Annotated in this window: 47 protein-coding genes and 2 pseudogenes; 23 read left to right on the top strand and 26 right to left on the bottom strand. The window is 71.6% G+C overall.

Going from position 1 to position 46,822, the window contains the following annotated elements:
• The first annotated feature begins 128 nt into the window (after positions 1 to 128).
• Positions 129 to 548, top strand: a complete 420-nt coding sequence (locus tag AB0877_RS30350) for a protein-tyrosine phosphatase family protein (protein WP_366613083.1) — start codon at positions 129 to 131, stop codon at positions 546 to 548.
• A 411-nt stretch (positions 549 to 959) separates the two neighbouring features.
• On the opposite strand, the gene AB0877_RS30345 is transcribed toward AB0877_RS30350, so the two are convergent.
• On the bottom strand, positions 960 to 3,254 hold the full coding sequence (locus tag AB0877_RS30345) for an excinuclease ABC subunit UvrA (protein WP_366613081.1): 2,295 nt from the start codon (positions 3,252 to 3,254) through the stop codon (positions 960 to 962).
• A gap of 166 nt (positions 3,255 to 3,420) precedes the next feature.
• Between AB0877_RS30345 and AB0877_RS30340 the strand changes: the two genes are divergently transcribed.
• The 3 genes from AB0877_RS30340 to AB0877_RS30330 all read left to right on the top strand — a co-directional run bounded on the left by AB0877_RS30340 (position 3,421) and on the right by AB0877_RS30330 (position 6,317).
• A complete protein-coding gene (locus AB0877_RS30340) occupies positions 3,421 to 4,152 on the top strand; it encodes a MerR family transcriptional regulator (protein WP_366613079.1) in 732 nt (243 codons plus the stop codon).
• A gap of 46 nt (positions 4,153 to 4,198) precedes the next feature.
• Complete coding sequence (locus tag AB0877_RS30335; RefSeq protein ID WP_366613077.1) at positions 4,199 to 5,407, top strand: D-alanyl-D-alanine carboxypeptidase; 1,209 nt, start codon at positions 4,199 to 4,201, stop codon at positions 5,405 to 5,407.
• 70 nt (positions 5,408 to 5,477) lie between these two features.
• Positions 5,478 to 6,317 carry a peptidylprolyl isomerase gene (locus tag AB0877_RS30330; RefSeq protein ID WP_366613075.1) on the top strand — a complete coding sequence of 280 codons (840 nt, stop codon included), beginning with the start codon at positions 5,478 to 5,480 and terminating at the stop codon, positions 6,315 to 6,317.
• 134 nt (positions 6,318 to 6,451) lie between these two features.
• Here the strand turns inward: AB0877_RS30330 and AB0877_RS30325 are convergent, their stop codons facing one another.
• Positions 6,452 to 7,489, bottom strand: a complete 1,038-nt coding sequence (locus AB0877_RS30325) for a LacI family DNA-binding transcriptional regulator (RefSeq protein WP_366613073.1) — start codon at positions 7,487 to 7,489, stop codon at positions 6,452 to 6,454.
• A 239-nt stretch (positions 7,490 to 7,728) separates the two neighbouring features.
• On the opposite strand from AB0877_RS30325, the gene AB0877_RS30320 reads away from it, so the two are divergent.
• Positions 7,729 to 8,571 carry a M15 family metallopeptidase gene (locus tag AB0877_RS30320; RefSeq protein WP_366613071.1) on the top strand — a complete coding sequence of 281 codons (843 nt, stop codon included), beginning with the start codon at positions 7,729 to 7,731 and terminating at the stop codon, positions 8,569 to 8,571.
• 2 nt (positions 8,572 to 8,573) lie between these two features.
• Here the strand turns inward: AB0877_RS30320 and AB0877_RS30315 are convergent, their stop codons facing one another.
• On the bottom strand, positions 8,574 to 9,761 hold the full coding sequence (locus AB0877_RS30315) for a spore photoproduct lyase family protein (RefSeq protein WP_366613069.1): 1,188 nt from the start codon (positions 9,759 to 9,761) through the stop codon (positions 8,574 to 8,576).
• Between the two features lie 157 nt (positions 9,762 to 9,918).
• On the opposite strand from AB0877_RS30315, the gene AB0877_RS30310 reads away from it, so the two are divergent.
• Both AB0877_RS30310 and AB0877_RS30305 read left to right on the top strand, forming a co-directional pair.
• Positions 9,919 to 11,226 carry an RICIN domain-containing protein gene (locus AB0877_RS30310; RefSeq protein WP_366613067.1) on the top strand — a complete coding sequence of 436 codons (1,308 nt, stop codon included), beginning with the start codon at positions 9,919 to 9,921 and terminating at the stop codon, positions 11,224 to 11,226.
• A 20-nt stretch (positions 11,227 to 11,246) separates the two neighbouring features.
• Complete coding sequence (locus AB0877_RS30305; RefSeq protein ID WP_366613065.1) at positions 11,247 to 11,708, top strand: hypothetical protein; 462 nt, start codon at positions 11,247 to 11,249, stop codon at positions 11,706 to 11,708.
• Here AB0877_RS30305 and AB0877_RS30300 read toward each other — a convergent pair.
• Together AB0877_RS30300 and AB0877_RS30295 are read right to left on the bottom strand one after the other, a co-directional pair.
• Positions 11,696 to 11,992: a WYL domain-containing protein gene (locus AB0877_RS30300; protein ID WP_366613063.1), complete on the bottom strand. Its 297-nt coding sequence runs from the start codon at positions 11,990 to 11,992 to the stop codon at positions 11,696 to 11,698. The two genes, AB0877_RS30305 and AB0877_RS30300, sit on opposite strands and share 13 nt — an antisense overlap.
• The gene (locus AB0877_RS30295) at positions 11,989 to 12,288 is read right to left on the bottom strand and encodes a flavin reductase (RefSeq protein ID WP_366613061.1); all 300 of its coding nucleotides are present in this window, start codon (positions 12,286 to 12,288) and stop codon (positions 11,989 to 11,991) included. The genes AB0877_RS30300 and AB0877_RS30295 overlap by 4 nt, the downstream gene beginning before the upstream one ends.
• 234 nt (positions 12,289 to 12,522) lie before the next feature.
• On the opposite strand from AB0877_RS30295, the gene cutA reads away from it, so the two are divergent.
• On the top strand, positions 12,523 to 12,846 hold the full coding sequence (gene cutA, locus AB0877_RS30290) for a divalent cation tolerance protein CutA (RefSeq protein WP_366613059.1): 324 nt from the start codon (positions 12,523 to 12,525) through the stop codon (positions 12,844 to 12,846).
• On the opposite strand, the gene AB0877_RS30285 is transcribed toward cutA, so the two are convergent.
• Positions 12,821 to 14,017, bottom strand: coding sequence for a helix-turn-helix transcriptional regulator (locus AB0877_RS30285; RefSeq protein ID WP_366613057.1), 1,197 nt, complete (start codon positions 14,015 to 14,017; stop codon positions 12,821 to 12,823). The two genes, cutA and AB0877_RS30285, sit on opposite strands and share 26 nt — an antisense overlap.
• 556 nt (positions 14,018 to 14,573) lie before the next feature.
• Between AB0877_RS30285 and AB0877_RS30280 the strand changes: the two genes are divergently transcribed.
• On the top strand, positions 14,574 to 15,773 hold the full coding sequence (locus AB0877_RS30280; protein ID WP_366613055.1) for an RtcB family protein: 1,200 nt from the start codon (positions 14,574 to 14,576) through the stop codon (positions 15,771 to 15,773).
• Positions 15,774 to 15,815: 42 nt separating this feature from the next.
• On the opposite strand, the gene AB0877_RS30275 is transcribed toward AB0877_RS30280, so the two are convergent.
• The 8 genes from AB0877_RS30275 to AB0877_RS30240 all read right to left on the bottom strand — a co-directional run bounded on the left by AB0877_RS30275 (position 15,816) and on the right by AB0877_RS30240 (position 23,989).
• Positions 15,816 to 16,607, bottom strand: coding sequence for a maleylpyruvate isomerase family mycothiol-dependent enzyme (locus AB0877_RS30275; protein ID WP_366613053.1), 792 nt, complete (start codon positions 16,605 to 16,607; stop codon positions 15,816 to 15,818).
• Between the two features lie 111 nt (positions 16,608 to 16,718).
• Positions 16,719 to 18,212, bottom strand: coding sequence for an MFS transporter (locus AB0877_RS30270; protein ID WP_366613051.1), 1,494 nt, complete (start codon positions 18,210 to 18,212; stop codon positions 16,719 to 16,721).
• Positions 18,213 to 18,245: 33 nt separating this feature from the next.
• Positions 18,246 to 18,875, bottom strand: a complete 630-nt coding sequence (locus AB0877_RS30265) for a TetR/AcrR family transcriptional regulator (RefSeq protein WP_357204021.1) — start codon at positions 18,873 to 18,875, stop codon at positions 18,246 to 18,248.
• Positions 18,876 to 19,024: 149 nt separating this feature from the next.
• The gene (locus AB0877_RS30260; RefSeq protein WP_366613049.1) at positions 19,025 to 20,371 is read right to left on the bottom strand and encodes a glycosyltransferase; all 1,347 of its coding nucleotides are present in this window, start codon (positions 20,369 to 20,371) and stop codon (positions 19,025 to 19,027) included.
• The gene (locus AB0877_RS30255; protein ID WP_366613047.1) at positions 20,368 to 20,550 is read right to left on the bottom strand and encodes a hypothetical protein; all 183 of its coding nucleotides are present in this window, start codon (positions 20,548 to 20,550) and stop codon (positions 20,368 to 20,370) included. The genes AB0877_RS30260 and AB0877_RS30255 overlap by 4 nt, the downstream gene beginning before the upstream one ends.
• Before the next feature lie 381 nt (positions 20,551 to 20,931).
• Positions 20,932 to 21,831, bottom strand: a complete 900-nt coding sequence (locus tag AB0877_RS30250) for a Gmad2 immunoglobulin-like domain-containing protein (RefSeq protein WP_366613045.1) — start codon at positions 21,829 to 21,831, stop codon at positions 20,932 to 20,934.
• Entirely contained in the window at positions 21,828 to 23,297 is a 1,470-nt protein-coding gene (locus AB0877_RS30245; protein WP_366613043.1) for a HAMP domain-containing sensor histidine kinase, read from the bottom strand. The genes AB0877_RS30250 and AB0877_RS30245 overlap by 4 nt, the downstream gene beginning before the upstream one ends.
• Before the next feature lie 11 nt (positions 23,298 to 23,308).
• Positions 23,309 to 23,989: a response regulator transcription factor gene (locus tag AB0877_RS30240; protein ID WP_366613041.1), complete on the bottom strand. Its 681-nt coding sequence runs from the start codon at positions 23,987 to 23,989 to the stop codon at positions 23,309 to 23,311.
• 154 nt (positions 23,990 to 24,143) lie between these two features.
• Between AB0877_RS30240 and AB0877_RS30235 the strand changes: the two genes are divergently transcribed.
• From AB0877_RS30235 to AB0877_RS30215, 5 genes are all read left to right on the top strand, one after another.
• Positions 24,144 to 24,476, top strand: a complete 333-nt coding sequence (locus AB0877_RS30235; RefSeq protein WP_366613039.1) for an L-rhamnose mutarotase — start codon at positions 24,144 to 24,146, stop codon at positions 24,474 to 24,476.
• A gap of 215 nt (positions 24,477 to 24,691) precedes the next feature.
• Complete coding sequence (locus tag AB0877_RS30230) at positions 24,692 to 25,105, top strand: DUF6069 family protein (RefSeq protein WP_366613037.1); 414 nt, start codon at positions 24,692 to 24,694, stop codon at positions 25,103 to 25,105.
• A gap of 39 nt (positions 25,106 to 25,144) precedes the next feature.
• Complete coding sequence (locus AB0877_RS30225; protein ID WP_366613035.1) at positions 25,145 to 25,498, top strand: YciI family protein; 354 nt, start codon at positions 25,145 to 25,147, stop codon at positions 25,496 to 25,498.
• Positions 25,499 to 25,518: 20 nt separating this feature from the next.
• On the top strand, positions 25,519 to 26,715 hold the full coding sequence (locus AB0877_RS30220) for an RNA polymerase sigma factor (protein ID WP_366613033.1): 1,197 nt from the start codon (positions 25,519 to 25,521) through the stop codon (positions 26,713 to 26,715).
• The gene (locus AB0877_RS30215; RefSeq protein ID WP_366613031.1) at positions 26,715 to 27,293 is read left to right on the top strand and encodes a dihydrofolate reductase family protein; all 579 of its coding nucleotides are present in this window, start codon (positions 26,715 to 26,717) and stop codon (positions 27,291 to 27,293) included. Before AB0877_RS30220 ends, AB0877_RS30215 begins: the two co-directional genes overlap by 1 nt.
• Before the next feature lie 64 nt (positions 27,294 to 27,357).
• Here the strand turns inward: AB0877_RS30215 and AB0877_RS30210 are convergent, their stop codons facing one another.
• Positions 27,358 to 27,921 carry a hypothetical protein gene (locus tag AB0877_RS30210; RefSeq protein WP_366613029.1) on the bottom strand — a complete coding sequence of 188 codons (564 nt, stop codon included), beginning with the start codon at positions 27,919 to 27,921 and terminating at the stop codon, positions 27,358 to 27,360.
• Between the two features lie 281 nt (positions 27,922 to 28,202).
• On the opposite strand from AB0877_RS30210, the pseudogene AB0877_RS30205 reads away from it, so the two are divergent.
• Both AB0877_RS30205 and AB0877_RS30200 read left to right on the top strand, forming a co-directional pair.
• Positions 28,203 to 28,676, top strand: a pseudogene (locus AB0877_RS30205) (snapalysin family zinc-dependent metalloprotease); the annotation flags it as partial.
• Between the two features lie 18 nt (positions 28,677 to 28,694).
• Complete coding sequence (locus tag AB0877_RS30200; RefSeq protein ID WP_366613085.1) at positions 28,695 to 29,384, top strand: trypsin-like serine protease; 690 nt, start codon at positions 28,695 to 28,697, stop codon at positions 29,382 to 29,384.
• Between the two features lie 59 nt (positions 29,385 to 29,443).
• Here the strand turns inward: AB0877_RS30200 and AB0877_RS30195 are convergent, their stop codons facing one another.
• Genes AB0877_RS30195 through AB0877_RS30185 form a run of 3 tightly spaced genes read right to left on the bottom strand, consistent with a single transcriptional unit; the run spans position 29,444 to position 31,559 of the window.
• Positions 29,444 to 30,097 carry a hypothetical protein gene (locus AB0877_RS30195; RefSeq protein WP_366613027.1) on the bottom strand — a complete coding sequence of 218 codons (654 nt, stop codon included), beginning with the start codon at positions 30,095 to 30,097 and terminating at the stop codon, positions 29,444 to 29,446.
• On the bottom strand, positions 30,094 to 30,498 hold the full coding sequence (locus tag AB0877_RS30190; RefSeq protein WP_366613025.1) for a YbaB/EbfC family nucleoid-associated protein: 405 nt from the start codon (positions 30,496 to 30,498) through the stop codon (positions 30,094 to 30,096). Before AB0877_RS30190 ends, AB0877_RS30195 begins: the two co-directional genes overlap by 4 nt.
• 20 nt (positions 30,499 to 30,518) lie before the next feature.
• Positions 30,519 to 31,559, bottom strand: a complete 1,041-nt coding sequence (locus tag AB0877_RS30185) for a hypothetical protein (RefSeq protein ID WP_366613023.1) — start codon at positions 31,557 to 31,559, stop codon at positions 30,519 to 30,521.
• Between the two features lie 167 nt (positions 31,560 to 31,726).
• Here AB0877_RS30185 and AB0877_RS30180 point away from each other — a divergent pair, with 167 nt between their 5' ends.
• Positions 31,727 to 32,374: a hypothetical protein gene (locus AB0877_RS30180; protein ID WP_366613021.1), complete on the top strand. Its 648-nt coding sequence runs from the start codon at positions 31,727 to 31,729 to the stop codon at positions 32,372 to 32,374.
• Between the two features lie 13 nt (positions 32,375 to 32,387).
• On the opposite strand, the gene AB0877_RS30175 is transcribed toward AB0877_RS30180, so the two are convergent.
• Positions 32,388 to 33,218, bottom strand: coding sequence for a DUF3152 domain-containing protein (locus AB0877_RS30175; protein ID WP_366613019.1), 831 nt, complete (start codon positions 33,216 to 33,218; stop codon positions 32,388 to 32,390).
• 138 nt (positions 33,219 to 33,356) lie between these two features.
• Between AB0877_RS30175 and AB0877_RS30170 the strand changes: the two genes are divergently transcribed.
• The gene (locus AB0877_RS30170) at positions 33,357 to 33,857 is read left to right on the top strand and encodes a SigE family RNA polymerase sigma factor (protein ID WP_366613017.1); all 501 of its coding nucleotides are present in this window, start codon (positions 33,357 to 33,359) and stop codon (positions 33,855 to 33,857) included.
• Positions 33,854 to 34,615 (top strand): hypothetical protein, encoded by a 762-nt coding sequence (locus AB0877_RS30165; protein WP_366613015.1) that lies wholly within the window; start codon positions 33,854 to 33,856, stop codon positions 34,613 to 34,615. Before AB0877_RS30170 ends, AB0877_RS30165 begins: the two co-directional genes overlap by 4 nt.
• 13 nt (positions 34,616 to 34,628) lie before the next feature.
• Here AB0877_RS30165 and AB0877_RS30160 read toward each other — a convergent pair whose 3' ends face one another.
• A complete protein-coding gene (locus AB0877_RS30160) occupies positions 34,629 to 37,406 on the bottom strand; it encodes an ATP-binding protein (RefSeq protein WP_366613013.1) in 2,778 nt (925 codons plus the stop codon).
• A gap of 203 nt (positions 37,407 to 37,609) precedes the next feature.
• Between AB0877_RS30160 and AB0877_RS30155 the strand changes: the two genes are divergently transcribed.
• Positions 37,610 to 39,061 carry a M28 family peptidase gene (locus tag AB0877_RS30155; RefSeq protein WP_366613011.1) on the top strand — a complete coding sequence of 484 codons (1,452 nt, stop codon included), beginning with the start codon at positions 37,610 to 37,612 and terminating at the stop codon, positions 39,059 to 39,061.
• 60 nt (positions 39,062 to 39,121) lie between these two features.
• Here the strand turns inward: AB0877_RS30155 and AB0877_RS30150 are convergent, their stop codons facing one another.
• Entirely contained in the window at positions 39,122 to 39,820 is a 699-nt protein-coding gene (locus tag AB0877_RS30150; RefSeq protein WP_366613009.1) for an SDR family oxidoreductase, read from the bottom strand.
• A 149-nt stretch (positions 39,821 to 39,969) separates the two neighbouring features.
• Here AB0877_RS30150 and htpG point away from each other — a divergent pair, with 149 nt between their 5' ends.
• A complete protein-coding gene (htpG, locus tag AB0877_RS30145) occupies positions 39,970 to 41,898 on the top strand; it encodes a molecular chaperone HtpG (protein WP_366613007.1) in 1,929 nt (642 codons plus the stop codon).
• 158 nt (positions 41,899 to 42,056) lie between these two features.
• Here htpG and AB0877_RS30140 read toward each other — a convergent pair whose 3' ends face one another.
• The 3 genes from AB0877_RS30140 to AB0877_RS30130 all read right to left on the bottom strand — a co-directional run bounded on the left by AB0877_RS30140 (position 42,057) and on the right by AB0877_RS30130 (position 44,258).
• A complete protein-coding gene (locus AB0877_RS30140; protein ID WP_366613005.1) occupies positions 42,057 to 42,422 on the bottom strand; it encodes a hypothetical protein in 366 nt (121 codons plus the stop codon).
• Between the two features lie 120 nt (positions 42,423 to 42,542).
• Entirely contained in the window at positions 42,543 to 43,730 is a 1,188-nt protein-coding gene (gene dinB / locus AB0877_RS30135; protein WP_366613003.1) for a DNA polymerase IV, read from the bottom strand.
• A gap of 57 nt (positions 43,731 to 43,787) precedes the next feature.
• The gene (locus AB0877_RS30130; protein WP_366613001.1) at positions 43,788 to 44,258 is read right to left on the bottom strand and encodes a VOC family protein; all 471 of its coding nucleotides are present in this window, start codon (positions 44,256 to 44,258) and stop codon (positions 43,788 to 43,790) included.
• A 61-nt stretch (positions 44,259 to 44,319) separates the two neighbouring features.
• On the opposite strand from AB0877_RS30130, the gene AB0877_RS30125 reads away from it, so the two are divergent.
• Positions 44,320 to 45,309 carry a YafY family protein gene (locus tag AB0877_RS30125; RefSeq protein WP_366612999.1) on the top strand — a complete coding sequence of 330 codons (990 nt, stop codon included), beginning with the start codon at positions 44,320 to 44,322 and terminating at the stop codon, positions 45,307 to 45,309.
• A gap of 66 nt (positions 45,310 to 45,375) precedes the next feature.
• Here AB0877_RS30125 and AB0877_RS30120 read toward each other — a convergent pair.
• Both AB0877_RS30120 and AB0877_RS30115 read right to left on the bottom strand, forming a co-directional pair.
• Positions 45,376 to 45,699 (bottom strand): annotated as a pseudogene (locus AB0877_RS30120) (GNAT family N-acetyltransferase); the annotation flags it as partial.
• Between the two features lie 74 nt (positions 45,700 to 45,773).
• Positions 45,774 to 46,298 (bottom strand): N-acetyltransferase, encoded by a 525-nt coding sequence (locus AB0877_RS30115; protein WP_366612997.1) that lies wholly within the window; start codon positions 46,296 to 46,298, stop codon positions 45,774 to 45,776.
• Positions 46,299 to 46,495: 197 nt separating this feature from the next.
• Here AB0877_RS30115 and AB0877_RS30110 point away from each other — a divergent pair, with 197 nt between their 5' ends.
• Positions 46,496 to 46,687 carry a hypothetical protein gene (locus AB0877_RS30110; RefSeq protein ID WP_366612995.1) on the top strand — a complete coding sequence of 64 codons (192 nt, stop codon included), beginning with the start codon at positions 46,496 to 46,498 and terminating at the stop codon, positions 46,685 to 46,687.
• Positions 46,688 to 46,822: the final 135 nt, after the last annotated feature.

Here is a 46,822-nt window from a genome sequence, read left to right as displayed (position 1 = left end):
GCTGGAGCCGCGTCGTGCCACTCGCCGAGAGGCGACCTGCACACCGACACCAGCGCCGCCCCCGGCCCTTCAGCCGGGGGCGGCGCTGTCTGTGCTCATCTGGCAGAGCGTCGCGGCACAATGTCCGGGTGACTGACGCACAGGCGTGGTCCGAGCAGTCGGGCCTACTCGTACTCCCCAGTGGGGCGACGGTGCGCGGTCGCCGCGTCGCTGCCGCGACCTCGCCCGCCGACTTCGCCGTGCTGCTGGCGCCTGGCCCGGAACCCGCCTGGCCGTACCGGCGGATCCGTTGGCCCGACTTCTGGGTGCCGCTCGACCGCGCCGAAGCCCTCGACGTTCTGCGGGAGGCGCTGCGACGGGCCCACGACGGTGAACGTGTCGAGGTGGCCTGTCGGGGTGGGCTGGGCCGCACCGGAACGGCCTTGGCCGCCCTGGCGATCCTCGACGGTCTGCCGGTCGAGCGGGCGGTGCCGTGGGTGCGGGCCGGTTACCACCCGAAGGCAGTCGAAACCCCCTGGCAGCGGCGCTGGCTGCGCCGCGTCACCTGAGGCCGTCCGCTAGACCGCCGCTCGTCGGAGCGCCGCCGGTCGGAGCGCCGCCGTACCCGCCACCGTGACGCCGGGCCAGGCCGACCGCGTCCACTGGCACCGCCGCACCGCCGCACCGCCGCACCGCCGCACCGCCGCACCGCCGCACCGCCGCACCGCCGCACCCGGCGGACCGCCGCAGCAGCGGACCGCAAGCACCGCCGCAGCGGCGGACCGCAAGCACCGCCCCGCCGCCGGACCGCAAGCACCGCCGTAACGGCGCTACTGGCACCGCCTTACAGCAGCCGCCCGTGCCGGCACCGGTCGCCGCAGCGCGCCGGCTGGCCGCAGCGCGCCGGCCGGCGGCAGTGCGTCGGCTGGCCGCAGCGCGCCGGCCGGCGGCAGTGCGTCGGCTGGTGGCGGGCACCGGTGTCAGCTGTGGCCGATCACCGACGGGTCGTTGACGTACTCGCGGAGGTGCTTGGCGGTGAGGGTGTCGCCGGTGGCGACCAGTTCGGCCGGTGTGCCGGTGAAGACGATGCGGCCACCGTCGTGGCCGGCGCCGGGGCCGAGGTCGATGAGCCAGTCGGCGTGAGCCATGACAGCTTGGTGGTGCTCGATGACGATCACCGTGTTTCCGGCGTCGACCATCCGGTCGAGCAGGGCCAGCAGTTGGTCCACGTCGGCCAGGTGCAGGCCCGTGGTCGGCTCGTCGAGGACGTACGTGGTGGTCTTCTCGGCCAGGTGGATGGCGAGCTTGAGTCGTTGCCGCTCGCCGCCGGACAGGGTGGTCAGCGGCTGGCCGAGGCTGAGGTAGCCCAGCCCGACGTCGACCAACCGGCCGAGGATGAGGTGCGCCGCCCCGCTGGGGAAGAACGCGTACGCCTCGGTGACGGACATGGTCAGCACCTCGTGGATGTTCTTGCCGCGCAGCGTGTACGTGAGCACCGTGTCGGTGAAGCGCCGCCCCTCGCACCGTTCGCAGACGCTCGCGACGCCGGCCATCATCGCCAGGTCGGTGTAGATGAGGCCGATTCCCTTGCAGGTGGGGCAGGCGCCCTCGGAGTTGGCGCTGAACAGCGCGGCCTTGACCCCGTTGGCCTTGGCGAAGGCGGTGCGGATCGGGTCGAGCAGCCCGCTGTAGGTGACCGGGTTGCTGCGTCGTGAGCCGCGGATCGGGGACTGGTCGACGATGACGACCCCGGCCCGGCCGCGCAGCGAGCCGTGGATCAGTGAGCTCTTGCCGGAGCCGGCCACGCCGGTGACCACGGTGAGGACCCCGAGCGGGATGTCCACGTCCACGTCGTGCAGGTTGTGCAGGTCGGCCTGGCGGATGGCGAGTTGCCCGGTGGGTTGACGTACCGCCGCGCGCACCCTCACCCGGTGGTCCAGGTGCCGCCCGGTGAGGGTGTCGGAGCGGCGCAGGCCGGGGATGTCGCCGGTGAAGCAGATCCGACCACCGTCGGTGCCGGCACCCGGTCCGAGGTCGACCACGTGGTCGGCGATGGCGATGGTTTCCGGTTTGTGTTCCACCACCAGCACGGTGTTGCCCTTGTCGCGCAGCCGCAGCAGCAGGTCGTTCATCCGGGCGATGTCGTGGGGGTGCAGGCCGACGGTGGGTTCGTCGAAGACGTAGGTGACGTCGGAGAGGCTGGAGCCGAGGTGGCGGACCATTTTCACCCGTTGCGCCTCGCCGCCGGAGAGGGTCGCCGACTCGCGGTCCAGGCTGAGGTAGCCCAGACCGATCTCGACCAGGGAGTCCAGCAGGTCGCGTAGGTTGGCGACGAGGGGCGCGGCTCCCGGGTCGTCGACGGTGCGGACGAACGCGGCCAGGTCGCTGATCTGCATGGCCGAGCAGTCGGCGATGGTGAGCCCGGCGATCCGGGACGACAGGGCCGCCGCGTTGAGCCGGGTGCCGCCGCAGTCGCCGCAGCTGGTGAAGGTGACCGCCCGGTCGACGAAGGCGCGGATGTGCGGTTGCATCGACTCGCGGTCCTTGGTCAGGAGGAGCCGCTTGACCTTGACCGCCAGCCCTTCGTACGTCCAGTTGTTGCTGCCTACCTTGATCTTGGTGGCCGGCTTGTGCAGGAAGTCCTCCCACTGTTGCGGGGTGAAGTCCTGGAGTTTGACGTCCGGGTCGAACAGGCCGGAGCCGACGATGGTCTGCCAGTACCAGGAGTCGACAGCGAAGTTCGGCACCGTGATCGCGCCGTCGTTGAGGGAGCGCTCGACGTCGACCAGCTCGTTGACGTCGAGGTCGGAGACCCGGCCCAGCCCCTCGCAGGTGGGGCACATGCCCTCGGGCAGGTTGAAGCTGAACGCCCCGGCGCCGCCCATGGTCGGGTGGCCGAGCCGGCTGAAGAGGATCCGCAGCATCGCGTACGCGTCGGTGGCGGTGCCGACGGTGGAGCGGGAGTTGCTCCCCATCCGCTCCTGGTCGACGACGATGGCGGCGCTGAGGTTGCGCAGCGAGTCGACGTCCGGCCGGTTGAGGTTCGGCATGAACGACTGGAGGAACGCGCTGTAGGTCTCGTTGATCATCCGCTGGGACTCGGCGGCGATGGTGCCGAAGACCAGCGACGACTTGCCCGACCCGGAGACACCGGTGAAGACGGTCAGCCGGCGTTTGGGGATGTCGACCGAGACGTCGGCGAGGTTGTTCTCCCGCGCCCCGCGTACCTCGATCATGTCGTGGCTGTCGGCGGCGGACCATGCTGGCTGCGACATGCGAACCCTTCACGGAGTCGTGGCGGGACTTTGCCCCGCCGGGCACTGGCGGGTTCCATTGTCTCATTCGTCCCCATGTAGACAGTTCTGGCCAGAGCTGAGCGTAGGCTGCGGAGCTACGTCCAGGAAAGTCTCAAATCACGTCGTAAGCGGTACGGTGGCTCGCGTGGACGTCGTCGCCTCGAAGGATCGGCTGCGCGCCGTGGACCTGGCCGCCACCGTCGGGATCTCGGTGCAGCAGGTGCGCAACTACGTCGAGTTGGGGGTGCTGCCGCCGGTGCGCCGCACCGCCAGCGGCTACCGGATCTTCACGACCGAGCACGCCCGGGCGCTGACCGTGGCGCGGCGGTTGGCCGAGGGGCACGGTTGGAGCCGTACCCGGGAGATCATGGCGGCGGTGCACGCGGGTGACCTGCCGGCGGCCCTGGCGGCGCTCGACGGCGGCCACGCCGAGCTGGACCGGGAGCGCGCGGAGATTCGCCGGGTGCTCGGCGCCTTCGAGACCGTGCTGGCCAGCCCACCGGCGACCCGACCCGCACCACGCCACGGCGCCCGCATCGGCGAGGTCGCCGCCCTGGTCGGGGTCCGGACCTCGCAGCTGCGGCTGTGGGAGGAGCGCGAGCTGCTGCGGCCGGGGCGCACCCCGGGGACCAACTACCGGGTGTATGACGAGGCGGAGCTACGCGCGGCGCAGGTCATCGCGTTGCTGCGCCGCGGCGCGTACCCGTTCGAGATCATCGCCGCGGTGCTGGGCGAGCTGCGGACCACCGGCAGCGCCCAGCGGGTCCGCGCCGAGCTGGGCCGCCGCGAGCAGGAGCTGCACACCCGCAGCCTGCGCAGGCTGCGGGGCAGCGCCGCCCTGCACGACTACCTGCGCGCTCGCGGCGACGCGAGTTGATCGGCATCCGTCCCGCCGGTCGATCCTCCTGACTAGGGTCGGGCACATGAGAGCTGCGCTGCTGGCGGCCACGACGTCCGCCGTCCTGCTCGCCCCCGTGCCGGTCGGTGCGACGGGAGCGTCCGCCGCGCCGACGGTGCGCTGCCCCCGGGTTCCGGTGCCGGCGGCGTCCCGCCCACCCCGGCCGTCGCCCCCGCCCGCCGTCGGAGAGCAACGGATGATCGGCGGCGCGGCGCTGGACACCGCCGGCCTGGTCGTGCCGGCCGGCGTCCCCGCGCCGCCGAAGGTCACCGCCACGTCGTGGCTGGTCGCCGACCTGGACAGCGGCCAGGTGCTCGGCGGCTGCGGCCCCCACGAGTACGGCACACCGGCGAGCGTGCAGAAGCTCCTGCTGGCGGCCACGATGCTGCCCAGGCTCGACCCGAAGCAGGTCGTCACCGTCACCGACGCGGACATGAACATCGAACCCGGCTCCTCGGCCGTGGGCCTGGTCGCGGGCGGCCGGTACACCATCGAGACCATCTGGCTCGGGTTGCTGCTCAACTCCGGCAACGAGGCCGCCAACGCCCTCGCGCGACTCGGCAGCGGAACGGACAGCGCCGCCGGCGTCCGCGCCATGAACGAGCAGGCCCACCACCTCGGCGCGCTCCAGACGCACGCGGTCACCCCGTCCGGGTTGGACGGCAGGGGGCAGTTCACCAGCGCGTACGACCTGGCGCTGATCGCCCGTGTCTGCTTCGCCGAACCGAACTTCCGTCGGTATGCGCTGACCGAGCAGGCGTCGATTCCGGTCCAGCCGGCGCAACGCACCAAGGGCTTCGAGATCCAGAACGAGAACCAGCTCATCTACCGGTACCCGGGGGCGCTCGGCGGCAAGACCGGCTTCACCGACCTGGCCCGGCACACCTACGTGGGGGCGGCGGAACGGGGCGGGCGGCGACTGGTGGTGACCCTGCTGGGCGCCGAATCGGCACCCGTACGCGGCTGGGAGCAGGGCGCGGCCCTCCTGGACTGGGGCTTCACGCTGCCGCGCGACGCCGCCGTGGGTCGACTGGTCGAGCCCGGCGAGCTGACCGCCACCCCGTCCGCGGCGCCGTCCGCGCTGGCGGCACCCGGCGCGCCCCGACCGGCGGCGGCCAGCGGGTCCGCGCCCAGTGGCTCGGGGTGGCTCTGGTCGGTGATCGCGGTGAGCGGCGCGACGGTGGTGGCGTTGATGGGCGGCGTGCTGTGGCGGCGTCGCCGTCGGATGCCCTGACGGATCGACATCGGGCGCTGCCATCCATAGACTCCGGTCTTTCTGGCCCCACCAGTCCAGGAGGATCCCTGTGTCGAGTGAACTCGAACCGCGCCCCGCAGTGGCGGCACCCCGCCGACCGGTGCGCGCCCTGACCCGCCTCGCGGGGGTGACAGCCCTCGCCGGGGCGCTGGTCGTCGGCGCGTCCGCGAGCGCGGTCGCCGCGCCGGCCGGCGCAGACGGTGCTTCCGCCGCGCCGTCCGTGGTCTCGGACGCCGCCGACCGGCCACCGCGCACCACCCACGGCCCGTGCGCGTACACCGAGACCCCGGACGAACCCGCGGCCCGGCCGGTGCCGCTGCCGCCCGACCCGCGACGCACCCCGGCCCGGGGCAGTGTCCGGGTGACCCTGGCGACCAACCACGGGCCCATCGGGTTGACACTGGACCGGGCCGCGGCGCCGTGCACGGTGCAGAGCTTCCTGCACCTGGTGAGCAAGCGGTTCTACGACCGCACCCCGTGCCACCGGCTCACCGCGTACCCCACGCTGAGCGTGCTGCAGTGCGGTGACCCGTCCGGCACCGGTGAGGGCGGCCCGGGCTACCGGTACCGCGACGAGTTGCCGACCGACCTGCCGCCCGCGCCCACCGACCCGACCGGCGAGCGCCGGGTGTACGCCCGTGGCGTGCTGGCCATGGCCAACGCCGGGCCGGACACCAACGGCAGCCAGTTCTTCCTGGTCTACGCCAACTCCGCCCTGCGCCCCAACTACACGATCTTCGGCGAGGTCGACGGGGCGGGCCTGGCCACGCTGGACCGGATTGCCGCCGGGGGAGTGGCACCCACCGCCGAGGACCCCGCACCGGTCGACGGCGCGCCCGCACTGCCGGTGACCATCCGCAAGGCCGTCCGCTGGCACCACCACCACTGACGGTGCGGCGCGGTGGGTGACCGTCGGTCGCTCACCGCGCCGGCCGTGGGCGGCTCCCGGGTGTGCGCGGCTCCGCGGAATTCTCGGAAACGGACCGGAACCGGTCCAACCGGTTTCCGACGCAGGTCAGGCCGTCACGCCGAGGCGGGCGAACCGGTCAGCGGGGCGGCGGTGCTGTCCCGCACGACCAACTCGGTGGCGAGTTCCACCCGGGGCGAGTCGATGCCCTCGCCCTGGGCCAGGCGCAGCACGGTCCGGGCCGCCAACCGTCCCATCTCGACCAACGGTTGGCGCACGGTGGTCAGCGGCGGTGAGGCCCAGCGGGCTTCCGGCAGGTCGTCGAACCCCACCACGCTCACGTCGTCCGGCACGCGCAGCCCGCGACGCCGGATGGCCTCGTAGACGCCGAAGGCCATCTGGTCGCTGGAGGCGAAGATGCCGGTCGGCGGGTCGGCGAGGTCGAGCAGCGCGGTCCCGCCGGCGAAACCGGAAGCGTGGTAGAAGTCGCCCGGGTAGATCAGCGCGTCGTCCACCGGCACCCCGGCGGCCTCCAAGCCGGCCCGGTACCCGTCGAGCCGGGCCCGGCTGCACAGCAGGTGCGTCGGCCCGGCCACGAAACCGATGCGCCGGTGCCCGATCGCGAGGAGATGTTCTGTCGCGGCGAGCCCGCCGGCCCAGTTGGTGGCGCCGATCGTGGGCACCTCCATGGCCGGCACGCCGGCCGGGTCCACGACCACCACCGGCACGTTGAGGCGACGCAGTTGCGCGTGCAGCGGCGGGCTCAGGTGCGAGGTCACGAAGATGACACCGTCGGTGGCCCGGGTGCGCAGGTTCTGCAACCACTGCCGGGCCGCGGTCGGCTGCCGGTGGATAGCGGAGACCACGGTGCCGACGCCCGCTCCGTGCCCGACGTCCTCCACGCCACGGATGATCTCCACGGCCCAGGGGCTGTCCAGGTCGTTGAAGACCAGGTCGACGAGGCCGGCACGGCGAACGCTGCGGCTGGTGCGACGCCGGTAGCCGTGGTGGCGCAACAACTCCTCGACCCGTTCCCGGGTGTCCGGGGCCACATCGGAGCGTCCGTTGAGCACGCGTGACACGGTCGGCACCGACACTCCGGCCTCCCGTGCGATCGCGGTGATGGTCACCCTGCGTCCGTCGTCCGCGCCCACCCGCGTCTCCTTCACCGAGCCGGAGGAACGACCACCAGGCGTCGCCCACCGTGTGTCCCGAAACGGCGTGCCCGTTCCACGCGTCATCTTGCCTCACCGATGGGGGTTGACGACACGCCAGACCGACCGAAGCTTTGCTTGAGTTGCGGAAAAGTTCCGGAGATCTTCCGGTTACTTTCGGTCAGCCGGCCGGATGGATCCGGGGATGGCGGCCCTGGTCGGGCTGATAGACAGAACTCGTGCGCTACCGCCTGGCCGTCGTGCTCGCGCTCACCGCGCTGCTGAGCGGCTGCTCGCGGCCGAAGCCCCGCCCCGCGCCGGCCGGGCCGCAGCCGACGTCGGCGAGCCCCACACCCACGCCGACTCCGTCCACCTCCATGCCGGCCCCGCTGCCGGGGTTCGTGGTGCTCACCGACCTCGACCCGCGCATCCACGCCGACATCCGGTACGCCACACCGCACAACTTCGTCGGCCGACCGATCGCCGGCTACCGCGAGCCGCTTTGCCTGCTCACCCGGCAGGCGGCCGAGGCGTTGCGCCGCGCACAGGACGCCGCGCTGACCGGTGGGCACAGCCTCAAGGTGTACGACTGCTACCGCCCGCAACCGGCGGTGGACGACTTCGTCGCCTGGTCGAAGCGCCCCGACGAGCAACAGACCAAGGCCGAGTTCTACCCGGACCTGGCCAAGAACCGGCTCTTCGCCGACGGTTACATCGGCGCGCCCACCGCCCACAGCCGCGGCAGCACCCTGGACCTCACCCTCGTCGACGAGCCCGCCGCCAGCCAACCTCCGTACCGGGTCGGGCAACCGCTGGTCGCCTGCACCGCGCCGCGCGGGCAGCGCTTCGGGGACAACAGCATCGACATGGGTACGGGCTTCGACTGCTTCGACTCGCGGGCGCACACGGCCGACCCCCGCACCACCGGAACGGCGCGGGACAACCGTCGTCTGTTGCAGCGGCTGATGACCGACGCCGGGTTCGTCAACTACGACCGTGAGTGGTGGCACTACAGCCTGCGCGACGAGCCGTACCCGGACACGTTCTTCGCCGCACCGGTCGCCCGCTCCTCGGTCGGCTGACCTCAGGTCCAGTAGAGGATCCGGCAGGCCGGCACGCGGGCGGTGAGTTCGGCGGTGAACCACTCGCGCAGCTCGGTCATCTGCTCACGCGGGTAGACGTACTTCACCGCACCGAACTTGCCGTGCTTGCGGGTGCGGGACTCCTCGTCCATCTCCAGCCGGGTGCGCGGGTACCAGCCGAGCAGCACCTCCTTGCTGCCCGGCGTGAACCGGTGGGTGATCAGCTCGGCGGTCAGGTCCAGGTCGCGCACCCCGTCGACCGCCGCGCGGACCTGGTCGAGCAGTTCGCCGTAGTGCTCCCGCCACTGCGGCAGCGCGATGATCGGCGCGATGGTGAGCCCGACCGGGTAGCCGTCGAGGGCGAGCCGGCGCAGCGCGGCCAACCGGTCCGGCACCCGGGCGGTGCCGCCCTCGAACCGACCGCTCACCGGGGCGCAGTTGACGCTGAAGCGGACCCGGGTCCGGCCGGCGTGCGGCAGCCCGACGAAGGTGTCCACATCGGCGTACTTGGTGGTCCAACGCAGTTGCACGGGAGCGTCCCAGTCGGCGAAGTGCTGCACCGCGCGGCGCCAACTGCCGGTCAGGTGCTCCAGGGCGAGCGGGTCGGTGTAGCAGGACGCCTCGAAGGTGGTGCCTTCGTCGGCGCGCCGCGCGTTGCGGCTGGTCACCGTGCCGCGCCCGGCGTACGCGGCCAGCCCGGTGAGGATGTCGTCGAGGTCCGCGTACACCCGGGTCACCGGCGGGCCGGACAGGGATCCGGCGAGGTAGCAGTACTGGCAGTGCGCCGGGCAGCCCTCGGCCAGGTCGACCCGCCAGTCGGCGCTGGGCGCGATGGGTTGCAGCACGCGCCGCGAGGGTGGGCTGACCACTATCGCCATCGTCGACTTCGCCCGGGCGTAGGTCTCCCGATCGGTCTGTCCGCGTACCCCGGTGAGCCGGTTGGCCCGCAGGTGTTCCACCTCGATCCCGAGTGCCCGCACCCGGTCGACGATCCGTTGGCCGTGCGGGTGGTCGAGCGCGGCGGGGGTGGCGACCACCCGGCTCGGGGTCCAGCGGCGCGCCGAGCGGGTCGGCGGCGCGAGGCCGGCGAGGTCGCGGGTCGGCACGTGTTCGCCGCTGGCGTCGTGCGGCGCGGCGGGCACGTCCACGGCGAGCGGCTGGTCGACGTCGACGCCGTCCGGGCTGGTCACCGGGCCGGGGTACCCGCTGGCGCAGGAATCCCACCCGTTCGGGCGATCGGCGATTGACGCGATCAGGTCAGAGGAATAACCTTTCGTCTATCTGTAAACCTTGTGAACAGATGTACCTCGACGCGGCGGCGCGCGTCCCCACCGAAGGGACGATCAGGTGATCGCAGAACTCTCCTCCCGTACCAGACGAATCCTGTCATTGTTCGTCGCCCTGGTCGTCGGGCTGACCGCCGGTGTCGCGGTCAGCGCCTCGCGAAGTGCGCAGGCCGCGCCGACGTTCAAGGTCCTGGCCTTCTACAACGGCACCTGGGACGCCGCGCACATCGACTTCGTCAAGGACGCCCGGGCCTGGTTTCCGCAGGCCGCCGCCCAGCACGGATTCTCCTGGGAGGCCACCAACAACTGGAGCCTGCTGAACACCTCCAACCTGGCCCAGTACAAGGTCGTCATGTTCCTCGACGACGCGCCGCCCGCCGCACAGCGCGCCGCCTTCCAGCAGTACGTGCAGAACGGCGGGGGATGGTTGGGCTTCCACGTCAGCGCGTTCACCACCAACCCGTCCAGCTGGAGCTGGTACTACAACACCTTCCTCGGCACCGGCTCGTTCCAGACGAACACCTGGGGGCCCACCCGGGTCACGATGCGCGCCGACAACCGCACCCACGCCGCCACCCGCAACCTCCCGGCGACGTTCTCGTCGTCGATCAGCGAGTGGTACTCCTGGAGCAACGACCTGCGGCAGAACCCCAACATCGACATCCTCGCCTCGGTCGACCCGTCCAGCTTCCCGGTCGGCACCGACCCCAACCAGTCCTGGTACGGCGGCTACTACCCGCTGGTCTGGAGCAACCGGCAGTACAAGATGCTCTACGCCAACTTCGGCCACAACGCGATGAACTACAACACCAACACCGGGCTCTCATCCACCTTCGACAGCCCGCAGCAGAACCAGTTGCTGATCGACGGACTGCACTGGCTGGCCGGTGTCGGTGCCGTCCCGCCGACCACGCCCCCGCCGTCGGACGGCATCTCGCCGACCGCCTGGCACACGGTCGTCAACCGGGGCAACGGCAAGTGCGTGGACGCGCGGGCCGCGGCCAGCGCGAACGGCACGGCCATCCAGCAGTACGCGTGCAACAGCAGCACCGCGCAGCAGTACCAGTTCGTGCCGACCAGCGGCGGATACCTGCGGGTCAACAACCGCAACAACAGCGCTCAGGTGCTCGACGTGACGGACCGGTCGACAGCCGACTCGGCACCCATCCAGCTCTGGTCCTACAGCGGCGGCAACAACCAGCAGTGGCGGGCCGAGCCCGAGGGCGGCGGCTACTACCGCCTGGTCAACCGCTCCAGCGGCAAGTGTCTCGACGTGCCGGGCGCGTCCACGGCGGACAGCGTCCAGCTCATCCAGTACGCCTGCAACGGCACCGCCGCGCAGTCCTTCCGCCTGGTGCCCATGTCGTAGGTCGCCGATAGCCTCGCGGCATGGCGATTCCCGACCGCGTGCCGATCGCGTACGAGCCCGACTATCACACCCGCCACATCGGCCGGTACGACAAGGGCCAGTTCTTCGGCTCCGTCACCGCCACACTGGAGGACGGTGCCGGAGCCGAAGACAACTGGTATCGCCACAAGCGCTGGTACGCGGTGCTGCACCGGTTCGACGCCGACGGCGTGCACACCGACTCGGACATCTGGTTCGCCGGCACCAGCGAAGACGAGGAAGCCTCGATCGATCGGGCCGAGGCTCGCCTCGCCGAGGGGCTCGACGCGTTGCCCGAACGGGTCTCCGACGACATCTCGATCGGGCTGTTCCAGGTCACCGTCGACGGGCACGTCTTCGGGCTGATCGACGGCTCGGCGGAGTACGACGGCGAGGACCACGCCGAGTTCGTCCCGGACGAACTGGGTTTCGATCCACCCTGGGACGGCCTCTACGACACCTGAGCGGCGCGCGTGAACCGGGCGGCGACGTCCCTGACGACGGCACGCAGCCCCGGTGGGTCGAGGACGTCGAAGTCGACAGCCAGGGTGCCGAGGAAGGCGGCGAGGTTTCCCAGCGACTCGCCGCCGGTGTGCAGCAGGCAGGTCCGCTCGTCGATCGCCTCCAACAGGCCCGCAGTGGTGGGGATCCGTTGCGCCATGGTTTCGGCCGACGCGTGCAGGCGTACCCGGGCGGGGTGTGGAGGGCCCCCCTTCAGCCGAAGGGGGCGCCACTTCGTTGCGGTCATCGGGTCCACGACACGAACCTCTCGTAGAGGTCAGCCGTGGCGACGGTCGGCAACTCTGCCAGAGCCACGTCGAGCAACCCACCGACGTACATCGCGAGGCTCACCCGGCTGGCTCCGAACTCCTCGGCCAACCGCATACGCGCCGGGTCGCACGGCCAGTCTTGCTCGCACGCCTGGCAGTCCCACTGCGGACGGCGAGGCATGTGCTCGCCGCCCAACCGGGTGTCCAGCGCCGCCACCGAGCGTTCCGCGTGAAGGGCGTTGGCCGCCCGGATGGTCGTCGGTACCTCGGACATCATCGGTGCCCCTCCGTCAGTGGTTGATAGGTCGTCCGGTCATCTCCGGCACGGATGCCCTCGCCCTTCCGCGGAATGGCGGTAGTGGTCGCACGCATCGCGTCAGGTTCGGATGTTCACCACCGCCGTGCCGTGATCGCGACGCTACGTGGGATCAGTGGCAGTCGAACGGATGCGGTTGTCCGCCGACTGTCCGCACCTGTCCGCGGACACCCTCCCCGCTAGCCTGTGCGGGTGAGCGACTACGTGCAGGTGTCAACGGCCACGCCGACCCGTGATGCGGCGATGACGCTGGCCGGAGGGGCGACAGCGGCACGCCTGGCGGCGGGCGCGCAGGTGGCCGGGCCGGTGGCTGTCGTGTTCTGGCACCTCGGCGAGCAGGGCACGAGCGAGGAGTGGCAGGTGCTGCTGTACACCACGACCGACAGGTACCCGCAATTGGAGGCGTACCTGATTGACGCTCACCCGTGGGACAACCCGCAGGTCACCGCCGTGCCGATCGCTCACGGCTCGGCCGCCTACCTGGCCTGGGTCAGACAGACCGTCGAGGACGAGTAGACATCTCGGCGGCCAAGGCCCGAAGCTCAGCAACGCACTGCATCCCGGTGTGCGGCTCCACCCGGTTGAGGAACGAATTCAGGCGTTGCGCTGGCCGCACCGAGCCCACTCCACCTGCGAGTCGGACTGCGGCAGCCGCGGTGGCGCAGGCGTGCTCAACCTCGTTGGCGTCCAGGTAGGCGTCTGCCAGCCACGACAGGTAGAGGGCTTTGTCGCGGGAGTGGGTGTCGTCGAATCGGGCGAGCGCGCCTTCCAGCACCGGGATGGCGCGCATCGGCCGGCGCAGTACCGTCCAACACCGCCCGGTCATGATCTCGCCCTCCACGCGGTCGACCCAGTACACCCAGTCGGGTTCGGGTCGGTCGTCGTGCTCGCTGAGACACGTGGTGCCCCGCGAGAGCTGCTGGTCTGCCGCAGCGGCGTTGCCCCCGACGGCGAACGCCCAGGCGGCCCTGAGGTGCAGCAACGCCCGAACAGTTGGTGTGGCGGCTGCGGCAGCCTCGCAGCCGGCCGTGGCGGTGTCGTCGGCGGGCTGGCCGAGGGCGAGCTGCTGATAGGCAAGGAACGCGTACGCGTTGCCGGCGAGGGCGTCGTCGTCGGCGTCGCGGGCGGCGTCGAGACTGGTCCGGTACAGACGTTCTGCGTCGGCATACCGACCGGCGTCGAATGCCGCCCATCCGGCGAGCTGGGTTTGCTCCGCGAGGACGGCCAGGAGTTGCCGACCGACGGGTTCGCTGTAGGAGCCATGCTGGATGATCCGTGTGGTGGCGTCGGCCTCGGCGGCGTAGAGCTGACAGGTGTCGACACCGCCGAGGAAGTTGTCCAGGCGGCGAAGTCGAGCCGTGCGTTCGGCGAGCCGTTCGGCTGTGCTGGGACCGACGTGCCGTCCGTGGTCAAACAGTGTGTGAGGTAGGGCGGCGGCGAGTCCGGCGGTGGCCACGAATTCGCGCCGCCGGATGGTAGGCCGGGCGGCGAGGGCGACGAGTTCACCGGCGGCGTTGAGTGCGTCGTCGATGCGCTGCGCGACGCGGACGGTGGGCGTCTTCAAGCCGGTCTCCAACTCGTGCAGATACGTCTTACCGTGGTAGGTGATCTTGGCGAGATTGCGCAGGGAGATGTGCTGCGCGTCGCGAAGTCGTCGCATCCGCTCGGCGAACGACGGGTCGGTCACGGCGTGCCTGCCTTCGGGGTAGAGGGCCCGAATGGCGTCGCCGCCGGTCTCTGTCCCGACGGGCCGCCACTGGGCACGCTACTCGTGGTGAGCCGTACCGTCACTCACCGCGCTGAATCTGCCGCACTCGCTTCGAATGGTCGAACGTCGGCGCTGCTGCCTGGCATGCGGCGACGGACTCGGCGACCCCATCAGGCGGCGGCCAAGCTCGGCGCTCTACCGCTGGCGGTGGTCGCACTGCATATACATTGCGGACGCGCGCGGACCCTCCTACTCTCGTCGGTGCCAGCCTGACCGATCACCACCGGAGGGAGTACACCATGCCGTGCCGCGTCCGCACCGATGCTTTCCGGCGGTTGCTCCCTGCCAGCACGTCCGCGTGCGACACCGCCAAAACCCGTGCCTACCGCCCATTGTGGGGCATGCTGGGGTGGCGCGACTGACGCCGATGCTGACGCGTCCGCCGGCCGCCCATCCCACCGGGATCGGGCGGCCTCTTCGTATGCACGCACCGTGTCTGAGCATTTCCGGTCACCATTCACAGAAGGAACTCACGATGGGATTCACCCCCCTCGCCGGTACCAAGGCACCGGTGCGGGTCTGGACCGACCCGTACGCCATCGAACCGCAGGCCGCCAAGCAACTGCGCAACATCGGCGCGCTGCCCTGGGTGCAGGGTGTCGCCGTCATGCCCGACGTGCACTTCGGCAAGGGCGCCACGGTCGGATCGGTGATCGCGATGCGGCAGGCCGTCTCGCCGGCCGCGGTCGGCGTCGACATCGGCTGCGGGATGTCAGCGGTGCGTACCTCGCTGACCGCCGCCGACCTGCCGGATGACCTGGCCGGGCTGCGCTCCGCGATCGAGGCCACCATCCCGGTCGGCTTCGCCCAGCGCACGGACTCGGTCGACACCCGTCGGATCCGGGGCCTGGAGCAGGCCGGCTGGGACGACTTCTGGGGTCGGTTCGCCGGCCTGGACCGGCGGGTGGCGCAGCTGGAGACGCGGGCACAGCGGCAGATCGGCACCCTCGGCGGGGGCAACCACTTCATCGAGGTCTGCCTGGAGCAGGGCGGCGCCGACGAGGGGCGGGTCTGGCTGATGCTGCACTCCGGGTCCCGCAACATCGGCAAGGAGCTGGCCGAGCGGCACATCGGGGTGGCCCGGGGGCTGCCGCACAACGCCGACCTTCCCGACCGGGACCTGGCCGTGTTTCTCGCCGGGACGCCCGAGATGGACGCGTACCGGCGGGATCTCTGGTGGGCGCAGGAGTATGCGCGGCGAAACCGGGCGGTCATGCTGGCCCTGCTCTGCGGCGTGGTGCGTGAGCACTTCCCGCAGGTCGGCTACGACGAGTCCATAAGCTGCCACCACAACTACGTCTCGGAGGAGAGCTACGACGGGGTGGACGTGCTGGTGACCCGCAAGGGCGCCATCCGGGCCGGCCGGGGTGACCTGGGCATCATCCCCGGGTCGATGGGCACCGGGTCGTACATCGTGCGGGGGCGGGGAAACCCGGACGCGTACTGCTCGGCGTCGCACGGGGCGGGACGTCGGATGTCGCGGGCGCAGGCCAAGCGGACCTTCAGCACCGACGACCTGGCCGCGCAGACCGCCGGGGTGGAGTGCCGCAAGGACGCCGGGGTGGTCGACGAGATCCCCGGCGCGTACAAGGACATCACCGAGGTGATGGCTCAGCAGGAGGACCTGGTCGAGGTGGTCGCGCACCTCAAGCAGGTGATCTGCGTGAAGGGCTGACATGCCGTGCGGGCCGGGGAGACCGGCCCGCACGGCCGCTGGTCAGAAGCCGACGAAGACGCGGCGCAGGTCGTCGAGGGTCACCGGGCCGGTCACCTGCACCCCGTCGGGGGTGTGCTGCGGGCCCAGCCGTCCGGTGGCCAGCCGCAGCCACGCCTCGGCCGGGGCCACCAGCTCCCCGTCGGGGCGCTCCGGCGCGTCGACGATCTCGACCTTCTCGCCCAACCGCAGCCCGAACGTCCGCTCGGGCGCGTGCAGCCGGACCAGCACCGTGGCCTCCCGGCCGGCCAGCTCCTGGGGCCGGCTGGTCCAGGCCAGCATGCCGCCGATCTGGTCGAGCAACAGCGCCACCGCCCCCGGCGTCACCGCCGCGAACGGGTTGAACGCCACCTCGGCGTCCCACTGGTGCAGGGCGAACTCGCTGAGCCGGAAGCGGGCCGCCGTGGCCACGTCGACCGGCTCCGGCAGGAAGCCGAGGTCGATCCGCATCGAGGCCCGGGTCTCGGCGTCCAGCGCCTCGTACGCCTCGACCAGTCGTTCGTTGGTGGCGAGGAACCCGGCGGCGTGCTCGGCCGGGGACATCGCGTCCCAGCGCGCCCAGACGCCACGGTTGAAGTCCCCGTCCGGGCCGGGTGCGCCGGAACGGGCGGCGTCCAGCGTCGCCAGGTTGATCTCGGCGCCGCTGCCCAGGTGGCTCAGCACCTGGGAGACCTGCCACTCGCTTGCCCCCGACGGCCGCAGCAGGTCGTCCTCCTTGAGGTCGCGTACGAGCGCGGCGAGCTCCTCGTGGCCCGCGCGCAGAGCGGTGATGATCTGGTCAGCAGGGGTCGACATGGATCTCCTCAAACGGATTTTCGACGATGGTCCGGACGCTACCGGACGTGGCCGCCGGCCGGCCCGCCCCGGTCTCGGGCGCGTTCCGGCCGGCGGCCACGTCGGTCAGGCTCAACCCATGTGCACGGTGTTGCCGGTCGGGATGTCCTCCTTGCGGACCTTCACCAGGACCAGGGTGGCCAGCCCGGCGAGCACGATCAGCGCCGCGCCCCAGGCGAAGGCCACCCGGTAGCCGTGCACCAGCGCCTCGACCTGGTTGACCGGGTTCGGTGCCCGGCCGACCAGATAGGCGGCGACCGCGCTGGTGTAGAAGGTGTTCAGCAGCGCGGTGCCGAGCGAGCCACCGATCTGCTGGGTGGCGTTGAGCGTCGCGCTGGCCGCGCCGGCGTCGTGCTCCGGCACCCCGACCAGGGCGAGGCTGGACAGCGGGACGAAGGTGAAGCCCAGCCCCAGGCCCAGGACGACCTGCGCGGGCAGCAGGTGGGTGAGGAACGAGGTGTCCACGTCGATCTGGGTCAGCACCAGCATGCCCAGGGCGGCGAGCACCGAACCGGCGACCATCAGCGGCTTGGCACCCAACCGGGGCATCAGCTGACTGGCGCCACCCGCGGCGATCAGCACACCGGCGGTGACCGGCAGAGATGCCAGACCGGCTTCGAGGGGCTTGTACTGCAACACCACCTGGAAGTAGAAGGTCAGGAAGAGGAACGCCCCGAACAGGCCGGCGCCGATCAGCGTGGAGGTGAGGAACGCCCCACCCCGGTTGCGGTCCAGCAGGATCCGCAGGGGCAGCAGTGGGTGGCTGGAGCGCAGCTCGATCACCACGAAGGCGGCGAGCAGCACCACGCCCGCGGCGATGAAGGCGAGCGTCGCGGTGGCGTCCCAGCCGTCCTCGGCCGCCTTGGTGAAGCCGTAGACCAGGGAGACCAGGCCGGCGGTCACCACGATCGCACCGGGTACGTCGTAGCGGGTGTTGCCGTGGGCCCGGCTCTCCGGCACCAGTGGCAGCGCGAACGCGATGGCGATGGCGGCGACCGGGATGTTGACCAGCAGGCACCAGCGCCAGTCGGCGTACTCGGTGAGCACACCGCCGAGGAGCAGGCCGACCGCCGACCCGCCGCCGGCGATCGCGCCGTACACCGCGAAGGCCTTGGCCCGCTCGGTGGCCTCGGTGAACAGGACGGTGAGCAGCGCCAGCGCGGCCGGGGCGAGCAGCGCGCCGAAGGCGCCCTGCAACGCGCGGGCGGCGAAGAGCATCTCACCGGTGGTGGCCAGTCCGCCCAGGGCGGAGGCGAGCGCGAAACCGGTCATGCCGACGATGAAGGTGCGCTTGCGCCCCCAGTAGTCCGCGATGCGACCGCCGAGCAGCAGCAGACCACCGAAGGCCAGCGTGTAGGCGGTGATCACCCACTGCCGGTTCGCGTCGGTGATCCCCAGGTCGGCCTGGGCCTGCGGCAGCGCGATGTTCACGATCGTGGCGTCCAGGACGACCATCAGCTGTGAGACCGCGATGACCGCCAGCGCGATCCAGCGCCGCGGGTGCGGTGCGCCTGTCGACGGCCCGGCGTTGGGCGCGCCGGGCGCGGTCGAGGTGGTTCCGGGCATGGTGAAGCCTTCCGTGTTGCGAATATCGGTGAATCAGGCCGGCGACGGACGGTCGTGCTGATAGCGGAGCACCGGGATCAGCACCTGGTCGACGACCTGGGTGAGGAACGCGTCATCGGCGGGTAGGCCGTGCGCGACGATGCGGGACATGGTGAGCGCGGGCGCAAGATCGTGGAACAGCTCCCGCTCGCCGGCCTCCGGCGGGATCTCCCCGCGCGACGCGGCCCGGACCAGGATGGCGGTGGTCGCCACCCGCCCGGCCGGCAGCACCTGGTGACGCACCAGGCGTTCCAGCTCCGGGTTGGTCCGCATGGCGAAGGTCAACGCCTGCATGAGATCGCAGTCGGCCGTGCAGATCGCGGCCGTGGCCCGCAGCAACTCGATCAGGTCGCCGCGAAGGGAACCGGTGTCGGGCGGGTTGTGCACACCCACCTGCCGGTCGCGCAGGGCGGCGACGACCAGCTCGGCCTTGCCGTCCCAGCGTCGGTAGATGGTGGCCTTGCTGACGTGGGCGCGGGCGGCGACGGCGTCGATGGTCATCCGGTCGAAGCCGACCTCGCGCAGGGTGTCGATGACGACGGTGAACAGGTCGCTGTCGGTGCAGCGCGGAGCCCGGGCTGCCGGCACCCCGGCCCCCGCGCCCACCTGCTGACCACCCAGCATCCCGACCCCCCGCGAAACGATGTCGTACTGACCATAGTTCGCGGTTGACTGGTCGTGCAGGTTTTCGTGACTTGCCTCGCACTCGGGCGACGAAACGGTGACGTTTCACCTGGAGTTCACCCGGGTGTCAGGATCGGCCCGGGGCGTGGTCAGGAACCCAGCGCCACTTCCACCTTCTTGCGGGTGCCCCAGCCGGTGCGCCAGCAGGTGGCGACGCCGTACCAGCGGATCGCCCTCAGCACGACCAGAGCGAACACCACGGCGACGGGCGTGAGGAGCCAGGTGCCCCACTGGTAGGCCGTCGACTGGTCCGACCGCCGCACCGTCATGTAGCGGAGCGCCTGCCCGTACCCCACGATCAAGGGCACGGCCACCAGCCACGGAATCGCGCGCGGGTTGGGGTCGATGATCGGCGACAGGACCGCCACCGCCACGAACAGCACCGTCGCGACCACCGTGGCCGCCCAGCGCAGCAGGTGCAGCCACCACGCGATCGACCGCAACGACAGGTACCGGACGCGCCACCAGGTCCTGATGAAGCTGCCGCGCATCCAGCGCAAAAACATCCGGCAGAAGTGCCCGGCGTTCTCCGGCATGAGGGAGAACGCGAAAGCGGACGGTTGCTGCACGGTGCGCCCCCGGACCATCGCGAAAAGGGTGAGCAGGGAGTCGTCGGAGAAGGGCACCCGCTGGCCGAAGAACGTCTCGGTCAGATACGCCCCGAGGTTGTCGCGAACCACCTCCGCGCGGTAGGCGGCGATCGGACCCGAGTTCACCCACACACACCCGAACACCGACAGCGACGACCGGTCGGTGAGCTGCCCGGTCACCAGCCACAGGTCGGTGAACCGGGTGAGGAAGCTGCTGCGCACGTTCGCAGCCATCACCACCCCCGCGACGGACTGCACCGCCGGGTCGGCGAAGGGCTTCAGCAACTCCCCGAGGGCGTTCGGGTCCGAGATGGTGTCCGAGTCCACCGTCCAGTAGACGTCGGCTGCCGGAGTCGAGCGCACCGCGGCGGCCTGGGCGTGCCGCTTCCCGGCATTGGGTTGGATGTGCCAGGCGGCGATGATCCCGTGGACGGGGGCGACGTCGAGAAACCACCGCTTGATCGGCTGGTAGCCCTCGGTCAGCTTCGACCCGTCGTCCACCACGTAGATGGTGTTCGGTTTGCGCGTCTGGAAGATCATGGATTCGAGGCAGGCCCGCAGCGCGCCCGGGTCCTCGTTGTACGCCGGCACGACAGCCACCACGTGCAGAGCGTCGAGCTGCCCCTGCATCCGGTCGGTGACCACTGCGGGTTTCTCCAGATAGGAGGTGCCGAGCTGCCAGATCAGCAGCAGGAACATGGCGGCGTACGCGAAGGTGAAGCGGTGGCCGCCTCCGTCGATGGCGCCGATCACGGCGAGGACGTGATGGGCGGTCCACGCCGCCGCGGCGGCCAGGACGACCGCCGCGGCGAACAGGACACGACCCCTGGTGACGCTCGCGGTCACTGCCCGACCGACTGCTGCCGACGGAACGTCATTCGGATCATGATGAAGCCGACGAGGACGGCGGCCGCTCCGGTGAGGGCGATCGTCAGCGGCAGGGGGAGGGCGTAGCTGCCGATACCGGCCGCGCCGCCGATCGTGACAACGCCCATACCGGTACGGGGAAGGCTGCCACCGGACATGATGTATCTCCGCTCTGTGGGGGATGGTGGGGGCTGTCGCGGCGACCGATGCGACTCCGATGTGGCCCGGCCGCCGCAGCGCTGAACAGCGAATATGACTCTGCGCAATGACGCGCTCACGTTGGCAAACATGTCGGTGCAGGTCAATCTCGAAGTTCACGGGGTCCGCCGGCCGGTGCCGCCCGACGACCCGTCCCACTGCCGGCGTGTCGGCGACGTTCTCGCCGGCTCCACCGCGTGTGACCTGCTATTTCACCGGGTGACCGCGCCGAGTCGGAAAAATGCCGACGAGGCACCGCTCTGTCGGGTAGACGTCAGGCCCGCACCCCGCCGTCGACAAATGGATGACGCACCGGGTTAACACCCTCTCGGGCAGGGCGGTCAGTCGCGGGGTGCCAGGACCACCGGCACAGCCGTCGTGTGGACCCGCTCGCCGTTCTCGGCCGACACCTCGTACACCTCGACGGTGCCCTTCTGCTCGCGGACCGTGCGCCAGCCGACCACGACGCGGTAACCGCCCCGGCAGCCGCTGCCGCAACTGGCGGTGCCGAAACCGGTGGCCACCTCCCGCCCGGCGGCGTCCAGCACCCGGACGCTCACCGTCGCCTCGAAAACGGTGGCGGTACCCGTCACGACGAGCGGTGCGGAGACACGGTCGCCGGGGATCGGGCCGGTGACCACGATCGGTGGCAGCAGGTCGGCGTAGTCCGCCCGGTCGACCGGGGCCGCGCCGCCGAGGCGGACCTGCCGCACGCTGGGGAACTGGGTGAGCGTCCACACCACCTGCGCCTCGCGCAGCCGCCGGGTGGCCGGGTCGCTGACGGACGGTACCCGCAGCGCCGCCACGCCGTCGGCGATGCGGGTGACCTCGACCCCGGCCGGAAGCAGGGTGACCATCCCGGTGGCGGCCTCGGCCGGGCTCGGCCCGGCGGCCAGTTCCGTCAGCGCCAGCCGGGACGTCGCGACGGTGGCCGGCCGGGTGCGCCGGGTCGGCACCAGCAGCCCGGCGCGGACGTACCACAGTTCCACGGTCACCTGGTCCGGCCGGCGCGTGCCGGTGGACGCCGGCGTCGACGGACCAGGTGGCCGGCTCGTGGCCGGTGGTGTCGGTGCCGTGGCCCGGGTCGGCGTGGGTTCCGGTCGGTCGGTGGGTGCGACGCTCGGCGGCGGCGCGGTTGGCGCCAGCCCGAGCTCACCGGAGCGGGGGGTGCCGCAGCCGCCGAGCAGGAGCGCCGCGACCAACGCCGATGCGCCCAGCCCGACCGCGCCGCGCCCGGTCACCCCCCACCGCCCGGCCTGCCGGTGGTACCCCCGACCGGACCCGGGTCGGCGTCATCGTCCCGGTCCGGCAGCTCGCCGTGCCTGCCGGGGGGCCCGGCGACGGGCAGTTCCAGCCGGAACCGGGTGCCCTCGCCCGGTTCGCTGCGCACGCTCAGCGCGCCGCCGAGCACCTCGCTGTGCTCCCGGGCGATGGCCAGCCCGAGCCCGCTGCCCGGCACGGAGCGGGACGAGTCGACCTGATGGAACCGGTCGAACACGCGGGGCAGGTGCTCGGCCGGGATGCCCGCCCCCTCGTCGGTCACCTCGAAGACGACCAGTGGCCCGGCGTCCACCACACTGGCCGTGATCTCGCCACCGCCGTGCTCGACCGCGTTGGCGACAAAGTTGGCCAGCACACGCTCCAGCCGACGCCGGTCGGTGCGCGCCGCGACCGGAACACCGGTGACCCGCACCCGGGACGACCAGCCGCGCGCCGCCACGATGTCGTGCAGCAGCGCCAACGCGTCGACCGGCCCGACGGCCAGCTGCTCCCGCCCGGCGTCCAGCCGGGAGATCTCCATCAGATCCTCGACCAAGCGGCGCAGCCGGACCACGTCGCCGACCAGCAACCGGGCCGCCGGCCGGGCGTCGTCGGGCAGCTGGTCGAGGTGCTCGCGCAGCAGCGACGCCGCGGCCACCAACGCGGTCACCGGGGTACGCAGCTCGTGCGCGACGTCGGCGGTGAACCGCCGCTCGCGGGCCTGCGCGGCCGACAGCGCCGCGATCTTCGACTCCAGTGCCTCGGCCATCTCGTTGAAGGTCGCGGCCCAGACGCTGAACTCGTCGCGCCCGCGTACCGGCAGGCGGGTGGCGAGCAGCCCTTCGGTGAGTGCTCGAGCGGCCCGACTGGCCCGGCCCACCGGCTCCAACGTCCGGCGGGCCAACGCGTGACCCACGGCGGCGGCCAGCAACACCACCAGCACCCAGCCGGCCACCAGGGCGGTGCGTAGCTGACCCAGGTCGCTGGCGACGTCGTCCTCCACGGTCAGGACGTACAACTCGGCGGTCGAGCCGGGGATGCGTCCACCGACCACCAACAGCCGGGGACGCTCCGCCGGCGCGGAGCGCTGATAGCCGAGCCGCCCGTCCGCGACGACGGCCCGCAACCTGGTGCCCAGCACCGGGGCGTACGCGGGGTGCGAGGCGCGGGTCGGGCCGTCGACGAGCAGCACGTGTCGGCTGCTGGCCTCGAAGCTGGTGAGCAGTTCGGTGCTGCGCTGCTCGGTCAGCGGCAGGAACTGCCCAGCCAGAACGAGCTGGTAGCGGGCGTCGGCGGCGGCCTCGTGCAGCGACGCGTCCAACCAGGACTGCCGCAGCAGCAGCCCGGTCCCGCCGGCGAGCAGCCCGGCCGAGACGCCGGCGACCAGGACGAACGCGATCGTCAGCCGGCGCCGCAGGCGTCCGGGCAACACCTCGTGTCCGGCCATCGCCGCCCCCGTCACCCCGTCGACAGTTTGTAGCCGGCGCCGCGTACCGTCCGGATCAGCAGTGGCTGCGCCGGGTCGTCCTCGACCTTCGCGCGTAGCCGCTGCACCGCCACGTCGACCAGTCGGGAGTCGCCGAGGAAGTCGTGGTTCCAGACCAGGTCCAGCAGCAGCTCCCGGGTGAAGACCTGACCGGGCCGGCGGGCCAACTCCAGGAGGAGGCGGAACTCGGTGGCGGTGAGCGGCACCTCGCGGCCGTGCCGGCGGACCACGAAGCCGCCCGGGTCGATCTCCAGACCGCCGACCTCGATGACGGTCGACCGGGCGGGCAGGCTGACCCTGCGCAGCACCGAGCGAACCCGGGCCACCAGCTCGGGCAGGTCGAAGGGCTTGCGCAGATAGTCGTCCGCACCGCACTCCAGCCCGACCACCACGTCGATGGTGTCGGTGCGCGCGGTCAGCATCAGGATCGGCACCTGGCTGGTCCGCCGGATCTCCCGGCAGACCTCGAGACCGTCGAGGCCCGGCAGCATAATGTCGAGCACGATGAGGTCGACCGGGTGGGCGCGGAACGCGGCCAGAGCCTGCCGTCCGTCCACAGCGGTGTCGACCCGGAAACCGGCGCGGCGCAGACCGAGGGCGGTGACCTCCCGGATCGAGAAGTCGTCCTCGACGACCAGCACGCGGCCCTCCATCACCCGAGGGTAGACCCGGCGCCACAGTGCGTAGTCCTGGCGGAACGGCCGACATCGGCGGCCGGCTGGCCCCCTCCGAGTGCCGTCGAACCGCTACGGTCAGGTGCCTTCGGCACCCGGCACCCCTGGATCAGCTCACACGAAAGGGCACGACGTGAAACGTCATGGCTGCGTGATCCGACTCCGCCCCGAGCAGCGGGAGACCTACCTGAGGCTGCACGCCGCCGTCTGGCCGAGCGTGGAGAAGACGCTGCGCGAGGCGAACTTCCGCAACTACACCATCTTCCTGCACGACGATCTGCTCTTCGGCTACTACGAGTACGTGGGCGAGGACTACGAGGCCGACCTGCGGCTGATCGAGGCGGACCCGCAGACGCAGGAGTGGTGGAAGCTGACCGACCCGTGTCAGGAGTCGATCGCCGAGCCCGGCTCGGGGGACTGGTGGGCTCCGATGCGCGAGGTCTGGCACCTGGCCGACGAGGCATAGGTCGACGGCGTCGATCATGGAGTTGTGGTGCCCGTTTTGGGGACTGGCGGTCACCTTTGTCATCCACCACAACTCCACGATCGGCGGGGCGGCGAGGTCGCCTCGAAAAATCGCCGACAAGAATTCTGGGTGTCCTGTCGATTGGGATCGGTTCCGTTCGTAGCCCTGGTGAGAGCCCGGCATCGCAACGGGCCGCACACCCACTGGAGGGCACGATGACCGCCACTGCGAACACGACCCGCGCCACCACGCCGAACGTCGGCGCGCTGATCTGGACCGGCGTCGCCGCCACTGTCGCGGCAAGCGTCGCCACCATGGCCGTCGCCGCCGTCGGACACCTGGCCGGGATCAGCCTCGCGCTGGGCGGCGCTCCGATCCCCGTGACCGGGTTCGGTGTGCTGACCGCCGTCTTCTCGCTGATCGGCGTGCTGATCGCCGGTGTGCTGGCGCGTTTCGCCCGCCGCCCCCGGGTCACGTTCGTCCGCACGACCGTGGTGCTGACGGCCCTGTCCCTGGTGCCGGACGTGATCGCCGACGCCGGGATGGCCACCAAGGCGCTGCTGATGCTCACCCACCTGGTCGCGGCCGCGATCGTCATCCCCGCCCTCGCGCGCCGCCTGGCCGCCTGACCCGCACCCGTCGCATCATCGAGCTACCGGAGGATCGTCATGAAGCAGTACCTGCTGTCCGTGCACGTCGTCGAGGGCGCCCCGACGCCGTCCGACGAGGAGACGCAGACCATGTTCAGGGAGACCGGCCGGATCAACGACGACATGCAGGCCGCGGGCGCCTGGGTCTTCGGCGGTGGGCTCACCTCGCCGGAGAGCGCCACCGTCGTCCGGGTCGAGAATGGCACCACCGCCATGAGCGACGGACCGTTCGCCGAGACGAAGGAGCACATCGCCGGGTTCTGGGTCATCAGGTGCGCGGACCTGGACGCGGCGCTGGCCTGGGCGCAAAGGTGCGCGGCGGCCTGCGGCCCGGTCGAGGTGCGCCCCTTCGACGACCTGTCCCAGGCCTGACCGGCAACCGGCCTTCCGACATGGACCTGGCGAGCATCTACCGCGCGGAGTACGGCCGCTGCGTCGCCACCCTGGCTCGCCTCCTCGGTGACATCAACCTCGCCGAGGAGGCCGTCCAGGACGCCTTCACCACGGCGCTGCAGAAGTGGCAGACACCGCCGCCGAACCCCGGCGCCTGGATCGTGACCACCGCACGCAACCGTGCCGTCGACCGTCTTCGCCGGGAGTCGACCCGCGAGGCCCGCCACGCCCAGGCCCTGCTGCTGTATCACCAGGACGATCCCTCGGAGGTGGGACCGGTGCGGGACGACCAGCTGCGACTCATCTTCACCTGCTGTCACCCGGCGCTGGCCCCGCAGGCGCGGACGGCGCTCACCCTGCGCCTGCTGGGCGGCCTCGACGTACCGGAGATCGCCCGCGCCTACCTGGTTCAGGAGGCGACCGTCGCCCAGCGGATCGTGCGCGCCAAGAAGAAGATCCGCGACGCCGCCATCCCGTACCGGGTACCGGCCGAACATGAGCTGCCGGACCGGCTGCCGCCCGTCCTCATCGTGCTCTACCTGATGTTCAACGAGGGCTACGCCTCCACCGCCGGCCCGTTGATCAGAACGGACCTGTGCGCCGAGGCGATCCGGCTGGCCCGTGAACTCGCCGCGTTGATGCCCGACGAGCCCGAGGTCCTGGGCCTTCTCGCCCTGCTGCTGCTGACCGAGGCGCGCCGCCCGGCCCGGATCGGCCCGACCGGCGACCTGGTGCTACTGGCCGACCAGGACCGGTCACTGTGGGACCGGTCGCTCATCACCGAGGGCCATGACCTGGTCCGCCGATGCCTGCGCCGCAACCGGCCCGGCCCGTACCAGATCCAGGCCGCGATCAGCGCCGTGCACACCGACGGCGCCGCCACCGACTGGCCGCAGGTCCTGGCACTGTACGACCAACTCCTCACGCTCGCGCCCAACCCTGTCGTGGCCCTCAACCGTGCGGTCGCCGTCGCCGAGGTGCACGGGCCGGCGGCAGCCCTCGCCGCGCTGGAGGGCATCGACCTCCCCGGCTACCACCGGCTGCCCGCCACCCGAGCCGAACTGCTCGCCCGGCTCGGACACGACGACGAGGCCCGAGTCGCCTACGACCAGGCCGCGGCTCTGGCCACCAACGCGACCGAGCGGGCCTACCTGGAGACCCGTCGCAACGACCTCACCACTGAACGGAGAGCATGATGACAGCCACCTACACCGTCGATGTCTTTTCCAGCCTCGACGGCTTCGGCACCACCAGTGGGAACTGGGGCGGCTACTGGGGAAAACAGGGCCCTGAACTGCTCGCGCACCGCCTGTCCGTCTACAGCGTGGATCAGCGCATGGTCTTCGGGGCCAACACGTACCGGGTGTTCGCGCAGATGCTGGCCGCGAGCACCGAGGAGTCCGAGGTCCGCGACGCCTGGGTGACCCGGATGAGGAACCTCCCGGCGACAGTGGTGTCGAACTCGCTGGAGGGCCCCCTCGACTGGCCGGACGGTGCCATCGTGCGCGGTGACGCGGTCGACGTCGTCGCCCGGCTCAAGGAGGAGTCCGCCGTACCTCTGCGATCGCACGGCAGCCTGTCGATGAACCGGGCGCTGATGGCCGCCGGACTGGTCGATCTCGTCCAGGTGACGCTCTTCCCGGTGATCACCGGGCAGACCGGCACCGAGCCGATCTTTCAGGGAGCGGCCGACTTCGACCTGGAGTTGATCGAGAGCCGGACCCTCGACGGTCGCACCCAGGAACTCGTCTACCGGCCCACCCCGCACGTGTGAGTCGAGGCGTCGCCTGGCCATCCGCCGCGGCTGGCGAACGGCCAGGCGAGCCGACCGACTCCGATCACCACTGATGGGCGACGTCGAGCACCACCCGGCTGTGGGAGCCGGGACCGGCGAGCACGAGCACCCGGAACGGCAACCGCGCCCGTACGCCGACGGCGAAGGTGCTGTAGCCCTCGAAGCTGCCGCCGAAGACCACGTCGCGCAGCGTCTGGTAGCGCAGCGGATTCGCCACGTGCTCGCCGACCGCGTAGGGCACGGTGCCCAGGTGGTCGTCGTCGTACGCCGGGGCCCGCAGCGAGACCCGCAGCAGCGCCCCGCCGGCGGTGTACGGCGACAGTGCCAGCCCTTCGCCCTCGGTCCACGTCTCGCCGTAGCCGATCGCGTAGCCGTCGACCGGGCCGTTGAACTCGAAGACGACCCGGTCGTAGCAGTCGTGCCGGCCGGTGCGCACATCGATCAGCGGGGCGTCGCTCAGCGCGCCGGCCGCCTTCTCCGCGCTGCCCCAGGTGATCCCGCAGTAGGCCGCCGCGGTCGTGGTGCCCTCGGCGGCGCTGCTGCCCGCGCTGGCGACCAGCCCGGCGAGGACGACCGTCAACGCGGTCAGTGTGCTCCTGATCCTCATTGTGGTTTCTCCGTTCGGTACCGGGGTCACGTCGCGGCGGCGCTGCCGGTGACCCTCTGCCGCCACCGTCGTCCTGCCCCGGCACGGAAGCTTCGCTGCGCGGTAACCGCCGAGTAACAGCAGGTGGCCCGAACCGGGCGGGTGCGGCTGGCAGACATCGCCGTCGACGTCGCCGGTATGACGCTTCCGCTATGCCGAACATCGACCGCCGTCACACTAATATCGGCGTACATCGATGACCGGCGGCCGATGGGCGCCGGACGACCGCAGGGGAGTACCCGATGTTCCGAGGACAACTGAGACGCGCGGCGATGGCCATGCTGGTGGCGATCCTGGCGGCGGCCGGGATGCAGCTCGCCACCGGCACGCCGGCCGCCGCCGTGCGGACCGTCTACTACGACGCGAGCCGGACCGGCGAGTTCCGCACCAACTTCGACCAGGCGGCGCAGATCTGGAACAGCCGGGTCAGCAACGTCCGACTCCTCGCCGGCACCCCGGCCAGCATCACCATCTACGTCGACGACGGCTGGCCCCGCGCGCAGCCGACCGGCCTCGGCTCGGGTCGGATCTGGATGGGCCGCACGGCCGTCAACCAGGGCTACGACCGCACCCGGATCGCCACCCACGAGGTCGGCCACATCCTGGGCCTGCCGGACCGGCGTACCGGCCTCTGCACCGACCTGATGTCCGGCAGCAGCGCACCGGTCTCCTGCCGCAACGCGAACCCCAGCGCCGCCGAGGCGAGCCGGGTGAACTCACTGTTCGCCGGCACCCTGGCCGCACCGGCCAGCACGACGTACACCTGGAACGACGCCTCGGACATCACCCCACTGGTGGTCGGCGGCCGGCCGGCCACGGAGAGCTACCCCTTCATGGTGTACGTCTCCGGCTGCACCGGGACGCTGATCAAGGGCAACTGGGCGGTCACCGCCAAGCACTGTTCGACGCCGTCCTCGGTGCGGGTGGGCAGCGTCAACCGTTCCAGCGGCGGGACCGTGGTGCGGGTGACCCGGGCGGTCAACCACCCGAGCGTCGACGTCAAGCTGCTGCAACTGGCCAGCTCGGTCACGTACGCGCCGGCCCCGATCCCGAGCACCTCCGGCGCGGTCGGCACCGCCACCCGGATCATCGGCTGGGGTCAGACCTGCGCCCCGCGCGGCTGCGGTTCGGCCCCGACCGTGGCCAACGAGCTCGACACGTCCATCGTGGCCGACAGCCGGTGCTCTGGCATCAACGGCCCGTACGAGATCTGCACCAACAACACCAACGGCAACTCCGGCGCCTGCTACGGCGATTCCGGTGGCCCGCAGGTGCGCCGGGTCAACGGAGTGTGGAACCTGATCGGCGCCACGAGCCGGGCCGGCAACAACAACTCCACCTGCGCCACCGGCCCGTCCATCTACGTCGACCTGCCGTCCATCCGGTCCTGGATCAACACCCAGGTCGGCGGTCTACCCGTCTGACCATCTCGGACGCTGCGGGCGGAGGGCGCGACGGGCGACCTCCGCCCTCGGCGCGTGCTCTAGGGGACCGGGCCACCCGCGGCGGCGAGTGCCTTCAGGAATTCCCGGAGGCGGCGCGCGCGGCGAAACCGCCCCTCGAAGAGACCGATCTGCCACGCGGCGGGGCTGTCGACGCTGCTGCGCCAGTGCTCGGCGAGCTTCTGCGTGTCAGCGTTCGCTGTCAGCGCCTCCGCTGCCGCGGGTGGCAGGTCGAGGACGAGGAGCGGGCCTCCGGGGCTGTCGTGCTCCACGCGAACGCCGCTGAGCGCACGGGCCGGCAGTCGCAGGTCCCACCAGGCCGGGTCATCCGGGTCGGCGTCGGCCAGCTCATCGGCCCACACGCCGCGCAGTCGGCCGCGGACCTCCCCGTCGGCGACCGACAGCATCGGGAGCCCGGCGCCGCCGCCATACCAGGTGACGGCGCCGACATTCGCCATCAGCAACAGCAGGGGGGCGGCCACCACCACTGCCGGTGCGGCGACGAACGGCAGCCACGGCACCTGAGGGGCCAGCGGCGCGGTAACAAAGGGAGCCAGGAGCGCGGCGACGGCCACACCGAAGACCCCGCCGACGGTCACCGGGCGCATCTGATAGCCGGCGTTGATCGGTCGCAGCGTGCCGAGCACCCGCAGCAGGCGTCGACGCATGCGCAGCTCTGGCGCCCCGGCGCTCATGGTTGGCCGAGACCGGCGCGCAGCTGCTCGAGTTTGTCCCGCTGCGCGTCGACGAGCCGCTGATACTGGGCGACCTGTTCCTGAGCCTGGTGAACTGCGTCGGCGCCGTACATGTCGGCGCTCTGAGTGACCTGCGAGACCGCGTCCGCCAGGCTGGCGCTGGCCGCTTCGGCGGCCCGGCCAGCGGCGGCAAGAATCGCCTCTCGCAGCTCGTAGGTCTGCATCCGTCGGGTGCCCGCCGCCAGGTCGATGTCGACGAGGCGACCACTCGCGTCGCACGTCGCGCGCACCAGCTCCGCATCGTCGGTGCCCTCGCCGGTGAGATTCTGCATGGCGGCGGCGAACCGGGTCGCCTGCTCGGCCATGCCCTCGATGCGGCGTTGCACGTCTGGGTCGATCACGAAGACTCCTTGTGGCGGGGTCAGGCGAAGTTCTCGCCGACGCGGAACTCGGTCAGGTCCGGTGTGCCCGCCGCACCGTCGTCCGGCAGCGCCATCAGCTTCAGGAAATCCTTGGCAAGCCCGTTGATGAGTGCCAGGACCAGGCTGCCCAGCGCAGTAGCGCCGGCGATCATGGTGGTGATGGAGCCGGCCATAGCGGTGCCGGCCACCTGGATGATCGGCTCCAGCGCGGGGGCGGCAAAGGGCGCGAGTTGGGCGGTGCGCATGGCGATCAGCCAGACCAGGAACGGCCCCGCCATCGCGCCCAGGGCGAGCCAGAGACCGGTGAGAGCGATGTCCAGGGAGTGCAGGGTCTCCCCGAGGGTGCGGATGTATGCGCCAAGCTCGTCGAGATGGGCCTTGAGCTTGGTCGACATGATGACGAAGCTGTCCTTGCCCTGGCCCTTCCAGGTCGCGGTCGCCGCCGAGCAGATCTTGTCGAAGTTTGTGTTGAGCGCCTTCTGCAGATTGTCGCCGTGACGAATCAGATCGGCACCGGCCTGGGCGATACCGATGGGATTGGCCACGAACAGGGCCGCTCCGGCCACACCGACGATGAACGTCGGGCACAGCGCGGCGCAGGCCGACAGGCCGCCCATGATCGCGCCGATCTCCGCCAGCGTGATCGAGGCGCCAGCGGCGACGACCAGCGGAACCGGGGCGAGATCGGCGGTACCGGTCTTACCGTAGGCATCGCCGAAGCTGCTCACCGGCACCGGCGTGCCACCGAACCCGCCCACGTGCAGGTTCTCCGCGCGCTCGTACTGATCCGCGACGACACCGAGTTTCTCGCCGATCTGCCGGCACACGTCCGCGGCACCGCGCACGTCCTTCACGAGGAAGTCGACGCGCTGGATGTAGAGCGCCTCCACCGGCGACAAGGCGAGCCCGAAGCCGGGCGCATCGATGGCGGAGTTGCGGGCGAACTCGTCCGCCTCGTTCGCGTAGTCGTCCGCGATCGTGGTGCCAAGGGTTCGCGCACGTTCGCGAACGTCAACCGGGTCCACCGCGAAATCGACCATGCCGCCCCCTCGCCGCCCGCCGCGTTCCTGGCATCGTAGGCGAGGAGGGGCGCAGCCGGCTGTCCCTGGACGTGACACGGCGTTCGTCGCCCCGGTGCGCGGTGTCACCCACGTGATCCCACCATGCGGTACGGTGCGTGGCATATCGGCACATCGGAGGTGGCGACATGCCTACCGTGGTCGTCCTCGCGCTGACCCTCGCCCTCGCGCCCGCGCCGTCCCCGTCGACCACCTCGAACCCGCTCGGTGACATCGTCGGCGGCGTCGGCCAGATCGTCGACGACCTGCTCGGCGGTGACACAACGAGTGCCGCTCCGACGCCGAGCGCCACCCCCACCGTGGCGGCCACGCCGAGCCGGTCACCGGTCACCGCTCGGCCCAGCCCGGTGGATTCCATCGTGATCCCCGGGTCAGCCGGGTCGGCGAGCGGCGTCCCCGCACCCGCCGCCCCGGGTCGCCCCGCCGAAGGCGAGGGCACCGGCTCCCGCGAGGAGACCGTGCCCTGGCGCGACGGCGACACCCTCGCACCGACCCCGCCGCCGGCCCTGGCCAGCCCGACCCGGAATGCCTGGCCACCCGTGCCGTACCTGCTGGTGGTGGCGGTCCTCGTGGTGCTGGCACTGCTGCTCCTGCGCCGCCGGGCACCGGCCCCCGTCGCCGCGCCCGACCCCGGGCCGGTACCGAACTCCGGTCCGGCACCGGACCCCGACCCGGTGCCGGACAACGTCAGTCGACTGCCGACCAGCCTCAACGCCATCTACGAGATGGGTCGGCAGGACGAACGACTCGAGCAGGAGCGCCGCCGCCCTACCTGAGCGCACGCCGTCCTCATGATGCCGAGTAGGCGCCCTCACGCCGGGGGATCGCGTCGTCGTACGCCCCGACCGGCCCGCGGTAGCGGGCCTTGCCCTTCGGGTACGGCCATGCGTTCGCGGTGCAGCCGTGCAGGCCCAGCGTCTGCTGCTGCATCACCGGCGCCGGCCGGCCCCGCCCGGGGCACCGTTCGTGGCCGTGCCCGAGTTTGTGCCCCACCTCGTGGTTGACCATGTACTGCCGGTAGGTCTCCAGCGTCGCGCCGTAACCCGGTACCCCCTTGACCCAGCGCGCCACGTTGAGCACCACCCGGCCACCGTTGCGGCAGGAGGTGTAGGCGTCCGGCACGTCCTGGCAGAGGGTGTCGCGGGTGCCGGGGGTCGCCAGGTAGATGGTGAAGTCGGTCGGTTCGCCGGCACCGACCCGGCGCAACCGCCACGCCCCACCCGCCGTCCACCCGCGTGGGTCGTTCAACGTCGCGGTGATCGCCGTGGCGACGTCCTTGGCCGGCAGGCCCCGGATGTCGCGCTCCACGGCGACCCGGTAGCGCAGCAACTGGCCCGCCGTCGCGCGTCCGGGGGTCGTCTCGCCGGGCGCGACCGACCAGCGGTTACCGCCGGTGGCGGGGTAGCTGACTCCGATGACGGGCGCGGAACTGGGTCGGACCTCGGCGGCCACGGTCGCCCGGCCGGTAGGCGTCGCCGGTCCACCGGGCAGCGGCGCGGCGGTGACCGGGTCGGTGACGGGTTGCCCGGCGGCGGGCAGGCCGCACCCGGTGAGCAGCGCCACCAGCAGCAGTGACGCCATCGGGGCGGGGCCCCAGCGGCGGGTAACCTTCGTCGACATGTCTCTCCCCTCGCGCGTCGCTCGGCGGCGGCGCGGAGGAGAAGACGGGTGACGGTGGCGAAAAGTTGATGTGACCCAGGGCTCAACCTTTTGCCGACCTCGCCCGTCTCTAGCTCTGTGGCACGGGGAGGGTTCGCGGTGGCGCGGGGTGACGCCGATTTCGTCGAGTTCGCGCGGGCGGCGTCCGCGCGACTGGTGCACGCCGCGTTCCTGATGACCGGTGACCACCACCAGGCCGAGGACGCCGCGCAGACCGCGTTGGTGCGCACGTACGCGTCGTGGTCGCGCATCCACGACGACGACGCCTACGGGTACGCCCGCCGCACGCTGGTCAACCATCTGGTCGACGGGTGGCGACGGCCGATGCGGGAGTACCCCACCGACGAGGTGCCGGAGCAACGCAGTGGTGACGTGGCCGACGACGTGGCCACCCGACGCTGGTTGATCACCATCCTCGGCGCGCTCAGCCCCCGGGAGCGGGCCATCGTCGTCCTGCGCTACTACTTCGACCTGCCCGAGGCGCAGGTGGCCCGGGAACTCTCCGTTTCCGTCGGCACGGTCAAGAGCACCAGCTCGCGGGCCTTGGAGAAGTTGCGCGCCGCCGAGCCTCGCACGGCCGACGAGAGGGCGCGTCGATGAGCGAGTTGGAACGTCTCCGCGACGCCATGCGGGTGACCGAGCGCCCGGATGCCGTGCTCGATCTGGTCACCGTGATGCGCGAGGGACGTCGGCTGCGTACCCGTCGACGCGTCGCCGGAGCCGGGGCGGCGACGCTGGCGACCGGCTTCGCCGCCATGGTCGTCGTCGTGGCTGCCGGCGCGTCCGGGCCGGGCGATCCGGCGCCGACCGAGCGCCCGCAGCCGGTCGCCGTCGCTCCACCGTCGGTCGGTGTCTCGCCGTGGGCGGAGAAGTCGCCGCCGGGTTCGACGCCGCCGCCGACGATGGGCCGCGACGTACCGCAGCCGAAGCCGATGGGCCAGATCGTGGACACCAAGGTGCGGCACGGCCAGGACCGGCGGGTCTACTACTTCGTGGCGGTGTCGGTGCCCGGCGAACCCAAGGTGTCCATCGGTCTGGCCGCCGGTCGCCAGGCTCCGGACGGCTCACTGACCACGGACATCCTGGTCAACGACGTGTACGGCAGCGACCGCAGCGCCGGGTTCCACCAGATCGGCTACGACGACGGCGCTGCCGCGCCGGTGCCCACCTTCGGCTACTTCGTCGGCCCCGCCAAGCGGATCATCGGTACGGTCGACGATCGGCAGGTCGACGCCCGGGTAGCGCCGTGGAGTGCCGACAAGCAGGTGCTGATCTTCTGGTTCGACCCGGCGCAGCTCAGCCCGGGGGAGCGGCTGGACGGCATCGTCGCCCACGACGCCAACGGCCGCCGACTCTGACGGGCTGCGCCGCTCAGGCCAGCCGGCGCTCGATGGTCACCGTCGTCCCCTCGGCGGTGGAGACCAGCCGCACGTCGCCGTAGGCGTTCATCAGCAGCGCGCCGCGTCCCCGGTCCATCGCCGGCCGGCGGTCCCGCCAGGTTCCGAAGTCCCGAACCGAGATCCGGATCAGGCCGCCACCCACCTGGACGCCCACCCGTACCTCGGGACGGCTGGGCCGCTGTGCGTGCTCGACGGCGTTGTTCATGGCCTCGGAGGCGGCGAGCAGAAGATCTTCCAGTACGTCCGGGTCGACGTCCAGGTCGACCAGCGCGCCCCGGACGTCCCGACGCATCGCGGCGGCCGAGGTCGGCGCGGACGGGTACGTCCACCCGACGTTCCGGAGGTCGCCCAGCCCGTCGGGCTCGGTCGGCGTCGGCATGAGCACGGCCGCGTCGCGGACGGGGTCGACCGCCGGGCTCGGCGTGCCGGGACCGACCGGGGCGGTTCGTGCCGGGGGTGCTGCGCCAGCGACCGTCGGCGGGTCACCGGAGGCGGGCACGGCAGGGGTGCGGTCGCGGGCGCGGCGGATGCCGGCCCGGATCCGGGCGATCAACTCGGCCGCGGCGAAGGGTTTGACCAGGTAGTCGTCGGCGCCCAGGCTCAGGCCCTCCACGCTGGCCTCCTCACCCGCGCGGGCGGAGAGCACCAGCACCGGCAACGTCCGGGTCGTCGGGTCGGCGCGTAGCCGGCGCACCAGGTCGAAGCCGTCCAGCACCGGCATCATCACGTCGGTCAGGACCAGGTCGGGCGGATCACTCTGGATCTCGTCGAGGGCCTGCCGGCCGTCGGTGACGGCCCGCACCCGCCAGCCCTGCCCGGTGAGCAGCCGGGTGAGGTACGCCCGCATGTCGGCGTTGTCGTCGGCGAGCAGGATCCGGGCCCCGGCCAGCTCGTCGGTGGCCGCCCCGGACGTGGGATCGGGCTCGGTCGGCGCGTCGTCCGGTTCGGTGAGCCAGCCCATCGCTTCCTGAACTGCGGCGCGGGCCGCGTCACCCCGCCCGTCCACCGCCGGCCCGGTGACCGCGGTGCGGCGCGCCGCCGACCAGGGCAGCGTCACGGTGAACCTGCTGCCGACGCCCACCTGGCTGGTCACGCGCACGTCGCCGCCCTCCAGCCGGGCCAACTCGTGCACCAGGGCCAGGCCGATGCCGGTGCCCTCGTGACTGCGCGAGCGCGCGCCCCGCACCCGGTGGAAGCGTTCGAAGAGTTTCGGCAGGTCCCGTTCCGCGATGCCGATGCCGGTGTCCGCGACGGTGAGGCGTACCTCTTCGTCGTCGGCGTCCAGGGTGACCCGGACACGGCCGATGAACGTGTACTTCAGCGCGTTGGAGAGCAGGTTCGTGACGATGCGTTCCCAGTTGACCGGGTCGACCGCGACCGGCCGGGGCAGCGGTGGGCAGCTCACCTCGAGGGTCAGCCCGGCCCGCTCGACGGCGGCCCGGAACACCCCGGCGAGTTCGGCGGTCAGCGCGGCCAGATCCACCATCCGGGCGTCGCTGCGCGCCCGCCCGGCCTCCAGGCTGGAGAAGGTGAGCAGGCTGTTGACCAGCGTCAACAACCGGGTGGCGTTGCGCCAGCCGGTCTCCACCCGCTCCCGCTGCGTCGCCGTCAACGGGGCGGTGGCGTCGGTGAGGGCGTCGGTCAGCGGGCCGAGGATCAGGGTCAACGGGGTACGGAACTCGTGGCTGACGTTGGCGAAGAAGTCGGTCTTGACCCGGTCCAGTTCCGCCATCGCCTCGAGCCGGCGGCGCTCCTCCTCGTACTCGCGGGCATTTCGCAACGCCACGGAGATCTGCTGGGCGAGCAGTTGGTGGAAGGAGTGGTACGCCTCGTCGAGCCCTCGGCTGGGGCTGACCCCGGCGAGCAGGACGCCGAGCGGCTGATCCTCGTCGGCCGAGGGCAGCGGCAGCGCCAGCGCGGTGCGGACCGGGTCGTTCCACGGGCCGGCGGGCAACGGCAGCCGGTCGGCGACGTCGTTCACCGGGGTCGCCCGACCCTCGGCGGCGTCCGCCAGCCCCCAGGCGTACGCGGTCGGGCCCGGGTCGGTCAGCTCGACGGCGTCCGGCAGGGCCCGAGCGTGCCGGTGATCGCCGCCGGTGCAGGCGACCTGCCGCAGTGCCGTGCCGTCGCGCAGGTAGATGGCGGCGAACGGCACGTCCAGGGGGTGCCCGTCGATCACGTCGATCAGCCGGGCGGCGGTGGCGTCCACGTCGACGGTGCGCCCGTCGCCGAGCACCGACAGGTCGCGCAGGAGACGGAGCCGACGTTCGCCGACCACCTGCTGGGTGACCTCGCTGCACACGGTCAGGACGCCGACGGTGCGGCCGTCGTCGTCGCGGGCCGGGGCGTGCGAGACGCTGAAGTACGCCTCCTCGCGGTAGCCGGCCCGCTCCAGCAGCAGTTGCAGCGCCGGGACCCAACTGGCCACCCCGGTCGCCATGGCCTCCTCGATCAGCGGGGCGAGCACGGGCCAGCCCTCGGCCAGCGTCACCCGTACGTCGTCGCCGAGCGCGGCGGGGTGCTTGTCGCCGATCAGCGCCGAGTACGCGTCGTTGTAGAGCTGGGAGTAGCTCTCACCCCAGAGCAGCAGCATGGGGTACCGGGAGGAGAGCACCATCCGGACGGCGGCGCGCAGGCTCTGCGGCCAGCCGTCGACCGGGCCCAGCGGGGTGTCGGCCCAGTCCAGTCGGGCCATCAACCGCCCGGTGTCGCCGCCGCCGAGGAACAGGTCAGTGCTGGGTCGCGTCACGCTCGATCCGACCCCATCGCAAGCCCCCGTTCCGGGCCCGACGACCCCTGCCGTGTTACCTACCCATCCTGACACCTCTACTCACCTGTGCCGACGCCGGTACCCACCGTCGAACCGTCGGCGGTTCGGGACGAACGACTGATGCTCAAGAAATCGAGATCTGTCAGTGTCTCGGATATCTCTCCAACCCCCGAGGAGCCCCCATGAGAGGCAGAACGCTGAGCGCGGGAATCGCGCTCGCCGTGTTCGCCGGGATGACGGTGCCGCTGGCCGCCCACACGGCGACCGCGTCACCTCCGACCGCCACGACGGTGACCCGGCCGATCGCCGCGTCCGCCGCCGCTTTGGCCGCGCCGGACATCTCCGTCAGCAACGTCCAGGCGCACCTGACCCAGTTCAACGCCATCGCCACCAGCAACGGTGGCAACCGACGGGCCGGCTCGGCCGGCTACACCGCCTCGCTCACCTACGTCAAGACCAGGCTCCAGTCGGCCGGCTACACCGTCAGCGAGCAGTACTGCTCCAGCTGCCGGTACCCCTCGAACAACCTCATCGCCGAGTGGCCCGGCGGCCCGGCCGACCAGGTGGTCATGTTCGGCGCGCACCTGGACGGCGTATCGGCCGGTCCGGGCATCAACGACAACGCCACCGGCTCGTCGACCCTGCTGGAGAACGCACTGGTCCTGGCCGCGCAGAACCCGACGATGACCAAACGGGTGCGGTTCGCCTGGTGGACCGACGAGGAGCAGGGGCTCAACGGCTCCCGGTTCTACGTCAACTCGCTCAGCGCCACCCAGCGCGGCTACATCAAGGGTTACTACAACTTCGACATGGTCGGCTCGACGAACGGCGGATACTTCATCAACCGGGTCACCTCGACCACGGCGGCGCCGCTGAAGGCGTACTGGGACTCGTTGGGCCTGCAACCGGAGGAGAACGTCGAGGGCCAGGGCCGCTCCGACGACTACTACTTCCAGCAGGCCGGTATCCCCACCTCGGGCTACGCCGCCGGCGCCAGCGCGCGCAAGACCAGCGCCCAGGCGGCCAAGTGGGGCGGCACCGCCAACTCCGCGTACGACCCCTGCTACCACCGGTCCTGCGACACCACCGCCAACGTCAGCGCCACGGTGCTGAACCGGGCGGCCGACGGTGTCGCGTACGCGCTGTGGCAGCTCGCCGTGAACGGCGGCACCCCGGCCTGCACCGGCGGCCAGGTGGTCGGAAACGGTGGTTTCGAGAGCGGCAGCACGCCGTGGACCGCGTCCTCCGGCGTGATCACCAACGCCAGCGCCCAGCCGGCCCGGACCGGGTCGTACAAGGCGTGGCTCAACGGCAACGGCAGCAGCGGCACCGAGAGTCTGACGCAGTCGGTGACCCTGCCGGCCGGCTGCGCCAGCTACACGCTCTCGTTCTGGCTGCACATCGACACGGCCGAGACCACCAGTTCCACGGTGTACGACCGGCTCACCGTTCAGCTGGGGTCGAGCACGCTGGCGACGTACTCGAATCTGAACAGGGCGTCCGGTTACGTCCAGCGCAGCTTCTCGGTGGCCGGGTCCGCCGGGCAGACGGTGACGCTTCGCTTCACCGGCACCGAGGACTCGTCGTTGCAGACCAGCTTCGTGATCGACGACGTGACGCTGGTGGCGAGCTGACCGCGTACCCCGGAAAGGGCCGCCGCCGGCAGTGTCCGGCGGCGGCCCGGCGCGTCGTGGTCAGGAGAGCTGTGGGTAGAGCGCGGCGACGCCGCCGGGGAACCCGGCCTGCACCCGCCGGCTGACGTCGTCGGCCACGATCTCGTAGGCGTCGGCCTCGATGCCGTCGACCGCGAGCCGGGCGATCGAGGCCGGATCGGACTTCGGGCCGGTGATGGTCGCGGCCATGTCGGTGTCCAGGTAGCCGACGTGCAGACCCGCGACACGGACGTTCCGCTCGGCGAGCTGGAGGCGCAGCGCGTTCGTCATCGCCCACTCGGCGGACTTGGCGGCACCGTACGACCCGTGCAGGGGGAAGTTCACCCAGGACAGGACGGAGAGCACGTTGAGGATGGTTCCGCCGCCGTTGCCGGCGATGACCGGCGCGAACGCCCGGATCGTCGACAGGGTGCCGATGTAGTGGGTCTCCAGCTCCAGCCGGACGAGGTCCAGGTCGCCGTCGAGCAGGTCGGTCCGGGTGTCGATACCCGCGTTGTTGATCAGCAGGTTCACCCCGCCGGCCAGCTCGGCGGCGGCGGCCACCGAGGCGGGGTCGGTGATGTCGAGGCGGACCGGCGTCACGTCGGGCAGGTCCACGCTGTCGGGGTTGCGGGCGCCGGCGTAGACGGTGGCGCCCCGGGCGAGGAGGTCGGCGGCCAGGTGTCGGCCGAGGCCACGGTTGGCGCCGGTGACGAGGGCGGTGCTTCCAGCGATCTTCATGGCGATCACGCTATCCGACCTGACTTCTGCAAAGCAAAGTCAGCTACGTCACGGCGGCGGTCGACGGGATCGGGAATACGACCCGGACGCGCCCACACCCCGACCGGTGACGACTCGTATCCTTTCCGCGAACCTCCGTACGAGCCGAGATGGGAGACGGTGTGAGCAACCAGGCCGAAACGTTGGAGTTCCAGGCCGAGGCGCGTCAGCTCCTCCAGTTGGTGGTCCACTCGATCTATTCGAACAAGGACGTCTTCCTGCGGGAACTCATCTCGAACGCGTCCGACGCCCTGGACAAGCTCCGGCTGGCCACCCTCGTCGACAAGGACCTCGTCGCCGACACCGACGACCTGCACGTCGCCCTGGAGATCGACCGCGACGCCCGCACCCTCACCGTGCGCGACAACGGCATCGGAATGACCCGCGACGAGGTCGTCACGCTGATCGGCACGATCGCCAAGTCCGGCACCGCTGAGCTGCTGCGCCAACTGCGCGAGTCCGCCGACGCCCACGCCAAGCAGGACCTCATCGGGCAGTTCGGCGTCGGCTTCTACGCCGCGTTCATGGTCGCCGACCGGGTCACCCTGCTGACCCGCAAGGCCGGCGAGACCGGCGGCACCCGCTGGGAGTCCACCGGCGAGGGCACCTACTCGATCGAGGCGGTCGACGAGGCGCCGCAGGGCACCACCGTGACGCTGCACCTCAAGCCGGCCGACACCGAGGACAACCTGCACGACTACACCGCCGAGTGGACCGTCCGCGAGATCGTCAAGCGCTACTCCGACTTCATCGCCTGGCCGATCCGGATGACCGTCGAGCGCCCCGGCGCCGAGGGTGAGCCCGCCACCAGCGAGGTGCAGACCCTCAACTCGATGAAGGCCCTCTGGGCGCGGCCCCGCGACGAGGTCGACACCGCCGAGTACAACGAGTTCTACAAGCACGTCAGCCACGACTGGGCCGACCCGCTCGAGGTCGTGCACATGAAGGGCGAGGGCACCTTCGAGTACGAGGCGCTGCTCTTCCTGCCCAGCCACGCCCCACTGGACCTCTTCTCCCCACAGGGTCGCCGGGGTGTCCAGCTCTACGTCAAGCGCGTCTTCATCATGGACGACTGCGAGGCGCTGGTCCCGACCTACCTGCGCTTCGTCAAGGGCGTGGTCGACGCGCACGACCTGTCGCTGAACATCTCCCGGGAGATCCTTCAGCAGGACCGGCAGATCCAGATCGTCCGCCGCCGGCTGGTCAAGAAGGTCCTCGCCACGGTCAAGGACCTCAAGGCCAACCACGCCGAGCGCTACCGCACCTTCTGGACCGAGTTCGGCGCCGTGGTCAAGGAAGGGCTGATCGACGACACCGACAACCGCGACACCCTGCTGGACATCCTGTCGGTCGCCTCGACGAACGACCCCGACGAGCCCACCGACCTGGCCGGCTACGTGTCGCGGATGAAGGACGGCCAGAACGACATCTGGTACGCCACCGGCGAGTCCCGGGCCGCCATCGAGAACTCCCCGCACCTGGAGGCGTTCCGGGCCAAGGGGCACGAGGTGCTGCTCCTCACCGACCAGGTCGACGAGGTGTGGGTCGAGCGGGTCGGCACGTACGACGGCCGGCCGCTGCGCTCGATCGCCAAGGGCGAGATCGACCTGGACACCGACGAGGAGAAGCAGCAGGCCGAGGCCGAGCGTGAGCAGCAGCGACAGGAGTTCGCCGGGCTGCTCGACTGGCTGGGGACGACCCTCACCGACAGCGTCCGGGAGGTCCGCCTGTCGTCGCGGCTGACCACCTCACCGGCCTGCGTCGTCGGCGACGCCCACGACCTCACCCCGACCCTGGAGAAGATGTACCGGGCGATGGGGCACGAGATCCCCACCACCAAGCGCATCCTGGAGATCAACCCCGGTCACCCGCTGGTGTCCGGGCTGCGCAAGGCCCACGAGCAGGGCAGTGACCCCACCGCTCTGACCGAGACCGCCGAGCTGCTCTACGGCCTGGCGGTGCTCGCCGAGGGCGGCGAGTTGACCGACCCGGCCCGCTTCACCCGGACGCTCGCCGACCGGCTGGCGCGCACCCTGTAACTGGAGTACCGCCGGCCGGCAGCCCGCCCGAACGGCGGGCTCGCCGGCCGGGCTGCCGTGCCGCATCGCGGCCCTACCGAGCCGCGACAGCCGAACGCTCGGCCGGACAACCGGCCGAGCCTTCGGCTACGTGGCGCGGATCAGTTGTGGGTGGCCCGTCAGGCCGCGGAGGCGGCCTTCGGCCCTCGCTGCGACGCCACCGGGCCGGCGTTCCAGCCCCAGCGGGAGGCGGGTACCGCCGCCTCGCGACGCCCAGCCGTGTCGACGTCGTCGCTGTCGGTTCCGTCGATGGTCCCCTCGACCGAGGCGGAGGCGCCCCGCGCCAGCCGCAGCGAGTGCTCCGCTCCGGTACGGGCCGCGCACGGCCAGGACTGCCCGGCGCACTGGAGGTTGCGGCACTGGCCCTCGTCGTCCGGCTCGTGTGCGCTCAACACATCGATCGCCAACTGCCACAGCAGCGGGTCGGTCACGTCGTGCGGGCGCTCGGCGGTGCGACTCGGTCGGTTGCTGGTGTCGTCGGACATGTGGCCCCCCTCGTCAGGCTGTACCCCACAAGGGTCACCCGTCAGCCGCCGGCTAAACCGCCGACCTGCTGTGATGTGTCTCTGATCGCAGCTCCGCCGCGCACGCCGCACGCTTATCGGTCAGTCCGGCAGAAGCGGCATCTCCACGCCCGGCTCCCGACCGAGCAACACCGCACGCGTGAGCGCCGCTGATCCGAACCGGTCGCGGACCGCGTCGACCGCAACGTCCAGGTCGGACCCGGGGTCCGGCTGGAATGGCAGCTCGGGCTGGACCGGGTTGTCGTCGAGGTTGCCCACGGAGACACCGATCAACGTGATTCCACGGCGATCGATCTCGGGCAGGGCCGCGCGCAGTAGCGCCCGCGCGGCGGCGAGTAGCGGCGTCGTGTCCGCCGTCGCCTTACGCACCGTGTGCGAGCGGGTCGCCCGGGTGTAGTCGCCGAAGCGCAGCCGCAACACGACGGTGCGGCCGGACCGCCCGGCCGCCCGCATCCGCCGGCTGACCCGGTCGACCAGGCCGGCGAGGATGGCGTCCAGCTCCGTAAAGGTGTGCGGGGCGCGACTGAGCGCGTGCTGCGCGCCCATCGAACCGCGCCGCCGCCCCACCTGCACCGCCCTGGGATCGCGATTGTGCGCCAACGCGTGCAGGTGCCGCCCGGCGCCCGCTCCGAGCAGCGACACCAGCGCCGCCTCACCGAGACGGGCCACCTCCCCGACGGTACGGATCCGGCGTTCGCGCAGCTTGGCCGCCGTGACCGGGCCGACGCCCCAGAGCCGTTCCACCGGCAGCGGGTGCAGAAACGCCAGCTCGGCGTCCGGGGCGACCACCAGCAGGCCGTCCGGTTTCGCCACGCCGCTGGCCACTTTGGCCAGGAACTTCGTGCGGGCCACCCCCACCGTGATCGGCAGGTGGACCCGGTCGCGGACCTCCCGGCGGAGTCGTTCGGCGATCTCGGCCGGTGGCCCCACCAGCCGCCGCAGACCCCCCACGTCGAGGAACGCCTCGTCGATGGAGAGCCCTTCCACCAGCGGTGTGGTCTGCCGGAAGATCTCGAAGACGGCGCGGCTCGCCGCCGTGTACGCCGACATCCGCGGCGGCACGACGATCGCGTCCGGACAGAGCCGACGCGCCTGCTGGCCGCCCATCGCGCTGCGGACGCCCCGCGCCTTCGCCTCGTAGCTGGCCGCGAGCACCACGCCGCCACCGACGATCACCGGCCGCCCGCGCAGGCGCGGGTCGTCGCGCTGCTCGACCGACGCGTAGAACGCGTCCAGGTCGGCGTGCAGGATGCTGGCACCGGGCGACACGTACACATGTTCGCATGACGCCCGCCCGGTGTGGCAGTGAGCTGGGCTGACGCCCCGTCAGTCGAGGCAGAACTCGTTGCCTTCCGGGTCGGCCATGATGAGATGACCGGCGGCCAACGGGGGAGCGGGCTCGTGCCGACCGAGTCGCCCGGCGCCACGCGAGACGAGCCGTTCGGCCTCGGCCTCCAGGGCCGCCATCCGTTCGTCACCCTCCAACCCGGGGGCCGCGCGGACGTCGAGGTGGACGCGGTTCTTCACCTGCTTGTGCTCCGGCACCCGCTGAAAGAACAGCCGCGGTCGCGAGCCCTCGGGGTCGACCACCGCCGACGCGTCGTTGCGGTTCTCCGGCGGCACGCCCATCGCCTCCAGCGCCTGGTCCCAGGACTCGAAGTCTCCGGGTGGGGCCTGCACCTGGTAGCCGAGCGTCTCGGCCCAGAAGGTGGCCAACCCCGCCGGGTCGGCGCAGTCGAACGTGATCTGGACGTCGCGGATCACGGCGGATCCCTGCTTCCTGTTCTGGTCGGTCATGATCCCACCCTCTCGCTGATAGCGGACAGGATCGTTCCGCTATCCGTGCAACGATCGAGGCGTGACCGTCGAGGCGACGACCGAACGGGTGCTGCGCCTGCTGGCGCTGCTGCAACGACGACTGTCCTGGACGGCTGCCGAACTCGCCGCGGAGTTGGGGGTCACCGGTCGTTGCGTACGCCGCGACGTGCAGCGTCTGCGGGCGCTCGGCTACCCGGTGCACGCGGTGTCGGGCGTCGGCGGCGGCTACCGACTCGGCGCCGGCACCCGGCTGCCGCCGCTGCTCCTCGACGACGAGGAGGCGATCGCCACGGCGGTGTCCCTGCGGCTCGCCGCCGGGGGCACTGTCGCCGGGGCGGGCGAGGCCGCGCTGCGGGCACTCGCGAAGCTCGATCAGGTGATGCCGTCGCGGCTTCGCGCCGAGGTGCGGGCGGTGCACGGCGCCACCGACACCCTCATCGGCCCGGTCGCCGAGATCGACGCGGAACTGCTGGTGACACTCGCCCGCGCCTGCCGGGACGGGGTACGCGTCCGATTCTCCTATCCCGGCCGGGGCGCTGCCGAGCAGGAACGGACGGTCGAGCCGATTCGGATGGTCACCACCGGCCGCCGCTGGTACCTGATGGCCTGGGACGTCGACCGCGCCGACTGGCGGACGTTCCGGCTGGATCGGATCCGGGCTGCGGTCGCGACGACCTGGCGTTCTTCGGCACGCGAACACCCGGATCCGGTTGCCTTCGTGCAGCGGGCCGTGACCGGCGCGCCGTACCGCTACCTCGCCCGGGTGCGGGTGCACGCCCGACCGGAGCGGTTGCGGGAGGTGGTCCCACCGCAGGTGGGACGGGTCGAAAATGACAGCGCCGGATGGTCCGTGCTGGTCGTCGGCGGCGACAGCCTGGACTGGCTCGCCGCGCACCTCGCCCGTCTGGATCACGACATGGAGGTGCTGGAGCCTCCCGAGCTGCGCGAGGCCGCCGGCCGACTCGCCCGTCGCCTCGCGGTGCTGGCCGGTGCGACGTCGGAGCCCGGCGTGCGGTGCCGCAGCGTGTAGTGGCACCGGGCTGCCGTCGGGGGCGGTCCATGGTGCCGTGCTGGTGCGTTCACACCGCCATCCCGCGCGGTCGTACAGAGCGGCGGCCGCAGGGCCGTCGGCGGCCAACTCCAGCACCAGGTCCGCTGCGCGTTTGTCGGCCCACTGGCGGGTCCGCTCCAGCAGCGCGCCGCCCAGCGCCAACCCCCGGGCTCTCGGCACCACGAAGAGACGAGCCACCTCGGCCGTCGGCCGGCCGGGCGGCCCCTCCAGCGGATCGGGGATCCGATGCACGGCGATGTGTCCGACAACGGCCGCGTCGGCGTCGACGGCGACCCAGGCCCGCGCCGGGTGCGGCTCGCGCAGCCAACGGTGCGGGTCGACGGGCCAGTTCAGCGGGTACCCGTCCACCCGGTGGACCTCGGCGAGCGCCGCGACGCAGCCGTCCAGGTCGGTGGCGCGCCGCCGACGGATGGCGGGCCGCTTCACAGCTCGTCGAACGGACCGGCGTAGCGGAACTCGCCCCGGATCGACTCGCGCCACGCGTGCATCGGCCGAGCCATGAAGTACTGCGGCCCCCACGGCTGGGGCGGGGTGACCCCCAGATCGACGGCCGGCCGGAACCCGAAGCGCGGGTAGTAGTCGGGGTGCCCGAGCAGGACCACCAGCGGTTCGTCCCGCGCGTCCGCCGCGCCAAGGACCGCGTGCATCAACGCGCTGCCCACACCTCGGCGCTGCCAGTCCGGCAACACGCCCAGCGGCCCCAGGCCCAACGCCACCGGCGCGCCGCCCACCCGACCGCGGGTGGCCACCACGTGCCCGACCACCAGGCCGTCCGAATCGGTCGCCACCAGGGAGTACCCGGGCAGCCAGCCCTCGTCGGCGCGCAACGCGTCGACGAGGGTCGCCTCGACCGGTACGCCGTCACCGCCATCGGCCTTGGCGAAGGCCGCAGAGTGCACCGCGCGAATCGCGTCGACGTCGGCGGGTGTCTCGCGTCTGATCAGCACCGCGCCACCATAGACGCGGTGAGTCGCCGGCTCCACGCGTTTTATCGCCAGCACCGATCTGCCGGCGCTGGTCGTGCCTGGCGGTCGTGGCCGCCGGTGGCTGGCGCTGGCGGGTGGCTGGCGGTGGCCGGTGGTGGCAGTGGTAGCTGGCGGTGGTGGTGGCCGGTGGTGGCTCGCGGTGGCGCTGGCGGTGGCCGGTGGTAGCTGGCGGTGGTGGTGACTGGCGGTGGCGGTGGCGGTGGCGGTGGCGGTGCTGGCTGGCGGTGGCGGTGGCCGGTGGTGGCAATGGTGGTCGGTGGTCGGTGGTGGCGGTGGTTGGTGGTTGGTGGTTGCCGACGGTCGCGGGGCTGGCTGGCGGCACCTCGCTGGACATGGCTGAGAACGCTTGATGTCTGTGAGTCATCGTGATGACTCACAGACATCAAGCTCTCCGCGATCCGCGATCCGCGATCCGCGATCCGCGATCCGCGATCCGCGATCCGCGATCCGCGATCCGCGATCCGCGATCCGCGATCCGCGATCCG

It is taken from the genome of Micromonospora sp. NPDC047644 (genome assembly GCF_040704315.1).
In the GTDB taxonomy this organism is placed as follows: Bacteria; Actinomycetota; Actinomycetes; order Mycobacteriales; family Micromonosporaceae; genus Micromonospora.
This window is presented reverse-complemented; position numbering and strand designations above follow the sequence as displayed.

Coding starts and splice junctions, on each gene's coding strand:
- AB0877_RS30195 (WP_366613027.1), bottom strand. CDS start 30,097: ATGAGCGCCGGGGCGCCAGAGCTGCGCATGCGTCGACGCCTGCTGCGG.
- AB0877_RS30230 (WP_366613037.1), top strand. CDS start 24,692: ATGACCGCCACTGCGAACACGACCCGCGCCACCACGCCGAACGTCGGC.
- AB0877_RS30225 (WP_366613035.1), top strand. CDS start 25,145: ATGAAGCAGTACCTGCTGTCCGTGCACGTCGTCGAGGGCGCCCCGACG.
- AB0877_RS30305 (WP_366613065.1), top strand. CDS start 11,247: ATGGCGATTCCCGACCGCGTGCCGATCGCGTACGAGCCCGACTATCAC.
- AB0877_RS30300 (WP_366613063.1), bottom strand. CDS start 11,992: ATGACCGCAACGAAGTGGCGCCCCCTTCGGCTGAAGGGGGGCCCTCCA.
- AB0877_RS30275 (WP_366613053.1), bottom strand. CDS start 16,607: ATGTCGACCCCTGCTGACCAGATCATCACCGCTCTGCGCGCGGGCCAC.
- AB0877_RS30240 (WP_366613041.1), bottom strand. CDS start 23,989: ATGGAGGGCCGCGTGCTGGTCGTCGAGGACGACTTCTCGATCCGGGAG.
- AB0877_RS30215 (WP_366613031.1), top strand. CDS start 26,715: ATGACAGCCACCTACACCGTCGATGTCTTTTCCAGCCTCGACGGCTTC.
- AB0877_RS30140 (WP_366613005.1), bottom strand. CDS start 42,422: ATGTCCGACGACACCAGCAACCGACCGAGTCGCACCGCCGAGCGCCCG.
- AB0877_RS30155 (WP_366613011.1), top strand. CDS start 37,610: ATGAGAGGCAGAACGCTGAGCGCGGGAATCGCGCTCGCCGTGTTCGCC.
- AB0877_RS30180 (WP_366613021.1), top strand. CDS start 31,727: ATGCCTACCGTGGTCGTCCTCGCGCTGACCCTCGCCCTCGCGCCCGCG.
- AB0877_RS30270 (WP_366613051.1), bottom strand. CDS start 18,212: ATGCCCGGAACCACCTCGACCGCGCCCGGCGCGCCCAACGCCGGGCCG.
- AB0877_RS30280 (WP_366613055.1), top strand. CDS start 14,574: ATGGGATTCACCCCCCTCGCCGGTACCAAGGCACCGGTGCGGGTCTGG.
- AB0877_RS30220 (WP_366613033.1), top strand. CDS start 25,519: ATGGACCTGGCGAGCATCTACCGCGCGGAGTACGGCCGCTGCGTCGCC.
- AB0877_RS30185 (WP_366613023.1), bottom strand. CDS start 31,559: ATGGTCGATTTCGCGGTGGACCCGGTTGACGTTCGCGAACGTGCGCGA.
- AB0877_RS30335 (WP_366613077.1), top strand. CDS start 4,199: ATGAGAGCTGCGCTGCTGGCGGCCACGACGTCCGCCGTCCTGCTCGCC.
- AB0877_RS30265 (WP_357204021.1), bottom strand. CDS start 18,875: ATGCTGGGTGGTCAGCAGGTGGGCGCGGGGGCCGGGGTGCCGGCAGCC.
- htpG (WP_366613007.1), top strand. CDS start 39,970: ATGGGAGACGGTGTGAGCAACCAGGCCGAAACGTTGGAGTTCCAGGCC.
- AB0877_RS30150 (WP_366613009.1), bottom strand. CDS start 39,820: ATGAAGATCGCTGGAAGCACCGCCCTCGTCACCGGCGCCAACCGTGGC.
- AB0877_RS30255 (WP_366613047.1), bottom strand. CDS start 20,550: ATGTCCGGTGGCAGCCTTCCCCGTACCGGTATGGGCGTTGTCACGATC.
- AB0877_RS30210 (WP_366613029.1), bottom strand. CDS start 27,921: ATGAGGATCAGGAGCACACTGACCGCGTTGACGGTCGTCCTCGCCGGG.
- AB0877_RS30295 (WP_366613061.1), bottom strand. CDS start 12,288: ATGTCCGAGGTACCGACGACCATCCGGGCGGCCAACGCCCTTCACGCG.
- AB0877_RS30175 (WP_366613019.1), bottom strand. CDS start 33,218: ATGTCGACGAAGGTTACCCGCCGCTGGGGCCCCGCCCCGATGGCGTCA.
- AB0877_RS30345 (WP_366613081.1), bottom strand. CDS start 3,254: ATGTCGCAGCCAGCATGGTCCGCCGCCGACAGCCACGACATGATCGAG.
- AB0877_RS30165 (WP_366613015.1), top strand. CDS start 33,854: ATGAGCGAGTTGGAACGTCTCCGCGACGCCATGCGGGTGACCGAGCGC.
- AB0877_RS30245 (WP_366613043.1), bottom strand. CDS start 23,297: ATGGCCGGACACGAGGTGTTGCCCGGACGCCTGCGGCGCCGGCTGACG.
- AB0877_RS30130 (WP_366613001.1), bottom strand. CDS start 44,258: ATGACCGACCAGAACAGGAAGCAGGGATCCGCCGTGATCCGCGACGTC.